Below are 56,051 nucleotides of genomic sequence, written 5' to 3' on the forward strand. Positions count from 1 at the left end.
CCAGAGCTGTTTCGACCAGGAGTACGGGGCCCGCGAGGTCTACCAGGGTTACGGCTGGAGCCAGACGGGGTCGATCCCGGTGCTGCCCAAGAGCGATCTGGTCTCGCCGAAGATCGCCGAGCGCGGCGGGTTCTGGCCGTTCGACCTGGAGAAGGCGCGGCAGCTGCTCGCCGACAACGGCTGGGACGTCAGCGCCTCGCCCGCGGTGTGCGTGCGCCCCGGCACCGGTCCCGGTGAAGCGGGCGAGGGCATCCCGGCCGGCACCGAGCTGAGTTTCTCCCTGCGCTACTGGGAAGGAAGGCCGTCGCTGGCGCGGCTCATGGCGCAGTTCCGCGACGACGCGGCCAAGGCCGGGATCGAGATCCGCCTCGAAGAGGTGATGGGGTCGGTCCTGGTGGCGGAGGACGGTCCCGGCGAGAAGCGGATGTGGCAGCTGTCCTGCTGGGGCGGCGGCTGGGTCTACAACTACCCGACCGGGGAGAACCTGTTCCAGAGCGGCGCCGCCTGCAACTTCAGCAACTGGCGCGACGCCAAGGCGGACGAGCTGATCGCGAAGACGGTCACCACCGACTCGCTCGAGGCGCTGTACGAGTACCAGGAGTACATCGCCGAGCAGGCGCCGGTGATCTTCATGCCGACGTTCCCGCGACGGTTGTTCGAGGTCGCGGGCAACCTGCGCGGGTTCTCGCCGATCAACCCGTACGGCTTGATCAACCCCGAGAACTGGTACTACATCGAAAACACAGCGGAGGCTGAGTCATGACCCGCCCGGTGGTGCTGGTCGGGTTCGTGGCCGCCGCGCTGGGTTCGTCCATCAAGGACTTCCAGCCGGACGGCTCGGTCATCTTCGTCGAAGAACCCGACGTCGTCCGCAAACGCGGCGCACGGAAGACGGTGGCCGGTTCGGCGCTGGTGCGCGAGCTGATCGAGTGGGAGTTCCACCTGCCCGGCAAGGCGGACGAGTTCTACCACGTCCACCACGACCTCGACCCGGCCGCCGTCGTGCCGCTGACCGAGTACGCGACCCCGTTCGCGGCCCGGCTCGCGGAACGCTACGGCCTGCCGGGCGCGGGTTTCGGCGCGGCGCAGATCCTGCGGGACAAGGCGGTGCTGCGCCTGGTCAGCCGGGCGGCGGGAATCGCGAATCCGGCGTCGGCACGCGTCGAAAGCCCGGAGCAGGTCCGCGAGTTCATGGCGCGGCACCCGGGGAAGACCGTGCTCAAACCGGCCAACCGGCAGGCCTCGGTGGGGACGCAGGTGCTCACCGACCCGGCCGAGGCCGAGCAGGCGTGGGCGAACTGCGTCGTGCAGGACGAGGGGATCTTCGTCCCGGACCGCGCGATGGAGCTGAAGATGCTGGCCGAGAGCTTCGTCGAGGGCGACGAGTACAGCGTCGAAATGCTGCTGCGGGACGGCGAGCCGCTGTTCGCCAACGTCACCGGCAAACGGCTGTTCCCCGGGCCGCGCCCGATCGAGCTCGCGCATATCGTCCCCGCCGACATCCCGGACGAGCTGACCGCGACGCTGACCGAGGAGACCCGCCGGCTCACCGACGCGGCCGGGTTCCGCACCGGGATCGTCCACTGCGAATGGATCGTCTCGGACGGCGTCCCGTACCTGGTCGAATGCGCCGGCCGGTTCGCGGGCGACGGCATCATCGAGCTGATCCAGCGCGCCTATCCGGTGGAGCTGAACCGCGCCTACTTCTCGGTCATGAAGGACGAACCGGTCGCGGACGTGTTGCCGCGCAAGGCCGAAGGCGGCGCCGCGGTCCGGTTCCTCTCGATCGAGCCCGGCCTGATCGAAGACGTGCGCGGCGTGGAGAAGGCGTCGCAGGCCGAGGGCGTGTTCCTGTGCGACGTCGAGGTTTCGGCGGGTGACCGGTTCGACGGCCTGCGCAGTTCGTGGGACCGCGTCGGCGACCTGATGGTGACCGCGGACAGCCCGGCGGAGGCGTCGCGCCTGGCCGAAGAGGCGGTCGCGCTGATCGAGATCGACGTGCGGCCGGACCGAGGAGAGAGGGAGAACGCCGCACCATGACCATCGAAGCCGTCCAGTCCACACTCCCGGCCGCCGGTTCAGTGTCGCGTGACCCTGCTTGCCTCACGCCGCTGCGGCCCACGCGGCCCCTGGCGGCGCCGGAGAAAAGCCCGAGTACATCCAGTACGAGCGACTTTTCTCCGTCTTGCCAGGAACCACGTGGATCCACAGCGGACGCAAGGCAACAGGGTCACGCGACACTGGACGTGCTCGTCACCGGGCTCTCGTCCGACGCGCACACCTGGAACCTGGTGTACCTGGAGCTGCTGCTGGAGGAACTGGGCTGCCGGGTCACCAACCTCGGCGCCTGCGTCCCGGACGCGACGATCGTGCGCGAATGCGTCACCCGGCGGCCCGACCTGCTGGTGATCAGCAGCCTCAACGGGCACGGCCGTCAGGACGGCGTCCGGCTGATGGAGACCTTCCGCGCGCGGGCCGAACTGGTCACGATGCCCGTCGTCATCGGCGGGAAGCTCGACGTCACGGGCGGCAGCAACGCGGTGCGGCTGCTGGAGGCCGGCTTCGACGCGGTGTTCGAGGACTCCGGCGGGCTGACCCCGTTCCGGACGTTCCTCCGCACCCTCTCCGTGCGCGCCCCGCTGGGCGCAGGATGAGCGTGCTCACCCCGCGGCGGGGACATTCGTTCGGCGAGGTGGTCGCACGCCACCACGCCGAGGACCGCCTGGTCGTCCAGCCCCGGATGGGTTTCGCCGATCCGGGGCGGATGACCCGCGGACTGCTGGCGACCAGGGCGGCGCGGGCCGCGACGGTCGGCACGATCACGATCGACAGCTACACCAGGGTCGGCGACCACGAGGCGGTTCGCGCGGCGCTGGCGGCCGGTGCCGATCTCAACGGGTATCCGCTCGTCGACCACGATCCCGCGACGACGACCGTGTTGCTCGACGGTGTGCTGACCGGGGACTTCCCGGTGCAGATCCGGCACGGTTCGGCGGACCCCCGCCGGATCGTCCGGTCTCTGCTGGACTTCGGGCTGCACGCGACCGAGGGCGGCCCGGTGTCGTATTGCCTGCCGTACAGCCGGATGCCGCTGTCAGCGGCCGTCGACAACTGGCGGCGTTCCTGCGAGACGCTGGCCGAGGCCCGCGGTCCCGAACTGGAGCCGCATCTGGAGACCTTCGGCGGCTGCATGATGGGCCAGCTGTGCCCTCCGGCGCTGCTGGTCGCGCTGAGTGTGCTGGAGGGGATGTTCTTCTGGCGGCACGGGATCCGCTGCCTGTCCTTCAGCTACGCGCAGCAGACCCACGCCGGGCAGGACGAGGAGGCCGTCGCCGCGCTGCACGCCCTGATCGGGGAATACGTGCCGCACGCGCGGACGCATGTGGTGATCTACGGCTACATGGGCGTGTACCCGAGGACACCGGGCGGCGCCCTGGAGCTGATCGCGGAGTCCGCGCGGCTGGCCGCCCGCACCGGTGCGAGCAGGCTGATCGTCAAGACCACCGCCGAAGCGCACCGGCTGCCGACCGTGGCGGAGAACGTGACCGCGCTCGAACACGCCGCCGAGGCCGCAAGGGGCGTGTCCCGAATCGGCAGGCTCGGCGACACCGGGATCCACGCCCAGGCGAAAGCGTTGGTGGACAACGTACTTTCGCTCGACACCGACCTCGGCAGGGCGCTGGTCACCGCGTTCGCGCGGGGTCAGCTGGACGTGCCGTTCTGCCTGCACCCGGACAACGCCGGCCACGCGCGTGGACGGCTGGACGCCGGCGGCCGCCTGGAGTGGCAGCGGATCGGCGCGATGCCGCTGGGCGACCTCGTCGACCTGCCCGCGGAACGGCGGATGACCTCGGGCGATCTGCTGGACGCGCTCCGCTACGTCGAGCGGTCGTTCGACGAGAAGTACGGGCTGCCGGGAATCGGGCCCGTGAACCGACTGACACAGGGGAGTAGGACATGACCGGATCATCGGCCGCGGCGCTGCCGCCGGGTACCCGCGAGCATCTGACGTCGCCGGTGACGCAGGCGGCGTTGCGCATCCAGAACAGCATCACCGCGGGCACCCGCGAGTACCTCGGCATGAATGGGTTCGTGGAACTGCAGCCGCCGCTGATCGGGCCGGTCACCGACCCGGGATGCCGCGGTGCCAAGCAGGTCGACGTCGATTACTACGGACACAAGTACAAGATGATGACCAGCGTCATCCTGTACAAGCAGGCTTCGCTGCTCGCGTTCGACAGGATCTTCTACGTCGCCCCGAACGTGCGGCTGGAGCCGCTGGAGACCTCGACCACCGGACGGCATCTGGTCGAGTTCACCCAGATCGACGTCGAGGTCGCGCGGGCGAGCCGCGAGGAGGTCCTCGACGTCGCTCAGGGCCTGCTCCGGCATGTGGTCGCCCACACTCTGCGAGAGTCCAAAGTGGACCTCGCCACGCTGGGCCGGGATCCGGACGCGTTCACGGCGCTGCTGGAAGAGGATTTCGAGCGGATGACGCACCGCGAGGCGGTGTCGCGGCTGCAAGGCCTGCAGCACGGGCAGAGCGCCGACGCGGAGATCGACTGGCAGGGCGAGAGGATCATCTCGGAGCAGACCAACCGGCCGTTCTTCATCGTCGACTACCCCAAGGGGTCGCGCGGGTTCACCGACGGTGAGTCCAGCACCGAACCGGGGGTGCTGCGAAACTTCGACCTCATCGCCTCGGACGGGTTCGGCGAACTCTGCAGTGGCGGTGAGCGCACGCACGAGTACCGGCGGCTGATCGAGCGGATGCGGGAGACGGGGGAGAACCCGGCGAAGTACGCCTGGTACCTCGACCTCGCGCGCGAAGGACTGCCGCCGAGTGCGGGCTTCGGGATGGGGCTGGAGCGGGTGACGCGGTACATCGCCGGGCTGGACGCGATCTGGCAGGCGAACGCGTACCCGAAGCTGCCCGGGATCGCGACGCCGTGATCACCGCACGGCAGCTCCCGGAAGACGCGATCCGGGCCAGGGCGCGGGAAGGCAGCGCGGCGATCTTCCCCGACGTCGCGGGCTACGGCCGGTCGCTGTTCGGCGCGGACGCCGACTCGGGTACCGACGAACTGGACCGCGCGCGGATCGTGCCGCCGGTGTTCGTCCCGCGGCGCCTCGAGAAGATGTTCGACCTCGCGCGTGAGCCGGTGTACGGCGATGTCGGACTGTCGACCGTGCTCGGCGGGTTCACCGCGCCGTCGCCGGTGTTCCTGTGCGCGTTCGGGTCCACGCAGGTGGCGGGCAGCGGGCTCGGGATCGCCGCGAGCGAGCAGGCGGGCAGGCTCGGGATGCCGATGGTGATCGGCGAGAACGTCGTGCCGATGCACGGATACGGCCGGATGGGAGAAAGCGCCGAAGACGGCCTGCTCGGCCGGATCCGCGCGTACGCCGATGCCGTGCCGGACGGGCTGGGCGGTGTCGTCGTGCAGCAGAGCACCGAAGACGCCGACGCGGAGGTGTGGAACCTCGTCTACAGCGACCCGGCGGCGACGAAACTGCTGGAGACCGGGCGGCTGGCGTTCGAGCTCAAGGTGGGGCAGGGCGCCAAGCCGGGGCTCGGCGGGATGACCGTGCTCTCGCGCACGGCCGCCGGCGAGATCGCCGAACAGTACACAGTGGACGAAGCCTTCGGCAAGGATCAGGCCATGGTGCTTCGGTCCAGCAGTCCCGGCACCTTCACCGGGGAGATCCTGCGCCAGCAGATCCACCTGATGCGCAACAACTACCCACGGGCCCGCGCCTGGGTGAAACTGCACCCGGGCCGCGACGTCGGCGAGGCCGCGCGGGTCGCGTGGGCGGCGGGAGCCGACGCCGTCACCGTGGACGGTGCCGAGGGCGGCACCGGCTGGGCGCCGTCGGTCTTCCTCGACCAGGTGGGGTTGCCGCTGGTCGAATGCCTGCGCCGGGTCGGCAAACACGACGCGTCGCTGCTGGTGTCGGGACGGATCTGGGAAGGCGCCCGCACGCTGAAATGCCTGGCGATGGGCGCTTCCGCGGTCGGCCTCGGCCGGGCGGCGCTGCTCGCCGTCGACGAGGACGCGACCGAAGGGCTCGTGCGGCTGGTGCGTTGCCTCGAACTCGAGCTGCGGCTGCTCGCCAGCGCGCTCGGGAAGTACGACCTCGCGGATCTCACGTCGGACGACCTTTGGTTCCCGACTCGGACGGAGCAGGACGGATGATCAATTACGACGGGAAACGGTTCCGCAAGGTCAGCACGGATCCGAACGCGCCGGTGACCCTGTACCGGCAGAAGGACGATCTGGTGTGGGCCGAGCTGACCGGCGGCGGTGTGCGGCTCGGGTCGCTCACCGGCAAATGCGGCGAGGACGGGACGATCGACATGGCCTACACGATGGTGCTGGCCAGTGGTCAGGTGATCGCGGGGCGCAGCAGGAACACGCCGGAGTTCCTGCCGGACGGGCGGATCCGGCTGAACGAGGTGTGGGAGCGGTACGGGACCCCCGGCTCTCGCGGAACCTCCGCCATCGAAGAAGTGGCCGAGTAGGTCGTTTCGCGCGTGAAGGGGCCCCCTTCCCTCGGCTCAGCCGAGGGAAGGGGGCCCCTTCACGCGCTTGCGGGCTGCACTCGCGCGCCCGGCGTCATCCGTCCCGGGACACGTGAGTTACGGCTCCAGACACGTGAGTTACGGCTTCAATCATGCGTGTTACGCCTCTGGTCACGGCCCCGGGCCGGCGCGGCACCGGATTTCTACCCGCTTTATCGTCCGGAAGGCGAATTCACGCGACCGAAAAGGGTAGGCGAGGGGGCTGAACGGCGCACGCCGAAAGGAGTAGTTCAGCTCGGGTTCTTTTCCAGGTAGTCCGTCCAGACCTTCTTTGGTACGCACATTCGCCACGAGTCGACGATCAGTTCTCGTAACTCTTCGTAATCGATCGCGGACAGCCGGACGCGGACCCACTGATAGCGCATATCGGACGGAATCGGCATCATGAACTTCTCCGGCTCGCCGGCCACGAGCGCTTCCCGCTCCTCTTTGGGATAGCCGAATCCCATCACGGTTTCGTCGGGCGAGAGCGAAAGGAACACGATTCGGCCTACGCGGAACTTCGCACGGTCGCGGACCAGCGCTTCATAGGCGCGGGGCAGGTCCGAAACGATCCGTCTGACGTCATCCCCGGTTACCATTTTTCCACCATTCTCCGCTGTCTGTTCCCCAGTCACCCTTGACGCCCATGGTGAAGGCGACGTAAAGGTATTCGTCGAGGATCTTCGCCAGTGACACGGGTCTGCCCACCAGGGCGGGGATTTCCGCCCCGCCGTCCCCTGTCTCGGCGATCACCGCGGCGGCCCACGTGCGGCCGAGTCGCTGATGCGCACCGAAAGCGGCGCCGTCGCGGGCGCCGTGAATGGCGGCCGCGATGGCGGCGTCCCACGGCATGATCGTGTTGGGCCGCAACGCATGCAGCGCCTTGGCGGCGGCGGTCGGGCCCAGCGTACGCCTGGTCCGTCCCGCTGAGACGACGATACCCGAGAGGTCCGCGTAGGCCTTCGCGGCGGTGTCGATCTCCGCGTCCGTCAGGCCGGCCAGATCGGCCGACGGGAGAGTGGTGCCCCAGGTCTCCCACCAGGCCTGGACGCCGTCGTCGAAGGGGGGGTTCGCCTTCCCGCGGGTACCGGATACGGCATCCCCACGAGTTCAGCCAGCGAAGAAGAATTGTGCGATGCGCGGACCGTGACAGGTCGATCGCGGACTGCGTTTCCTTGACCAGTCGGAGCCAAGAGGCGTCCACATTCGCGAAACCGTTGAACACTTCGGCGGCCCGCCGGAGTTCGGCGAGCGGGGGCAGGGGGTCAGACATGGGCGAACCCTATCCGGTGCCACCAAGGGGGTGAATTTCCCCGTCCAACTATTGGACTTTGTACATTGAGTCACCTATTTGTATCTGCTGCATGGTTCATTGGTCCTTTAGGGTTGTGGCCAGGAAGGCCACAAGGATGGCGGTCACGCAGTGCGATCGCGTTACCTCATCCAGGGGAGGGAGAGGGCATGGGCAGACCCGAGCGACCGTTGGACGGCTCCACTGGTCCGATCGCCGCATTCGCTCACGATCTGCGCGTTTTGAGGAACCGGGCGGGAAACCCGAGTTACCGGGAACTCGCCAGGACCGCACTGTTCGCACCTTCCGTGCTGTCCAGCGCGGCGAGCGGCCACCGGTTGCCGACGCTCGCCGTGACGTTGGCGTTCGTCTCCGCGTGCGGTGGGGACCGTGCGGTGTGGGAACGGCGTTGGCGGAGTGTCGCCGGACAGCCGGGCACCGGCGCCGAAACACGGGAGGAGCGTGTGCCCGTGCCGGCCGACGCTCCACCGGACGGCGCGCACGGCACGGCATCCGGCGTCCTCCGCCTCGCCCGTCCGGCCCAGCTCCCCATGGGATCGAGGACTTTCGTCGGCAGGGAAAGGGATCTGGCCGACGCCGCCGAGATGATCGGGGCGAGCGGGCCGGTCAAGGTGCCGTTGCTCGTCAGCGGCCCGATCGGGGTGGGCAAGACGGCTTTCGCCTTGCGGCTGGCGGAAGAGGTGGCGGCGGACTTCCCGGACGGGCAGCTCTACGCCGAACTGGGCGACAGCGGCTCCGGGGGCCGCTCGGCCAACGGGATCGTGCGCGGATTCCTGCGCGCGCTCGGCGTGCCCGCCCATCTGGTGCCCGACGATCCCATGCAGCGGATCGGGCTGTACCGGTCCCTGCTGGCGGAACGCAGGTTGTTCGTGCTCCTGACGGGCGTCCGGGACGAGGGGCAGGTGCGGCCGCTGCTCGGCCAGGCCCCGCACAGCCAGGTCGTGCTGACCAGCCGCGCCCGGCTGCTCGGTTTGGAGGACACGAACCGTGTCGAGCTCGATACGTTCTCCCGCAGGGAATCGCTGGCCTTGATCGGCCGGATCGCCGGACCGGGCCGGGTGCGGGCGGAGCACGACGCCACCGACACGATCGCCGAACTGTGCGGGGACCTTCCGCTGGCGGTCAACATCGTCGGCCGCAAGATCGCCGCGCGCCCGGAATGGGCCATCGCCTACACCGCGGGCCAGCTCGCCGATCGCGAACGGCTCATGGACAGTCTCTGTGTCGGTGACGTCAACGTGCGCGACCGGTTTTCCGCGGCGTACGACCATCTGTCGCCCACCGAACGGGAGGCGATCCAGCACTTCGGGCAGAGCGGAGCGGGCTGGACGACGTCGATCGGCGTCGCCGCCGCGATGGGCATCATGATCGAGACCGCCGACGATCTCCTCGAATCCGTGGTGGACGCCGGACTTCTCCAGCGCGCCAACGTCGCCGGCCGTTACGCGGTCTCCCGGTTGGTCAGCGCGTTCGCCGCCGAACGGCGACGGGAACCGAGCCCGTTCGCCGCCGCCGTCCCGATGGCGGGCCGCAGGACACGGAAGAACGCGTTCGAATCGCTGCGCCACGAGGCGGTGCGCACCCTGCCGGGTGGCTCGTCCGAAGGTTGATTGTTCTCCCCGCGCGGCGCTTCCGGTCAACGGGCCGCGCGGCTTGAATGAGTCGACGAATGAAGGCGAGCGAAATTCGGTGACACAATGCTGATTCTGTCGATGAAAGAGGGTCACGATGGCGGGATCGTGGCGATCGAGGACGGCAAGCTGCTGTTCGCGCTGGAGTCGGAAAAGGACAACTACCCGCGCTACGACCGGATCACCGGCGAGCTGATGGCGCGCGCGGCGGGCATGCTGGACAAGCAGCCCGACGTCGTCGCGCTCGGCGGCTGGGTCAAGGGGGAGTTCTCGGTGGAACCGCCGTCCCGCACCGGATACTTCGGTGTCGGAGAGGGCGCGATCTCCGACGAGGCAGGCAGGTTCTTCGGCAAGGACGTGCGGTACTTCTCCTCGACCCACGAGCGCTCGCATATCTACACCTCCCTCGGGATGGCCCCCGCGGCGCCCGGCCAGGCGTACTACTCCCTGGTGTGGGAAGGGAACATCGGTGACTTCTACCGGATCGACGAGCGCGGCGAGGCCACGCACCTGCAGCACGTCCTGACCGACCCCGGCGCGAAGTACGCGTATCTCTTCGCGCTGGCCGACCCGGGTTTCCCGCTGGGCAAGGGGAAGTTCCGGTTCAACGACGCCGGCAAGCAGATGGCGCTGACCGGGTTCGCCGAGCCGGGCCCGCTCACGCCGGACGAGCAGAAGACGATCGACTTCATCCTCGACCGCGACGGCATCATCCTCGGTCTGTCCAAAGAGGAGATGTCCTGGTCCCATCTGTACAACGCCGGTGTCTGGTCGCAGGAATACCGCAACGCGGCGGCGAAGCACTCGCAGGCGATCTTCAACCGCTTCCACGACTACGCCGAGAAGAACCTGACCGAAGGCCTGCCGCTGCTGATCTCCGGCGGCTGCGGCCTGAACTGCGACTGGAACCGCTTGTGGCGGGAGAGCGGTCTGTTCTCCTCGGTGTTCGTGCCGCCGTGCCCCAACGACAGCGGTTCCGCGCTGGGCACCGCCATCGACGCGCAATGGTTCTACACCGGGCAGGCGACCATCGAATGGGACGTCTACGCCGGCGAGAACTTCGTCGAGGACGTCGTCCCGGATCCCGCCAAGTACGAGACGCGGCCGCTCGTGGCGAGTGAGGTCGCGAAGTACCTCAAGGACGGCAACATCATCGGCTGGGCGCGTGGCCGGTACGAGATGGGCCCGCGGGCGCTGGGCAACCGGTCGATCCTGGCCGCGCCGTTCACCGTGGACACCACCGTGCGGCTCAACAAGATCAAACGCCGCGAGGACTACCGCCCGATCGCCCCGATCGCACTGGAATCCGATGCCCCCCAGTGGTTCGTCGGCTCGGTGCAGGACCCGTACATGCTGTACTTCAATCACGTCACCTCCGACGAGTTGAAGGCCATCACGCATGTCGACGGCACCGCGCGCACCCAGACGGTGACGCGGGAACGCAACGCCGGCATCACCGACCTGCTCGAGGCGTTCCGTGAGCAGACCGGGTTCAGCGTGCTGTGCAACACGTCGCTGAACAACAACGGGCGCGGTTTCCTCAACCGCACCAGCGATCTCATCGAGTACGGGGAGACGTACGGCCTCGACGGCTACGTCATCAACGACACGTTCGTGACTCCGCGTACCTCCTGAAATCCTTGCCCGACGGGGGCAAGGCCCGGATGCCACCACCCAGCAGTGGCATCCGGGTACCTCGTGGTGCCCGAACGAAGTCCCGCCCGGAGGGGGAAGACCATGCGAGTCGTGTTTGCGGGCGGTGGTGTCATCGCGCTGCTGACCGCGCTGGAGTGTGTGTCGGCCGGGCACGAAGTGGTGCTCGCCGATCAGGCGGACATCCCGTTCACCGGCGCGACCTCGTTCGACCGGCACCGCGTGCTGCGCGCGTTGCACACCGGCGACCCGGCCACCACGGCGGCCGCCGTCGGCGCGCATCACGCGTGGATCGAGCTCGAACACCTGCTGTCCACGTCGTTCTACGAACAGGTCGGAGCGCTCACCGCGCTTCCGGCGCCGGAGGCGGCGGCCGCACGGGAACTGCTGACGACGGCCGGATCGAAGGCCGGCGTGCTCGGCGCGGACGAGCTCGCGGCGGAATTCCCGCACGCCGGGTTCGTCCCCGGGACGGGCGCGGTCTTCGAGTCGCACGCGGGGGTCCTGCTCGCCGATCGCGTACTGACCGCGTGCGCCACGCGGCTGCGATGGCACGCGAACGCGGAACTCCATCCGCACCGCAAGGTCGCCGGGATCGACGCCGACCGGGCCGAGGTCCGGCTGGCCGACGGCGAGACCCTTCGCGGTGACGCCGTCCTGGTGGCGGCGGGCCCGTGGTCACGGGACCTGCTGGCCCCCGCGCTGTCCAGGGAACTCGTGCTGCACCGGCAGACGATGCTCTACTGCGACGTCCCGCCCGCCGACGCCGCCGCGTGGGCCGCGACCCCGGCGATCACCTCGCTCGGCTCCGACGGGGGTGCGTGGCTGGTGCCGCCCGTCGCCGGGACGCCGCTGAAGCTCAGCGCCGCGAGTGCGTGCCGCGTCGTCGACGAGATCGGCGGCGCCACGGTGCCCTCGTGGTGGCGTGAGCACCTGATCGACACGTTCTCCACGCTGATCCCGGGCTTCCGCCGGGATTGGCTGGTCGACACCCGGGACTGTCATTACCTGGCCCGGCGCTCCACCCTCGGCCCGATGCTCGCCGTCCTCGGCGACCGGGTCCTGACCTACGCGGCGTGCGGCGGCTCGTCGTTCAAGTTCGCCCCGCTGATCGCCCGGTCCCTCGCCGCGCGCCTGACCGGCGCCGGCCTGGTCCCGACCGGACTCGAACCGCTCGACCGGCCGCTCGTGCGAGCGGGCGGTGCCCACCCGATCCGTCCTGCCCTGCGAGGTGTGTCGTGAAACTGCTCGCGCTGGAAGCCAGCCAGAACTCCTACTACTACCTGCCCCGGTATCAGCAGATCGAGGACTTCGGCGGGGTGCTGTACGTGCTCAACGGGATCGGGACCGAGGATCTCTGGCCGTCCGAGCGCTACCGGATCGCCGGCAGCGACCACATCGACGACCTGATCCGGCACGCGAAAGCCTGGCATGCCGAGGAGTCGTTCGACGGCGTGCTCACCTTCTCCGAGTCCGGTGTGGTCCTGGTCGCCGCGGTCGCGGAAGCGCTCGGCCTGCCCGGTATCGGCGTCGACGCGGCGCGGACCAGCCGGAACAAGCTGATCATGCGGCAGGCGCACGAAAAGGGCGGGGCCGCGCATCCGGACTACCGGTTCGTCGAAGACCTCGATTCGGCTCTTCAAGCGGCCGACGACTTCGGCTATCCGGTGATCCTCAAACCGACGCTCGGCGCGGCCAGCAACTTCGTCTTCCGGGTCGATGACGAAGAGAAGATGCGGGAGCGTTACGCGCAGGCGCGTGAAGGCATCGACGGCATGTCCTGGTACAACATGGAGGCCGAAGGGCTGGACCTCGGCCCGCACGGCCTGCTCGTCGAGTCCTTTCTGGACGGTCACGAGCATCTCATCGAAGCGGTGTCCTGGGACGACGAGGTGTACCTAGGGTCCATTGTGGACAGGGTCACCTCGGAGGGGGAGACCTTCGACGACGACGTGCACCACGCGCCCACGTCGCTCACCGCCGAGCAGGTGGCCGAAGTGCACGCGGTGGTGGCCGCCGGCGTGCGGGCGCAGGGGCTCACCCGCGGCGCGCTGCACGCCGAGGTCCGGTTCCACCAGGGCAAACCGTTCCTGCTGGAGATCGCCGTCCGGCCCGGTGGCGGAGGACTCGACCACATGGCGCGGCTTTCGGCCGGGTACGACCCGATCAAGGGACTCATGGACGTCTCCCGCGGTGTGCGGCCGGATGTCCACCACTTCAGCCCGACCGGGCTGCACACCGCCGCGATGTGCCTGATCTGCCCCGGCGGCGTGATCGCCTCGATCGACGTCCCGCCCGCGGTGAGCGAATCGAATTCCTTGTACTACCTCAAGATCTTCGCCAAGCCGGGGGATCTGATCAAGCGCCCGCCGTTCGGCAACAACATCTTCGGCGGCATCGGCGCGCTCGGCTCGTCCTTCGACGAAGCGATGCGCAACGCCAACGACCTCGCCGGGAAGATCGAGGTCAAGCTCTCCGAAACACAGAAATAGCAATGAAACCGCGTGGAGGAAGCGTGTCACGGACTGCCACCCAACGGCACTACCTGATGGTCAGGCCGACGTTCTTCGACGTCGAGTACTCGATCAATCCCTGGATGGACCCGAAGAAACCGACGGACACCGAGCTGGCCATCGCGCAGTGGGAATGGCTGCGCGACCTGTACGTCGACCTGGGGCATCGTGTCGAGCTGCTCGAACCGCTGCCCGGCCTGCCCGACATGGTGTTCGCGGCCAACGGCGCCACCGTGGTCGACGGGCAGGTGCTCGTGGCGCGCTTCCACCACGTGCAGCGGGCGGGCGAGTCCGACGCGTATCTCAAGTGGTTCCGGGGCCACGGATATCGCTACGTGCGGCAGGCGCAGTGGGTCAACGAGGGGGAGGGCGACTATCTGGTCGCCGGGAGGACGATCCTCGCCGGCACCGGGTTCCGCACGAACCCGGAGGCGCACAACGAATCGCGTGAGTTCTTCGGCCGTCCGGTGACCAGGCTGACGCTGATCGACCCGCGGTACTACCACCTCGACACGGCGCTCGCCGTCCTCGACGACGACACGGTCATGTACTACCCGGACGCGTTCTCCGAGGAGAGCCGTCTGCTGCTGAAAGAGCTGTACCCCGACGCGATCCTGGCCACCGAAGAGGACGCCGCCGTTTTCGGCCTCAACGCCGTCTCCGACGGCAAGCACGTCGTGCTGCCGCAGGCGGCCACGGCGCTGACCGCGCGGTTGCGGGAACACGGCTTCGAGCCGATCGGTGCCGACCTGTCCGAATTGCTCAAGGCGGGCGGCAGTGTCAAATGCTGCACGCTGGAACTGCGTGCCGGTTAGGGAGAGAAACTCGATGGATTCGGCTGTGCGGGACCGGGGTGTGCGCACCACGCTGCGCCGGATCGTCGTCGGGACGGCGTTGATCGCGGTTCCGGCGGTGGTCGTCGTGGTGGTGCTCGGCCTGGGGTCGGCCTACGCGCCTGTCGCGAGTACGGGCGCCAAGGCCGCGGGCGGCGGACCCGACACCTACGCACGTCTCCTGGTCGCGTTGCCGGTGATCCTGGGCGCTTGCTACCTCGCGGGCGTCCTGGCCCGGCGGCTCGGCCAGCCCGCGGTGATCGGCGAGATCGTCGCCGGCATCCTGCTGGGGCCGTCGCTGTTCGGGCTCGTCTGGCCCGGCGCGTTCGGCTGGCTGTTCCCCGGCGGGGTGGTCTCGGCGATCAACATCCTTTCGCAGCTGGGCCTGATCTTCTTCATGTACCTGGTCGGTTCGGAGATCGATCTCGCCGCGGTGCGCGCTCGCGGGTTCACCGCGGTGACGGTCAGCCAAGTCAGCATCGCGCTGCCGATGGTCTGCGGCATCGTGCTCGCGCTCGGCATGTACCCGGCCTTCGGTGGTGACGTCGGCTTCCTCGCCTTCGGGCTGTTCATCGCGGTCTCCATGAGCGTGACGGCGTTCCCGGTGCTGGCGCGGATCCTGACCGACCGCGGCCTGTCGAAGACGCCGCTGGGGGCACTGGCACTGACCTGCGCCGCCGTCGACGACGTCGCCGCGTGGTGCCTGCTGGCCGTCGTGGTCGCCGTCAGCCAGGGCGGGACGCCGTCCGAGGTCTTCCTGACCGTCGGGCTGACCCTGGCTTTCGTCGTGGTCATGCTCTACGTCGTCCGGCCGCTGCTGGCGAAGGCGCTCGCCCGCGTGCCGGAGTCCGCGGTGCTGGCGATCCTGCTCGGCGGGATCATGCTTTCGGCGTTGGCCACCAACGAGATCGGCATCCACGCGATCTTCGGCGCGTTCCTCTTCGGGGTGATCGCGCCGAGGCACGATCCGGTCGTCACCCGCGCGGCAGGGAAGCTCGGCAGCGTGACCTTGACGTTGCTGCTGCCACTGTTCTTCGCCTACACCGGGCTGCACACCGAGTTCAGCCTGCTCGGCTCCGGATCGCTGTGGCTGTGGACCGTGGTGATCACGGCGGTGGCGGTCTTCGGGAAGTGGGTGGGCAGCACGACGGCGGCTCGGCTGACCGGTGTCGGCTGGCGCGAATCGCTGTCGCTCGGGGCGCTCATGAACTGCCGGGGACTGACGGAACTGGTGGTGCTCAACGTCGGCCTCCAGCTGAAGGTGATCAGCCCGGCGGTGTTCGCGATGCTCGTGATCATGACGCTCGTGTCGACGATCGCGACCGCCCCCGCACTCAGTCTCATCGCCAAGTCCAAGACGAGACCGCCGGTCCAGCGGCGGCGGAAAGTAGATAGGACACCATGACCAGCAAGCAGGAAACCCTAGTCAGCACCTTCACCGAGGTCGTGCTCGCCGACGAGGTCCGGGACACCATCGGGAACGAGCTGCGGTCCTTCCCGAACCCCGTCGACGACATCGACCGCTCGCTGGCGATGCTCCGGGTCGCGTTCTCGAAGCTGCCGATCGATCAGTTGCAGACGATCCTGGACTTCGGCAGACATGTCGACACCCCTGGCGTCGCGCTCGTGCGCAACCTGCCGGTGGACCCGGAGCTCCCCGAGACGCCGATCGACGGGGAACCCAGCAAGGACAAGCAGACGTTCGTCGCCGAGACCGTCCTTTTGGGACTGAGCCAGCTGCTCGGCGAGCCCGTCGGGTTCACCACCGAGAAGAGCGGGCGGCTCGTGCACGACGTCGTCCCGGTCTCGGCGGGGGCGCGGAGCCAGACCAACCAGAGCTCGCACGTGTTCCTGAACTTCCACAACGACATCGTGCACGACGAGGTGGGCCGCTACGACGTGTCCAATCCGGACTTCCTGGTGCTGAACTGTGTGCGCCAGGACGGGAACAAGGAAGCCGTCACCTACTACGCCGACGGCAGGGACATCTCGGCCGCGCTGGACCCGGAGGTGCTCGACGTCCTGCGGCGCCCGCTGTTCCGGCTCAACGCGCCCGGCAGCTACGTGCGTGACGTCGCCAAGGGGGCCGACGTGCTCTCCGACCTCGTGGCGGTCATCTCCGGGCCGGCGGAATCCCCGGAAGTGGCGATCTCGGCCAACGGCGTGGTGGGGGAGACCGTCGAGGCGGAACAGGCGCTGGAGGAGTTGCAGCGGATCTGCCGCGAGGTCGCGCACCAGGTCAAACTGGAGCCGGGGACGGCGCTGCTGATCAACAACCGGAAGGGCCTGCACGCGCGGTCGCAGTTCTTCGCGCGGCACAACGGGCGGGACCGGTGGTTGCAGCGGACGTACATCCGGCGCAGCCTGTGGACGATCCGGTACCGGGGGACGGCGGGGGACCGGCGGGTGCACTGAGGCCTCCCGCCCGTGGTCGCGGCGTGATTGGACGGCCGACACGTGTGATTGGGCGGACGACACGCGTGCGGCCCTGGTCCGATGCGTGTCGTCCGTCCAATCACGAGCGTCGGCCATCCAAGCACGAGAGCTGGCCATCCGATCACGAGCGTCGGCCGTCCAGTCACGCGAAGCCGCACCTGGCGCAGGGGTTGCGAAAGCCACTTTCGCAACCTTCAACGTTGCGAAAGTGGCTTTCGCAACGCTTGGCTCCCGGGCGGGACCGGGCATGTTCGAGAAAGCGGCCATCCGGGTAACCGTCGGCGAAAGCACCCGACGGGAGGGAACCGATGGCAGACAAGTTACGGCCGCCGCAGCAGCAGGAACCACCGGGCGTGACCTCGAAGATGGACCCGCCGCCTCGCGACTCCATGGAGGACTACGAAGGCCGCGAGCTGCTGGCAGGCAAGCGCGCGTTGATCACCGGAGGTGACTCCGGGATCGGCCGTGCGGTCGCCATCGCCTTCGCGAAGGAAGGCGCCGACGTGGCGATCGCCTACCTCAACGAGCACGAGGACGCGAAGTACACCGAGGAACGCGTACGCGCCGAAGGGCGCGAGTGCCTCCTCCTACCGGGTGACCTCGCCGGGGCCGCGCAATGCCGCGAGATCGTGGACCGGACCGTGAAGGAGCTCGGCGGCCTGGACATCCTGGTCAACAATGTCGCCACGCAGTGGCCGGTCGACTCCCCGGAGGAACTCACCGACGAGCAGTGGACGCATACGTTCGACGTCAACATCCACAGCTTCTTCCGGGTGACCAACGCCGCGTTGCCCCATCTGGGTGAAGGCTCGGTCATCATCAACACCGGCTCGGTGAACGGCTTGCGGGGCAACAAATCGCTCATCGACTACTCCGCGACCAAGGGCGCCGTGCACGCCTGGACTTACGCGATGGCACAGGCGCTGGCCGATCGCGGCGTCCGGATCAACTGCGTCGCGCCCGGTCCGGTGTGGACACCGCTGATCCCGTCGACCTTCCCGCCCGAGAAGGTGGAGAAGTTCGGCCTTCAGGTCCCGTTCGAGCGGGCGGCGCATCCCGACGACCTCGCCCCGTCGTACGTGTTCCTGGCGTCCAACCGGCTTTCGTCGTACTACAGCGGCGAGGTCATCGCCGCGCTGGGCGGTGAGACCACACCCGGCTGAGGCGCGCCACGGCGTCGACGACGGCTTCGGGCGCGAGGCGGTCCAGGCACGGATGGCCGGGCACGGGGCAGACCCGGGCCCGGCTGTCCTTGCAGGCCGCGTGCTGGTCGCCGAGCACTTCGGACGGCACACCGTAGGGCGCCCAGCGCGACGCCGGCACGACCGGCGCGAACAGCGAGACCACCGGAGTCCCGACGGCGGCCGCGAGATGGGCGGGGCCGGTGTTCGGTGCCACCACGACATCCGCCCCGGCGAGTACGGCCGCCAGTTCGGACAGTCCCGTGCGGCCGCCGAGGTCGAGCGCGCCCCCGGCGACTTCCTTGGTCAGGACGCTTTCCGACGGCGAGCCCGTCACGACGACGCGGCGCCCGGCGGCTTGCAGAGCCCGCACGATCGCGGCCGAGCGGTCGGCGGACGGTTGCCTGGCCGGGACCGACGCGGCCGGATGGACGACGACGTAGTCCTCGTCGCCGACCAGCTCCTCCACCGGCGGCAGTGGCCAGCGGACGGCGAGACCGCCGTCGTCGCCGGGCGGTAACGAGTATCCGGCCTCCTCGGCCAGGGAAAGCATCCGGACCGGCTCCGGCGGGTCACCCTCCACCCGGTGCCGCAGATCCAGCAGCGATCCGGGATAGTCCTCACACACCGCGCCGATCCACGGCACACCCGCCATTCGCAGCAGCAGCGCCAGCGGGAGCGGGGACTGGTGGAACGACGTCAGGATCAACGCCGCGTCGAAGGAGAACTCGCGCAAACGCCCGACGAACGCCTCGGTGCCGGCCTGGGTGACCGGCGGTGGCTCGGGGTCGATCCACGGCGCGCACCAGCTGATGATCTCGTCGACCCCGGGCAGCAGTTCGCCCGCGGCGCGGCCCCGCGGCCCGGTCAGCAGGACCACCCGGTCCGCCCCGGCCGCGACCGCGCGGACGCAGGGGCCGGCGAGCAGGACGTCGCCGAGGTTGTCCATCCTCGCGACCAGCACGTTCATCGAGTACCCGCGACGGCCAGGTGCACGGCTTCGGCGAGGTCCCGTGCGACGGTCGCCCGGCGACGGGCGCGGTCGATCTCCTCCGGGCGGGTCCGCGCGGTCGGGATGAGGATCCCGCGGGCTCCGGCGGCGAGGGCGGCGTCGACGTCGGCACCGGTGTCGCCGATGACCACACAGCGGCGGACGTCCACCCCGAGCGCCTCCGCCGCCTGGCGCACCAGCCCCGGCGCGGGTTTGCGGCAGACGCAGCCGTCACCGTCGTCGTGCACGCAGACCTGCCAGGTGCCGAACGGGCCGAGGACCTGTTCGACGCGGGCGTTCACGGCGGCCAGCCGGTCCGGGGTGATGAGCCCTTTCGCCACCCCGGACTGGTTGCTGACCACGCCGATCCTGATCCCCGCCGCCCGCAGGCCGTGCAGGAGTTCCTTGGCGCCGGGCACGGGACGGACGCCGTCGGGATCGTCGAGGTAGGGCACGTCGACGATGAGGGTGTCGTCCCGGTCGAACAGCAGGGCCTGCGGCCGCCTGGCCAGCCGGTGCCGCAGTTCCCCGCGCAGCCGGTGGTAGCAGGCCGCGGGCGGGATGAGGACGCTGGTCAGCAGCATCCGCGACACCTCGCCCGGGGTGAGCGGTCCCGGGGCGATCCGGCGCGCGGCGAACTCGGCGGTCACGCCCGCCCATACTCCGGCCGCCGCGGCCGCGGCCTTGCGCCGCCCGAGCGCGAACAGCGCCGCCGCGCCCGCCGCGCTCACGACGGCCAGCGCGTGCCGTTCGAGCCGTCCGTGTCCGGCTCCGGTCTGCTGTCGCCAAAGGACACCGTGCTTGTGCCGCATGAGCGCGTCGTCGGCGTTGCCCCGCTGGGCGCGGAGGCTGGCCAGCGGGCCCGACCGTTTGGGCGGATGGACGGTGACGCGCTCACCCCGCGCGATGAGATACCCCGCCTTGGCGACCTGCACGGCCAGATCCGAGTCCTCCCGGTAGGCACGCGGAAAACGTTCGTCGAAGCCACCGACCTCGGCGAGCACGGACCGGCGGTAGGCCATGTCGGCGGTGATCCACCTGGCCGTCTCCAGCCCGGCCGTTCCGCGTTCGTCGTCGGTCGGACGGCGGTCCGGCGGCAGCGGCACGACGAGGCGGGCCTGCGACGCTGCCGTCTCCGCCCCGAGGGGGAGGAGGTCGTCGGCGAGTTTCCGCGGCCAGTCCGAGCCGATCACCACGTCGTCGTCGAGAAAGGCGATCCACTCGCTCTCCGCGCGCCGCCAGCCCGCGTTACGGGCCGCGGCGGGACCGCGTCCGCCGGAGCGGATCACTTCGATTTCCGTACTGGACGGGGGAAGCCGCAGTTCGTCGCCGTCGGGCCGGTCGTCGGCGACGACGATCCGCGCGGGCCGGGGTTCGCCGGCGGCTTCGATCCCGGCCAGGAGCGTGTGGAGATTCTCCCGGCCGGTGGTCGGAATCACGATCGTGTAGTCGAGGTCGCTCACCCTCTTCCGGTACCCGGGAGCCACCGCCGCAAACTCCGGTCACGCCGGGATCGAGTCGGTCTCCCGCAGCCACGAGCGATGTTCGCCCAGTTGCGCGAGGAATGAGGCGAAGAAGCCGTCGGGCAGGGTCGCCTCGGCCGCCTTGGTGGTCACCACGCCCTGGTCGATCAGGGTTTCGGTGTCGTCGGCCAGCTTCGAGGTCACCCCGGCCCGGCGCAGCAGATCCAGACCCGAACCGAAGGCGGCCACCGGCTTGCCGTGCTTGTACGCCTCGGCGACGAAATGCACGGCGTACCCGTCGCGTTCGAGGATGTTGATCGCGCTGGGGCCACACGGGACGACGACGGCGTCGTAGAGCACCGAAGCCATGGTGTTGAGCTGGCGGTCCGGCCGCAGCGGGTCCCCTTCCCCACCTGGCCGGAGTTCGGCTTCGGTCGGCGCCAGGACCTCGGCGATCGCGCCCTGCTCGGTCAGCGCCTCGACCAGACGGCGGACGCCGATCGTGTCCACCCCGTCGGCGGCGAGCACCGCGACCTTCCGGCTGATCGGGGCGACCGAGGGCTGGTTGAGCTGGGAAAGCGCGGGGGAGGAGCGGTCATGGTTGGGGGTGGCCGGAGCGGCGGGCACGCTCACGCCGATCCCCTCGGCCACCCGTGCCGCGAGGTCGTGGTCGACGTTGTTGAGTTCGGTGATGGTCCGCGCCCGGACCGCGCGGTCCTCGACCTTGCCGAGTTCGAACCGGAACGCGGCGACGATATGCTCGCGTTCGACCTGGGACATGCTGTTCCAGAACAGCGTCGCCTGGCTGTAGAAGTCCTTGAAGCTCTCGCTGCGTTCCCGGATCTTGTGGCCCGCCACGGCTTCGGTGTAGTGCCGGAAGACGCCGGAATCGGCGATCGCCGGGCAGCCACCGCCGAGCGAGTTCGGGAAATAGCTCGTCCGTCCTTTGTGGATGCTCTGCTGGCCGTGCCCGTCGCGCTGGTTCGTGTGCACCGGAGCGATCGGCCGGTTCACCGGGAGCTGAGAGAAGTTGGGGCCGCCCAGCCGGATCAGCTGCGTGTCGAGGTACGAGAAGTTCCGTGCCTGCAACAGCGGGTCGTTGGTGAAGTCGATCCCCGGGACGATGTTCGCGGTGTGGAAGGCGATCTGCTCGGTCTCGGCGAAGAAGTCGTCGGGGTTGCGGTCCAGCACCATCCGCCCGACCGGCCGCACCGGCACCTGCTCCTCGGGGATGATCTTCGTGGCGTCCAGCAGATCGAAGTCGAAGTCGTGCTCGGAGTCCTCGTCCACCAGCTGGACACCCAGCTCCCATTCCGGGTACTGCCCGGACTTGATGGCGTCCCACAGGTCGCGCCGGTTGAAGTCGGGATCCTTGCCCGCGATCTTCTGGCATTCGTCCCACACCAGGGAATGCGTGCCGAGCACGGGCTTCCAGTGGAACTTCACGAAGGTGCCCTTGCCCTCGGCGTTGACGAGCCGGAACGTGTGGACGCCGAAGCCCTGCATCATCCGGTAGCTGCGCGGCAGCGCGCGATCGGACATCAGCCAGAGCACCATGTGCAGGCTCTCCGGTTGCAGCGACACGAAGTCCCAGAAGGTGTCGTGCGCCGACTGCGCCTGCGGGATCTCGTTGTGCGGCTCGGGTTTGACCGCGTGCACCAAATCGGGGAACTTGATACCGTCCTGGATGAAGAAGACCGGCATGTTGTTGCCCACGAGGTCGTAATTGCCCTGACGGGTGTAGAACTTCGTCGCGAAGCCGCGGACGTCGCGGACGGTGTCGGCCGAACCGCGTGAACCCGCGACGGTGGAGAACCGCACGAACACGGGGATTTTCTCGCCGCTGGTGAGGAATTCCGCGACCGTGTAGTCGGCCAGCGCGTCGTCGTAGGCCTCGAAGAAGCCGTAGGCGCCCGCGCCGCGCGCGTGCACCACCCTTTCGGGAATGCGCTCGTGGTCGAAATGCGTGATCTTCTCGCGAGCGTGGAAGTCCTCCAGCAGCGTCGGTCCCCGGTCTCCCGCGGTCAAGGAGTCGTTCGTGTGATCGACGCGGACACCCTGCTGCGTCGTCAGCACGGACTGCTCCGGATCCACACGGCTTCCGCTCAGCTGTTCGTCCTTCGCGTCTTCTCGATGCTGTGCCACTGGTGTCGCCCCTTCGCGGTGGTGGTTTCCTCGCGGCTACCCCCGCACTGTTTCGGCGAAACGACACCGGGTAACCGGCAGGAAACTTCGAGGAGGTGCGAATGACGACGGTGGACCGACCTGCCGTGCTGGAGATCCGTGACCCCGCCGACGACAGGCTCGTCGGCAGTGTCAAGGCGGCGACCCCCGATGGTGTCGAAACGGCGATCGCGACGGCGAAGCGGCGGGCCCCGGGCTGGGCAGCCACGCCGGCGGCCGAACGCGGCGTCGCGCTGAAGGACGCGGCCAGGTCGCTCCGGGAGCGCGCGGGTGAACTCGCCGTCCTCATCGAGAGCGAGACCGGGAAGCCTCGCGACGAGGCCGAAGAAGGTGTCCTCGCCGGAGCCGGGACGTTGGAACAGTACGCCGAACTGGGCCCCGTGCACCGCGGCCGGTCCCTGCTGGGCGATCCGTCGGCCACCGACCTGATGGTGCCGGAACCCCGGGGTGTGGTGGTCGCGCTGACGCCGTGGAACGACCCCGTCGCCGTGGCCTGCGGGCTGCTGGGTGCCGCGGTGGTCACGGGCAACACGGTGGTGCACAAGCCGAGTGAACGCTGTCCGCATACCGGCGCCTGGCTGGGGAACGTGCTGTCGGAGGCGCTTCCCGAGGGCGTGCTGCAGACCGTGCAGGGTGACGGGAGTGTCGGTGCCGAACTCGCGGCCCACGCGGACGTCGACGTCATCGCGCATGTCGGCAGCACCGTCGCGGGTCGTTCGATCGCGGCGAGTGCGGCGAAGACCGGTGCCAAAGCGTTGCTGGAGAACGGTGGCAACGATCCGCTCGTCGTCGACGCCGGGGTGGACCCGGTCTGGGCGGCCGGGCAGGCGGCGACCGGAGCCTTCGCCAATTCGGGGCAGATCTGCGTCTCGGTCGAACGGATCCTGGTGCACCAGGACATCGCCGACGCCTTCCTCACCGCGCTGGTCGCCGAAGCGGGCCATCGCGAACTGGCCCCGCTCGTCGACCGGCGTCACCGCGAAGGGGTGCACGCCCAGGTCGCGGAAGCGATCGCGCAAGGTGCCGATCCTCTCGTCGGCGGTGTCGTGCCGGACGGTCCCGGTGCCTTCTACCCGGCGACCGTCCTCACCGGATGCACCTCCGGGATGCGGATCGTCCGCGAGGAGACGTTCGGCCCGGTCGCGCCGGTGACGGTGGTCGCGGACTTCGAGCAGGGCCTCGGCCAGGCGGCCGACGGTGAATACGGTCTCGCCGCCACGGTGCTCACCTCCTCGATGGCGCACGCGCAGCGGGCCTGGCGCGAACTCCCGGTCGGGACTGTGAAGATCAACAACGTCTTCGGCGGCGCGCCCGGCGGAGCCGCCCATCCGCGAGGTGCCAGCGGCAGCGGTTACGGCTACGGTCCCGAACTGCTCGACGAGATGACGCAGACGAAGGTCGTCCACCTGGCACCCCCGGGGCCGTGATGGGCGCCCGGGACCGATGGACGGCACCGTTCGCCTGGACCGCCCGGGCGTTCCGGGTTCCGGGGGAGGAACGCCGGAGTCTCATCCAGACCGCGAAGGCCGCGGCCGCGGCGGTGATCGCGTGGATCGTCGCGACGGCGGTGCTGCGGCTGCCGCAGCCCTTCCTCGCGCCGTACGCGGCGGTGTTCCTGGTGCAGGCCACCGTTTACCGCTCCCTGCGCGGCTGGGCGCAGCAGGTCGGCGCGGTCAGTGTGGGAGTGCTGCTCGCCGCGGGGGCCGGTCAGCTCATCCCGTCGGTGACGGTGTCGCTCGGGCTGGTCGTCTTCGTCGGCCTGCTGGTCGGCTCATGGCGCGGGTTCGGCGATTCGGGGGTGTGGGTCGGGATCACCGGCATGCTGCTGATCTCCTACGGCAACGCGACCGAACCCATCCTGCTCGCCGACCGGCTGCTGGAAACGGCGCTGGGCGCGGCGATCGGCGCGGTGCTCAACGCGGTGGTCCTGCCTCCGCTGCACGGCCAGCGTCTGCGGGAGGCGACCTCCCGGCTGGCCGCGGCGATCGCCGAGGTCCTCGACGAGACCGCGGAACTGGTCCGCGGCGGCGATTCGGCCGACGCCCTCGACGGCCGCCTGCAGGACGTTCGCAGCCTGGCCGCGGAGGCGGAGGACGCGATCGGCTGGACCCGCGAGGGCCGGTACCTGAACCTGCGCGGACGGCGTGAGACCCCGGAGGAACCGCTGGCGAACCTCATTTCGCTGTGGCAGCCGCTCGCCCAGCTGATCGACGGCGTCAGCGAGGCCGCCCGGAGCGAGCGGCCGTTCCGGCATCCCGGCGAGCACGCGCGCGGGGTGGTCGGCGACCTGCTCGAAGCCCTCGCCGAGGTGGCCCGGTCGGGGGATCCGGACAAACTCGAGCGGTGCCGCAGGCTGCTCGACGAGATCGACCACCTGCTCCTCATGCCCACCGACGAGGTCGCCACCTCGATCGGACTCGGGGCGATGGCGTTGCCTGCTCGCCGCCTCGTCGAGCGGATCCGCGCCGATTAAGGGAGGGCGGCGGCGGGTAACCGTACCCATGAGCAGCAGTGGCAAGCGGATCGTGGTCACCGGCGCCACCGGTAACGTCGGGACGGCAGTGGTGCGTGCTCTGGGTTCGGATCCCAAGGTCGGGTCGATCGTCGGACTGGCGAGGCGCCCCAGCCGCTGGGAGAGCCCGAAGACCGAGTTCGTCACCGCCGATGTCGCCTGCGACGATCTCCGTGCCGTGTTCGACGGCGCCGACGTGGTGATCCACCTGGCCTGGCTCTTCCAGCCCACGCACCGGCCCGAGGTCACCTGGCGGACCAACGTGCTGGGTTCGATCCGGGTGTTCGAAGCCGCGCAGGCGATGCGGGTGCCGTCGCTGGTGTACGCGTCGTCGATCGGGGCGTATTCGGCGAGGGACGACGACCACCCGGTGACCGAGGAGTGGCCGACGCACGGCTCGCCCAAGGCGGCGTACACCCGGGAAAAGGCTTATGTGGAAAGGGTTCTCGAGGCTTTCGACCGGAGCCATCCACGGATGCGGGTGGTGCGGGTGCGGCCGGGATTCCTGTTCCAGAAGGCCGCGGCACCTGAACAGCGCCGCCTTTTCGGTGGCCCGTTCGTGCCCGGCAAGCTCGTGCGGCCGTCGCTCGTCCCGATCCTTCCGGACATCCCGCAACTGAGGATCCAGACCGCCCACACCGAAGACGTGGCCGACGCCTATCGCCGTTGCGCGCTCCAGGACGTCAAGGGCGCTTTCAACATCGCCGCCGACCCGGTATTGGACACGCGCGCGCTGGCCCGGATCTTCGGTGCCAAGCCGGTGAAGGTCCCGGCCTCCTTCGTCCGGCGCGCGCTCGCCGCGGCCTGGTCGCTGCACCTGATTCCGGCCACGCCAGGGCTCTTCGAAGCCGTGCTGCATCTCCCGGTGATGGACTGCACGCGGGCCAGGGAAGAGCTGGGCTGGACGCCGCGATACTCGTCGGAGGACGCGATCGAAGCGTTCCTCAAGGGCTTGCGGGAAGGTGACGGGTTCCCGACCGAACCGCTGAAACCGGACGTCGGCCGAGGCCACGAACTGGCCACCGGAGTGGGGGAGCGACCGTGAACGAGAAGGAACTGCTGCACACGCTGACCAAGGTGGTGTCCACTTTGGACGGTACTTCGGTGCGGTTCGCCGTCGCGGGCGGCCTCGCCGTGTACGCGCGGGGCGGCCCACCGTCGGACCACGACGTCGACCTCTTCCTCAAGCACGAGGACATCGAGGAAGCGGCGGAAGCGCTGGAAGCCGCGGGGCTGAGACGCGTGCATCCGCCGGAGGACTGGCTCACCAAGGTCTACGACGGCGACTGCCTCGTCGACCTCATCTTCCGGCCCAACCACCGGCCGGTCACCGACGAGATGCTCGACCGCGCTTCGCTGATGCGGGTCGGGGCGACCGCCGCCCCGGTGCTCAACGGGACCGACCTGCTCGTCGACAAGACGCTCGTGCTCAGCCCGCACCGCTGCGATTTCGGGCCGTTGCTGCGGATCGCCCGTGACCTCCGCGAGCAGGTCGACTGGCACCGCGTGGCCGAGGAGACCGCCGAATCGCCGTACGCCTGGTCGTTCCTGACCCTGCTCGCGGCACTGTCCATCATCGACGGAAAGGAGCTTCCGATGCCTCAGGAAGCGCCCCAGTACCTGGTCGCCAGGCTGACCAAGGCGCTGGCGGAGGATCCGAGGACCGCCGAGCTCGGCGTGCACGTCACCGTGCGCGGCGACCATGTCCGGCTCAGCGGTGAGGTTCCGTGCGCCAACCGCAAAGCCGACATCGAAGCGGTCGTCTGCGAACACATCGCGGCCGAGCTGGTGCACGACGACATCCGGACGGCGGACGTCCGCGAGCCGTCGCACGCCGAGGAGATCCGGTGATCCGGGTCGCCGCGGTCGGGGACGTCCACCTCGGTGAGGACAACCGAGGCCTGCTGCGGCCGGTACTGGACAACATCGCCGAACACGCCGAGGTGCTGCTGCTCGCGGGCGACCTCACCCGGCACGGCAGCGTCGAAGAGGCCAGGGTGGTGGCCGACGAGTTCGCCGGGCTCGACGTCCCCGTGGTGGCGGTGCTCGGCAACCACGACTACCACTCGGACGAGGCGGAAGCGGTCAGCGGGCTGCTGGAGGAAAGCGGGATCACCGTCCTGGAGGGGTCGGCCACCACCGTGGAACTGGACGGTGGGCGGCTCGGCATCGCCGGGGTGAAAGGCTTCGGCGGCGGGTTCGCGGGTAAATGCGCGAGCCGGTTCGGCGAACGCGAGATGAAGGATTTCGTCGAGCACACCATGGCGGCCGCCAAGCGGCTGCGCACCGCGCTGGAGGGGCTCGAACACGAGCAGCCCGACGTGACCATCGCGTTGACGCACTACTCGCCGATCCCCGGCACCCTGCACGGCGAACCGCTGGAAATCCACCCGTTCCTGGGTTCGTACCTGCTGTGCGAGCCGATCGACGACGCGCAGGTGGCGCTCGCCGTGCACGGGCACGCGCACTACGGCAGCGAGCAAGGCGTCAGCCCGGGCGGCGTCCCCGTGCGCAACGTCGCCCAGCCGGTGATCCGCGCGGCGTACGCGACGTACGTCCTCGAACCCGCGAAAGTCCTGACATGAGGGATAGATTCCATGGTCAGCTGAGCGTTCTCGGCGAGCTGCTGTCGAGCATGTGCGGGATGGCCTGCGAGGAACTACGCCTCGCGAACCGGGTCTTCCTCGATCGGGACACCGAAGCCGCCGCCGAACTCGCGGCGGTCGAGGCGAAACTGAACGCGGCACGGACCACGTGCGAGGAGACCGCCCAGAAACTGCTCGCCCTGCAGGCGCCGGTCGCGCGCGACCTGCGGACCGTGCTCGCGGCGGTGTACTGCGCCGACCGGCTGGAGCGGATGGGCGACCTGGCCAAGCACATCGCCGACCAGGCCGCGCGAGCGCCGGAATTCGCCGTCCCCGACGCGTTCGCCGGCCGGTTCGGCGAGATGGCCGGGCTCGTCTGCTCGATGGCGGAAGACCTCGGCGCGGCGATCGAGGGACCGACCGCGGAGGTGTTCCACTCGCTCGCCCGGTCCGATCAGCGTGTCGACGCGCTGTACGAGGAACTCATGACGCTGGTCACCGAGCCGGACTGGCCCCACGGCGTCGCGCCCGCGATCTCGGTGGCGCTGCTGGCGCGGTTCTACGAACGGTTCGCGGATCAGGCCGTTTCGGTGGCGCGGCGGGTGGATTTCGCTCTTACGGGAGAACTGCCCGAGTCTTCCGTGCGGGATGTGCACGCCGCGCTTTGAGGTTGGCCGCTCGTTCTGGCTGGAGCCGCGCTGTCGCCGGACGTTGCGAAAGCCACTTTCGCAACCCCCCTTCCCACCGGAACCGCCACCTCACCGGCAAGACGCCGTGAAGGCCTCCTTGAGGGACCCAGGGTCCCTCAAGGAGGCCTTCACGGAACGCGAGCCGTCAGGTGGCGCGGTCCGTCAGCGCGTCCCGGATCTTGTCGATGAACGCCGTCCCCGGCGCCAGGATCCGGTTCGCCGGCGGGCGGTCGGGGGCGGCGGGATGCGGCCGCGTCGGGGCGATCTCCTTGGCCCGCAACACCTTCTCGCCCAGCTCCCGCAGTTCTTCCGGTGAGCAGGCGGCCTGCAGTTTCGGCAGCAGGTCGGTCTCCTCCTCCTCGATGTGGTGCCGGACGTCCTCGATCAGCTTGCCGACCAGCTGGTCGAACCGCTTGTCCGCCGGTTCCAGGCCGATGAGGTCGCTCATCACGCGCTCGGCGACCTTGTCTCCGTCGGGGAGGCTCTTCCGCGCGGCGGGGTACTTGTGCTGCTCTTCGGCGACCGAATGCCGGACGAGTTCGGCGATCAGGTGGTCCGCGAGGTCCTTGCGGTGCTGATCACCGCCCTTGCCGGACTCGAATTCCTTGAAGATCCGTTCGAAGGCGCGGTGGTCCTCGGTGATCACCGAGACGAGGTCGTGTTTCGTGGTGGTGGTCATGGACACTCCTGTCCGTGGTCGTCAGTCCGACGCCGCACGGATACCCGTTCCCGCGGTTCGGTCCCCCGGATTCGTCGGTGACGTGATGCGGCGCGCCCACGGGTTTCGATTCCGGCGAGCCGCGCTGACGCAAATACACGCTGAACACCGCCATCGAGCCGATGGCGAGGAATTCCGACTGCCAGTTCTGCAGTGTGCGGTTCCAGAAGCCCGCCGACGCCAGATAGCCGAACCACGACTCCGGATCACCAAATTCGGTGAGCTGCTCGGCGTTGTAGGCGCTCATCCCGGCCACGGACTGGGCCAGCCAGGACAGCAGGAACAGTCCCAGCATCACCAGTCCGAGTGACATCGAGAAGATCCCCGTGCGCCAGCCGCCTGTCCTTGCCCATTTCGGGGAATCGGCCGTCGAATGCGGGCCGATCTGCTGTTCCTTGTCCGTTTCCAAGCTGGCCCGCCCTGCCGGTTTCGATTCGGGGGAGCCGCGTTGCAGCAGCCACACGGTCGCGAACACGTAGAGGAAGAACTGCAGGTACTCCGACTGCCAGTTTTCGGCGACGTCGACGGCGAAGTCCGCGGATGTCAGGTAGTCGAGCAGGCCGATCGGTTCGGCGGCGTGGCTGAGCCGCGTGTCGTTGTAGTCGGCGAGGCCCGCGAACGCCTGCCCGCCGAGGCTCAGCAGGAACAGCAGCCCGAACCCCAAGGAGAGGGCGTTGTCACGAAGAAAGCGCCGCATCATCCGCCCCCTTCACCGGTGCAGCAGACCCAGTAGGACGCAATAGCCGAGGACGGCCACGACGAAGACGAGATAGACGGTGAACACCGGACGCGCTTTCACGGTCCACCCACCGCGCAGTCGTAGACCTTCTCGTTCCGGTGGCGGCAGCCCGCACCCGTGATCACCCAGCCGGTGGACGATTCGTGCAGGAAGAGGGTGTCGCGGGCGGTCTTCACCTGAGCTTCTTCGCTCCAGACCGCGACCGTTTCGGGTGTTCCGTCCGGAACGGTCGCGCCGGCGAGGCCGCGTTCGCAGCTTTCCGACGCCCAGGATTCCCGTGCCCGGGGCGCCAGCAACGCGCACGCCGAGCAGTGATCACCCGACGCGAGCGCGCCGAGGAACCGCCCGGCGACCTCTTTCACCGGCTCTTGCCCGCTCGCCCCGGTACAGCCGGCGAGCAGCAGGCACACCCCGAACGCCAGCGTCTTGACGATCACGGAAGCGAGGTACCCGGCCGGGGCGTCGTTCACCTGAAGTCAGGAAGCGGGGTACTGCTTCTCCCTCAGCAGGTTCGCCAGGTGGACGGCATTGAGTGCGAGGGTCGCGTTGGTCGACGCGACGGCTTCCGGCGTTTCGTCGAGGTCGTTGTAGTCGCCGCCCTTCATCGCCTCGCCGTTCCAATAGGTCCCGCCCTGGGCGGGCACGGTGAAACCGATGTCGTTGAGGGCCTGGAACAGGTCGGCGGTGATCTTGTGCGCCCCGTCCTCGTTGCCGACGACGGCGGTGACGCCGACCTTGCCGAACATCGCGGGCCTGCCCTCGTCGTCCGTTTCGGACAGTTCGGCGTCGAGCCGTTCCAGCACGCGCTGGGCCACGCTGGACATATGGCCGACCCAGGTGGGCGTCGAGATCAGCAGGATGTCGGCCGCGGCGATCTTCCGGCGGATCCCCGGCCAGGCGTCGCCGTCGCCCATGTCGCCTTCCACGCCCGGTTTGACGTCGTGGTCGACCACGCGCACGAGTTCGCCGGCGGCGCCGTGCCCGGCCAGTTCGTCGAGCAGTTGCTGGGCGATCAGCGCGCTGCTCGACGGCGCGGGTGACGGTTTGAGCGAGCACACCAGTGCGAGGGCCTTCAACGGCTGGGTCATCCTGTCCTCCTGTTCGGGTCGGTACCGAGCCCCGTATGGGTGAAGCCCGCTTCGCCGACGGTCACCGGGTCCAGGAGATTCCTGGCATCGACGACGACGGCGCGTTCGGTGGCGGCGGCGAGCCGTTCCCAATCGAGCTCACGGAACTCGGGCCACTCGGTGAGCACGACCAGCGCCGCCGCGTCCTTCGCGACCAGGTACGGGTCATCGACGACCTGGACGATGTCCGGTCCGACGGACTCCACGCCGGGGTCGTACGCGGTCAGCACCGCGCCGCTCCTGGCGAGCTCCCGCGCGACCGCGAGCGCGGGGGAATCGCGCAGATCCCCGGTCCCCGCCTTGAACGCCAGTCCGAGCAACCCGATACGGGTGCCCGAGAGCGAACCGTCCGAAACACCGGTGATCGCGCGGCGGATCTTCCGCACGACCGCCGCCTGCTGGCGCGCGTTGGCCTTCATGGCGTCACGCAGGATGCCGAAGTCGACACCCGCGTGTTCGGCGGTCCGCAGCAGCGCGGCGGTGTCCTTGGGCAGGCACGAGCCGCCCCAGCCGGGGCCGGGTACGAGGAAGGCGGGGCCGATCCGCGGATCGAGCCCCATGAGCCGCGCGACGTCGCGGATGTCGGCGCCGTAGTGCTCGCAGAGTTCGGCGAGGACGTTCACATAGGACACTTTCAGCGCCAGGAACGCGTTGCTGGCGTATTTCGCCAGCTCGGCGCTGGCCGGATCGGTGAACCACACCGGCGCTTCCGTCTCGCCGTACAGCGCGGCCACCCGTTCGGCGGCTCTTCGGTTCTCCGGCGGCGAGCCGAGGACGATCCGGTCCGGCCGCAGGAAGTCCTCGACGGCGTGCCCCTCGCGGAGGAATTCGGGATTGCTCACCACGGGCAGATCCGGCCGTCCGAGCAGCTCCGCCAGCCGGGTCCCGGTGCCGACCGGGACGGTGGACTTCGTGACGACGACACAGCGGGGCCGCAGCAGTTCGGGGAGCGTGGCCACCACCTCTTCCAGCACCCGGACGTCGGCGGCGCCGTCCTTCCCTTCCGGGGTGGGCAGGCAGAGCAGCACGAAGTCCACATCGGACAGCTCTTCCGGTGCGGTGGTGAACCGGAGCCGCCCGCGGCCCAGTCCGTCCCGGACGAGTTCCGTGAGCCCCGGCTCGACGATCGCGACCTCGCCACGCCGTAACGCGTCCACTTTGGACCGGTCGTTGTCGACGCAGACCACCTGATGCCCCAGCTGCGTGAAGCACGCGGCGCTCGTGAGACCGACGTAACCGGCGCCGATCACGCCCACCCGTTCACCCACGGGAAGCCCCGGTCGCCAGCAGGTCTTCGGCCGCGACGAGGACGCGTTCCTCGCGAAGGAGCAGCAGCCCCGGATCCGGGGCTTCGCCGTGCGGATCGCCTACATCGCCGACCCAGAGGACCGTGTGCTGCCGGGCTTCGGGAGGCGGGCCCCACAGCCGCGGAGGGGTCGGCCCGAACAGCAGGACCGACGGCGTCCCATACGCGGTCGCGAGATGCCCGACACCGGTGTCGCCGCAGATCACCAGCTTCGCTTCGGCCACCGTCGCGGCCAGTTCGGCGAGTCCGGCGTCGCCGGCGAGCACCGCGTCGGCGGGCAGCCCGGCCGCTTCGGCGATCTCGCGGGCGAGCGGTGCTTCCGCCGCGTTTCCGGTGACGACCACCCGGTGCCGCTCGGAGAGCGCCCGCGCCACCCGCGCGTACCGGTCCGATGGCCAGCGCCGGGCGGCGAACGCGGCACCGGGATGGATCACCACCGCGCCCGCCGCCGGGCTGGGGCCGGGCGGCGGCGGCAGCGCGAGATCGGTGCGGTCGGCCGGGACGCGGGCGGCCTCGAGCAGACGGCACCAGCGGTCGACTTCGTGCGCCTCGGCGGGCCAGTCCGGGCCGTCGACGCCGGGGAAGTCCGGATGCCGGTGGGTGATCAGTTCGAGCGGGTCCTGGGCGAGCAGGTCGTGGATGCTCTCCGGGCCGCGGCCGTGCAGGTTGACCGCCAACCGCGGTGGTTCGCCGGGCCAGGACAGTTCGCCGAGCCCGGCCGTGGGGAGCAACTCGTCCACCGCGTCGATCAGCTCGACGATGTCGCGCAGGTTCTCGGGCGCGGCGAGCACCAGCCGCTCGCCGTCGAAGGCGCGGCGCAGGGCCCGCAGCGCGGGAACCGCGGTGAGCAGATCCCCCAGGCCGAGGGCGCGCAGGACCAGGATGCCACCGGTCACGGCCAGGACCCTTCTTCCGAGGCGCACACCACGAGTTCGCGGACTTCGCAGCCGGGCGGCTGGGAGAGGGCGAACACCACCGAAGCCGCGACGTGCTCGGGCTGGTTGAGTTTCGCGTCCGGCGGCGGCTTGTACTGCTCGGCCCGGTCGTCGAAGAACGCCGTGTGCATGCCTCCGGGGATGAGCAGCGTCACCCCGACCCGGCCCGCCAGCTCCATGGCCAGTGCCCTGGTGAGGCCGACGACGCCGAATTTCGAGGCGCAGTAGGCGCTCGCGTCCCCGGCCACCCGCAGTCCCAGCGTCGACGCGCAGGTCACCACCGTGCCGTGGCTCAGCCGCAGATGGGGCAGCGCCGCGCGGACGACCGCGGCCGTGCCGAGCAGATTGACCCGGACCACGCGCTCCCAGTCCTCTGTGGACACTTCGTCGAGTGCGCCGCAGGCGTCCGTCCCCGCCGCGGTGAAGACGCCGTCGATCCCGCCCGCCCGTTCGGCGAGTTCGTCCACGGCGCTCGCGGCCGCGGCGGAATCGGCCAGATCGGCCTGGACGAAGGCGACGCCGGCCGCCGGTTCGGCGCGGTCGACGACCAGGGGCGTACCACCCGCTTCACGGACGGCTTCGACGGTCGCGGCACCGAGTCCGGAGGCGCCGCCGGTGATCAGGACATTGCCGAGAGAGCGCATCATGCTCCTTCCGCCGCGGCCACGAGCCGGGAGGTGGAATAGCCGCGGATGGTCGGGATAAGAACGATTTCGCCGCCGTGCCCGCGCACGACGGCGCTTTCGGGGAGCTCCGTGTCCGCGTAGTCGCCGCCCTTGACCCAGACGTCGGGGCGGAGGCGGTCCAGCACCGCTGCGGGATCGGGTTCGTCGAACACCACGACGGCGTCGACCGAAGTGAGTTCGGTGAGCAGCCGGGCGCGGTCGCGGGCGGTCACGATCGGCCGCCCAGGTCCTTTCAGGCCACGCACGGAGGCGTCGGAATTGAGGCAGACGACGAGGGCGTCGCCCAAGGCGCGCGCCTGCCGGAGCAGGCTGGCGTGCCCGGGGTGCAGCAGGTCGAAACAGCCACCGGTGGCGACGAGCCTGCCGCCTCGCGCGCGGACCCGCGCGGCCACATCGAACGCCGAAGCACCGTGGTGTGCGGTATCCGGCCGCGGTTCATTGTCCACAGTGGACAAAGTGGCGGCGCCGCCGGTGGCGACGAAGCGCGCGGCCGTCTCGACCCCGGTGGCCACCGCGTCGGCGGTGGACGCCCCGTCGAGCAGCGCGGCGGTGACCGCGGACGCGAAACGGTCACCAGCGCCGCACGTGTCCTTGGCGACGACGCCTGACGGCGGCCGGAAGGTCGTGCACGAGCCGCCCTCGGTCAGCACCGCGCCGCGCGAGCCCGTGGTGACGCAGACCGCGTCGGCCCGCCAAAGCGAGTGCACCTGTTTCGCCAGCTCCTCGGCGTCCGCGCCGGCTTCGGTGAGCTGCTCGGCTTCGGCGAGATTCGGGGTGGCGAGCCGGATCCCCGCCACGGGCTCCGCTCCGCGGGGATGCGGATCCCAGACGACCGGGATCGTGCGGGCCAGTTCGGCGAGCAGCTCGCGGACCTCCGGATGGCCGGTCACGCCACGGCCGTAATCGGCGACGAGGATCGCGCCCGCCGAGCGCAGCGCTTCACGGACGTCGGCGGTGAGCGGCGAGTGCTCCGCCCTGCCGTCGCCGCTGTCGAGGCGGACCAGCGACTGCCCGGCGGCGCGAACACGCGTTTTGGTGACGGTGGTGCCGCACAAGGGCATCGGTACCACCCTGACCTCACGCTCCAGCAGCCCGGACAGGGTCCGGCCGGCCTGGTCGCCACCCAACGGGGTGACGAGGACGACCTCGGCGGTGGACCGCGCCGCGAGCAGCGCGGCCAGCCCGGCGCCGCCCGGGCGCCGCCATTCGCGGGTGAGGTCGACCACGGGGACGGGCGCGTCCGGGCAGAGCCGGTCCGACGTGCCGTCGACGTCGACGTCCAGCAGGGCGTCGCCCACCACGACCAGCGGCCTCACGTGGGCACCCCGAGCGCCTGGTCGAACGCCGTGCACAGGGCGTGCACCAGCGCGAGGTGGACCTCCTGCACGGTGGCCATCGACGGCGCCTCCACCGGGATCGCGTCGGCGCACAACGCGGCCAGCGGGTTGGGGGAGGGGCCGGTGATCGCCCAGGTGGTCACGCCGATTTCGTGGGCGGCCTTCGCGGCCGCGACGACGTTCTGGCTGCCGCCGCTGGTCGAAAGGCAGACGAGGACGTCGCCGGGGCGGCCGTGCGCGCGCACCTGCCGGGCGAACACCTCGTGCTCGCCGTAGTCGTTGACGATGGCCGTCACGGCGGAGGTGTCCGCGTGCAGGGCGATCGCCGAGAACGGCTGCCGGTCGTTGCGGAACCGGCCCACCAGTTCACCGGTGAGATGCTGCGCCTCGGCGGCGCTCCCGCCGTTGCCGCACGCGAGCAGTCGTCCGCCGGCGGACAGCACGGTGGCCAGATGCGCACCCCAGTCACGGATCTTCGGCGACCACGAAGCGGACTTCCCGGCGGCTTCACTCAATGCTGCGAAGTGTTCTTCGATCACGACACACCTCCACGATCAGGGACGGCGGACCACGAAAGGTCCGAGGGCGAGCAGGTCGATGGGGGCCGAACCGAAGCACTCCAGCGCGTCCCGCGGGGAATCGACCATCGGCCTGCCCGCGGTGTTGAGGCTGGTGTTGACCACGGCCGGCAGTCCGGTGCGCCGTTCGAACGCGCCGAGCATGCGTGCCACGAGCGGATCGCCGTCGGCGTCGACGGTCTGCACGCGGGCGGTGCCGTCGACGTGGGTGACAGCGGGGAGGCGATCGCGCCACTCCTGCGCGACGTCGTGCACGAATAGCATGTACGGGCTGGGAAGCGGGCCGCGGGAGAAGATGTCACCCGCGCGTTCCGCGAGCACCATCGGGGCGACGGGGCGGAACTGTTCGCGGCCCTTCACGTCGTTCAGCCGTTCCAGATTGGCCTCGTGTCCGGGATGCGCGAGCAGCGAACGGTGGCCGAGTGCTCGAGGACCGAATTCGGACCGGCCCTGGAACCAGGCCACGATCCGGTCTTCGGCCAGCGCTTCGGCGACGGCCTCGGCGACGTCGTCCGGCCGCTCGTAGCGCACGTTCGCGGTCTTGAGCACGTTTTCCAGCTGGTCGTCGGTGAAGCCGCGGCCCAGGTCCGCGCCGGTCATCGGGCTGCCGCGTTCGCCGAATTCGGCCGCGAGCTGCAGCGCCGCGCCGAGCGCGGTGCCGGCGTCACCGGCGGCGGGCTGGACCCAGATCCGGTCGAACGGTCCCTCGGCGTGGAGCCGGGTGTTGGCGACGCAGTTGAGCGCGATCCCGCCCGCCATCGCGAGGTCGGTGTGCCCGGTGCGCTCGTGGATCTTGCCCGCGAGTTCGAGCAGCACGTCCTCCAGGCAGCGTTGCACGCTCGCGGTCAGATCGGCGTGGACCTGACCGGGTTCCTGCCCCGGCTCGACCGCGGGCGCGAACGAGGTCCAGTCGATCTCGTCGGTACGGAAGCCGAGCCCGTTGGCGTGCACGCTTTCCGCGATTCGGTCGAGGAACCGGGGCGTCCCGTAGGAGGCCAGCGCCATCACCTTGTACTCGTCGCTGGAGCGGGCGAACCCGAGGTGCTCGGTCAGGTCCTCGTACATCAGCCCGAGCGAATGGGGAAGCCGTTGTTCGGCGAGCTCCTCGAACTTGCCGTCGCGGTACTCGCCCGCGAGATAGGACGTGCTCTCGCCGCGGCCGTCGGCCACCAGTACCGCGCAGTCGTCGAACGGCGCGGCGAGCGCGGCCGAGGCTGCGTGCGCGACGTGATGCCGGACGAACCGGACGGTCGCGGGATCCAGCCCCGGCAAGGCCGTCTTGAGGAACGCGGGAGCCCGGTGGGCGAAGTCGGTGCGGAGGCATTCGTTCTTCCCGTCGTGTCCCGCCAGACCGGGCTCGACGAGCGCCGGATCGTACGAATAGCCGACGGCGTCGAGATCCTGCGCGGAGATTCCCGCCTCCGCCAGGCACCACGCGGCGGCTTCGGCAGGCTGTTCCCAAGCGGAGAACGGCACCGGACGCTTGCCGTGCTTGCGACGGCTGAACCGTTCTTCCTCCGCCGCGGCCACGATTTCGCCATCGACCACGAGGGCCGCGGCCGGGTCGTGGAAAACGGCGTTGACACCGAGTATGCGCACCGGGCCACCTCTCCGGTCGAGGACGCGAGCCGTGACCCGCGCTTACTCCCGTAGCGCTACCCGGTGCGGTCGGCGATAAACGATGCGGCGCGAAAGCCCAGGACGTCGCTACTGAGCGAAGCGTCTCTCGGGGGATTCGGGATGCCGTCCGACCCGTCATTCGGGGGTCCGATCACGCGAGTTACGGCTCCAGTCACGCGAGTTCCGTGCTCAGCCGGCGGCCGGGTACGGGCCGGACCGCGGCCGCGCGAACCAGGCGACGGTGCGCGGAAGCCCCTCCGTCAGCGGGATGTCCGGCTCCCAGCCGAGTTCCCGGCGGGCGCGGGAGATATCCGGGCATCGGCGGGCCGGATCGTCGACCGCCGCGTCGATATGCTCGATCCGCGACGCGCTGCCGGTGACGGCCAGGATCTCTTCCGCTATGCGCAGCACGGTGAGTTCGTGAGGATTGCCCAGATTCACCGGGCCCGGCACGTCGGAGCCCGCCAGCGCGAGCAGCCCGCGGACCGTGTCGTCGACGTAGCAGAGAGAACGGGTCTGGTCGCCGGTGCCGGTCACGGTGAGCGGTTCGCCCGCCAGCGCCTGGCCGACGAACGTCGGGATCATGCGGCCGTCGTCCGGGCGCATACGCGGGCCATAGGTGTTGAAGATCCGCGCGATACCGGTGTTCACGTCCCGTTCCCGGCGCATGGCCGAAGTGAGCGCTTCGGCGTACCGCTTGGCTTCGTCGTAGACGCTGCGCGGCCCGATCGGGTTCACGTGCCCCCAGTATTCCTCGCGCTGCGGGTGCTCCTGCGGATCCCCGTAGACCTCGCTCGTCGAGGCGAGGACGAATCGGGCACCGTCGCGTTCGGCGATGTCCAGCGCCCGCTCGGTGCCGTGCGAGCCCGCGCGCAGCGTCTCGAGCGGAAGGCGGAAGTAGTCGCGGGGCGAAGCGGGCGACGCCAGATGGAAGACGACGTCGAACGGGCCCGGCGCGCTCATCGGCCCGGTGACGTCACGGGAAAGGAGCCGAAACCCCGGACGGTCGAGGAGATGTGCCACGTTGGCCGTGACGGACGTGGCGAAATTGTCGGCCGCGACGACCTCCGCGCCCGCGTCCAGCAGGCGTTCGCACAGATGCGAGCCGACGAATCCCGCGCCTCCGGTCACCAGCACTCTGTCCATGGCGACTGGCTACCCGCGGTGAGGGCCGGAAAAACCGTGTGAATCAGGAGATGACGGGTACGCCTCCGATATGCGTGCATTGGTGATCGGCTGGGCGAGCTTCCGGCATGGCGAGGCGACGGCAGGAGACGTTCTCAGTATGCGCAGGGTCGACGAGGCGCTGTCGATGATGGGTCTCCCGCACGACCTGGCGTGGAGCCCGGTGTACCGGGCGGACGACGTGAACTACGAAGAGGTGGATCCGGCACTGTACAGCCACGTGGTGTTCGTCTGCGGGCCCGCGCACGGCAGGCAGGTGCGTGAGGTGCACCGCAGGTTCGCCCACTGCCATCGGATCGCCGTCGGGGTCTCGGTGATCGATCCGGAGGACGACACGGTCACCGGTTTCGATCAGATCTTCGCGCGGGACCACGACGGGGTCGGCACACCGGATCTCTCCCTCGGCGTGCCGACCGACACGGTGCTGGTGACGGGAGTGATCCTCGCGCCGGAGCAGCGGGAGTACGGCGACTCCGGTCGCCACGGGGCGGTGCACGCCTCGGTGAAGGACTGGATCGCCGGGGTGGACTGCGCCCGGGTGCCGCTCGACACGCGGCTGGCGGCGTCGGATTGGGAACGCTGTGAGACGCCGGACCAGTTCACGTCGATCCTGTCGCATCTGGACGTCGTGGTCACGACCCGGCTGCACGGGCTGGTACTGAGTCTTCAGGCGGGGGTGCCCGCGCTCGCCATCGACCCGGTCAAGGGCGGTGGCAAGGTCACCGCCCAGGCCGACGCGCTCGGCTGGCCCGCCCTCGTGCCGGCCGAGGAGGCGGGCGATCGGGGTGTGCTCGACTCGTGGTGGCGCTGGTGTTCCTCGGTGCAGGGCCGGGCGGTGGCCGCGCTGCGCGCGCTGCCCGGTGACGACGGGCTCGTGCGGGACATGGTGAAGGCGCTCAAGACCAGGCCGGTGCGATGAGCGCCGCCGCGACGACGGTGGTGATCGCCACCCGTGATCGGGCACCTGAACTGGAACGGACTTTGCGGCGGCTGACCGCGCTGCGGCCGTCACCACCGATCGTGGTGGTGGACAACGGCTCGACCGACGGCACGGCGGTCGTGGCAGCCGCGTTCCCGGGGGTGCGAGTCGTCCGGTTACCGCGCAACATCGGTGTGTCCGCGCGGAATCTCGGGGTCGCGGTGGCGCGGACGCCGTATGTCGCCTTCAGCGACGACGATTCCTGGTGGGCCGAGGACGCGCTCGCCGAGGCCGAGCGCATCTTCGACGCCCACCACGACGTCGGTCTGGTCGCCGCGAAAACCCTGGTGGGGGAGGAAGAGCGGGAGGATCCGGTTGTCTCGTTGATGGCCGCCAGCCCGCTCGGCAGGCCCGATGGGCTCCCCGGACCCGCGGTGCTCGGATTCCTCGCCTGTTCCGCGGTCGTCCGGCGGACCGCCTATCTGCAGGCCGCGGGCTTCCACCCCCTGCTGCATTTCGGTGCCGAGGAACGTCTGCTGTCCTACGATCTGGCGGCGCGCGGCTGGTGGCTCTGCTACGCGGAGGACGTGCGGGCGCACCACCACCCGTCGCCGGTGCGGCCGTCGCCGTCATGGCGTGAGCGCGCCGAACTTCGCAACCGGATGCTGATCACGGTGATGAGACGGCCCGTGCGCCGATGCCTCGCCGAAGGATTTCGCGCGCTGGCCAGGGTCCCCCGGGAACCACACGTGCTCGGCGCGCTCGCCGGGGTGCTCCGGCGGCTGCCCCGCGCGCTCGGCGACCGGCAACGGTTGCCCGCTTCGGTGGAGCGCCGCATCCGCGTTCTGGAACACGCCCATGGAGGATGAAGTGACGGACCGGCTCACGGTCGTGGTGATCACGCACAATCGGCGCGCGCAGCTGCTGGAAACGCTGGACTCGATGACCGCGCTGCCCGACGCGGCGCCGATCGTGGTGGTGGACAACGCTTCCGGTGACGGCACGGCGGACGCAGTCGAGGAACGGTTCCCGTCGATCCGGGTGATCCGCTCGCCGCGGAACCTCGGCGCCGTCGCGCGCAACCTCGCCGTCCGTGACGTGGAGACGCCATATGTGGCTTTCTGCGACGACGACACCCGGTGGCAGCCGGGATCCTTACGGCGAGCCGTCGAGCAGCTCGACGCCCACCCCGGGCTGGGTGTCGTGACCGGGCTATGCCTGGTGGAGCCGTCACTGACCGAGGACCCGATCACCCCGGAACTGCGACACTCCCCGGTTCCCGGCCCGGACTGGCTGCCCGGCCCGGCGCTGCTGGGCGTCATGGCGGGCCTGTCGGCCGTCCGCGTCCGCGCGTTCCACGACGTCGGCGGCTTCTCCGACCGGATGTGGCTCGGGGGAGAGGAAGAGCTGTTCGCCCTCGACCTCGCGGCCAAGGGCTGGTGGATGTGCTGGGACGAGGAGATGGTGATCCACCACGCCCCTTCGACCGTCCGCGACCCGCGGCGGCGCCGTCAGCTCGGCATCCGGAACACCCTGTGGACGCTGTGGCTGCGGCGTCCGCTCGGCAGCATCGCGCGCCGGATGGTCGCGGTACTGCGTTCGGCGCCCTTCGACCGGGCCACGTTCGCGGCGGTGGCGGAAGCGGTGCGGGGGATCCCGTGGGTGCTGCGGGAGCGCGCGGTGGTCCCGGCGGGAGTGGAGCGTGGGCTGGTGCTGCTGGAGGAGTCGCAGCGGAATTCGGTCGCGCGACGGTATGTGGGGTGAGTGGGTCGGGGACTGGGCTCTTTCAGGGCCTGTCTGCGGGGGTGTTGCGAAAGCCACTTTCGCAACCTTCAACGTTGTGAAAGTGGCTTTCGCAACGTCGGGTGGGGTGGCCGAGGCCAGGTCGCGCGAGGCCGGGGGTTTCGCGGCACGCGCGCGACGGAGCCCCGATCGTGGACGAGAGTGACCCCAGCGTGGCACGTGGGGTGACCGGGTCGGGACTGGCCTCTTTCGCAACGTCGCGCGAGCCGACGTCACCGCACAAACCCGCGCGCAGCAGGGTCAGGAAGGCGAAGCCGCCGCCACTTCCTTCTCCTCGCTCAAAACGCGCCCATAGGTGCGCAAGGTGTCCGCGGCCACCCGGTCCCACGAGTACCGCGCCTGCACCCGGTCGGTCCCGGCGATCCCGAACGACTCGCGCGCCGAAGCGTCGCCGAGTAGCCGCCGCAGCGCTCCCGCCAAGTCCTTCGGACTGCGCGGCGGCACCAGCAGGCCCGTGACGCCGTCCACGACGGTGTCGGTCAGCCCGCCGACGGCGGTCGCCACGACCGGGACACCGCACGCCATCGCCTCCAGCGGCACGATGCCGAACGGTTCGTACCAGGGCGTGCAGACCACCGCGTCGGCGGAGCGCAGGAGTGCGGGCATGTTCTCGCGGGACACCAGTCCCGGCAGGTGGACGCGGTCGGCGACGCCGGCCCGGTCGGCGATCTTCCGGAGCCGCCGCACTTCCGGAGCCTCGGCGAGCGGGCCCGAGTCCGGGCCTCCCACGATGACCAGTTCCGTGTCCGGGAGCGAGGGCAGCGCGGCGATGGCGAGGTCGAAACCCTTGCGCGGCACCAGCCTGCCGACGCTGACGATCCGCTGGCGAGCCGTGCGGGGAGCGCATTCACCGTCCGGGGTGAACTCGGTCAGGTTCACTCCACAGGGGACGACCGAAGCCCGTGACCGCGGCAGGCCCATCCGCACGAGTTCGAAGACCTCGTCCGAACATGTCGCGATCACCCGGTCGGCCTGTTTGGCGATCATCCGCTCGAGCCGGATCCGTTCGGGCGGGCTCGTGTCCCTTTTGCCCTGATAGCGCTGTTTCACCACGCCCAGCGCGTGAAAGGTCTGGGTCACCGGGATGCCGAGATCCTTCGCGGCGAGAATCGAAGCCAGGCCGGACATCCAGAAATGCGCGTGGACGACGTCCGGCCGGTCCTTGGCCCAGCGGGAGCGCAGCACCCGGCCGAACTCTCCCATATGCGGCAGCAGTTCGTCCTTCGGCAGCTTCCTCGCCGGGCCCGCCGGCACGTGGACGACGCGGTAGCCGTCCGGCGTCTCGACCGTCGCGGCGACGCGCCGGTTCTCGCGGCGCGTGTAGACGGTGACGTCGTGGCCCTGCCTGCTCAGCGCGGCGGAGAGCTCGGCGATGTGGACGTTCTGGCCACCTGCGTCCACTCCGCCGAGGGCGGCGAGCGGGCTGGCGTGTTCGGAAACCATCGCGATCCTCATCGGGCTCCTTCCCGCCGCGGTCGGCGTGGTCAAGCGGTCACCTCGGTCAGCAAGGCTTCCCAGCGTGCGAGGAACGCGTCGAGGCCGTAATGGCTCAGAGCGAACTCGCGTGCGGACTTCCCCGCCAGTACGGCGAAATCGGGTTCATGGATCAACTCGCGGTAGGCCCTCGCCAGTACCTCGACATCCGTCGAGACGGCGCCCGCGTCGGGCGGGACCGCGAGAACGGCTTCGGTGGTCGCCAGGGCGACGACCGGCATGCCGAGGTGCATCGCTTCGAGCAGCGAGAGCCCCAACGACGTCCACCGGGCGGTGTGCAGGTAGACCCGGCGCCGGGCGACCTCGGCGTGCAGTTCCCGGCTGCGCAGGTCCCCGCCGGGACGCAGCGCGGGGTGACGGCCTTCGAGCTCTTCGCTGCCGATGCCGTACACGTCGACCGGTGCGATCTCCGCGAAAGCGGGCAGCAGATCGGTTCCGGTGATTCGCCCACGCCTCGCCGGTTCGTTGATCAGGGCGGCGCCGTGGGGGAATTCCCCGGTGTAGCGTTCACCCGGATCGGGGATGCCGTGCGGGACGACCACCGTGGGCGCGATCCCTGAGTCCCACATCAGCTCGTTGAAGTGGGTCACGTGGACCAGCGGGATGTCGTCCCGATCGACCAGTGGGTGCCTGGTCGTGGCCGCGTGTTCGCGGGGCGTGTTGTGCTCGACGTAGACGGCGGGCACTTCCTTGCCGGGACGGCGGCGCAGCCACCGCGCTGCCAGCTGGATCTCTTCGGGCCGCTGGAGAACGACGACGTCGACGTCGAGGTCCTTCAGCTCGTCGACCGGGATCTCCTCGGCGGAAGGCCAGTCACGGCCGCTGAGACCCCGTCCCCAAGGCCCGCCCTCGTCGAGCAGCGGCAGGTGGTATCGATGCCCGCCCTGCACGAAGGATTCGGTCCAGGATCCGTGGACGTGCCACAGGAGGATCCGAAGCGGGGCCTTTTTCGTCATACCCGCCAGGTTGCCCGTTGTGGACGGACTAAACGTTTTCCCTTGGCTTACTTTGCTTTCGCCCGGAAACCCGGGTGGCCGCGATCCCCACCACGAGGGCCGCGAGCGAACTCAGCGCGTGAAGAACGTTGTCGGCCCAGTTGAGGTTGACGGCGTCCCCGGACATATCCGTCCCCGCCGAGAGCACGCCGAACGCGGTCAGCCCAGCGAACGCCACGAAAGCCATCCAGCAGTAGGCCGGGATCGCGGAGGGCTTGAGCACCGCGACCAAACCGAGCACACCGAGCACGGTGCGGATGACGTCGAGCATCCCGGTCGCGCTGAAGATCCACACCGTGTTCTCGCCGGCCTGGTTCGCCTCGGGGAGGAAGAAGAAGCCGAGCACCCCCAGGACGAGATGGACCACTGCGATGACCAGCACCACCGCTCGCAGGAGAAAGCCTGTCGTACGCAGGTTCATCGGAAACGCCTCCGTTTTGCCAGAAGCCCGTCGGATACCCCATGCGGACGCCGTCAAACTCCCCCGGCCGGGCGAGCCGGGGGAGTTCCGCGCACCGCCTCAGCCGGATTGGGGGTCGGTGTCGTCGTGGGGATCACCGGACGAGGTGCCCTGCTCCCCGCGAACCTCCTCGCGTTCTTCCTCGTCCCGCTTGTCGCCGGGGTCGCCCTTTTTCTCCATGGGGCCTCCTTCGGTCGTTGTCCTGCGGCTACCCTCTTCCCGGCGTGTCCAACCCTCGGATCGCAGACCATTGTGGACGTTTGGCTCCGCACGTCCGGGGTAGCCGGGAGCAACATCGGCGAACCCGGAGGGGCCATGACCGCGATCTCCAATGCAGCAGCGATTCCACTCGCCCCGGCGCGGCCTCGGCTGCTGCGGCCACCGGGGGTGTACCGGCCGCAACACGACACCTGGATGCTGGCGAGCGCGTTGAGCACGTCGGGAATGCCCGCCGGGGCAAGAGTTCTCGACCTCTGCACCGGGACCGGCGCCCTCGCGCTGGCGGCCGCGGCGCACGGCGCGGGGTCGGTGACCGCGGTGGACATCTCCCGGCGGGCGCTGGCCGCGGTCTGGGTCAATTCGCGGTTGCGCCGGCTTCCGGTCCGGCCGCTTCGGGGCAGCCTCGCCGAAGCGGCGCGCGGTGGGCCGTTCGACGTCGTGCTGGCGAACCCGCCGTACGTGCCGTCGCCGGTGCCGGCGGCGGGGGCCGCGCGGGCGTGGGACGCCGGGCCGGACGGCCGGATCGTGCTCGACCAGGTGTGCGCCGGGGCGGCGTCCCTGGTGGCGCCGGGCGGCTATCTAATGATGGTCCACTCCTCGGTCGCCGGCCCCGACAAGTCGCTGGAGCAGCTGCGGGCGGCGGGAATGACGCCTTCGGTGGTCGCCACCCGGTCGATCCCCTTCGGACCGGTCATGCGGGCGCGGGCGGCGTTCCTCGAAGCGGCGGGCCTGATCGGCGCCGAGCAGCGGCACGAGGAACTGGTGGTGATCCGTGCCGACCGGCCGTGAGACCAGGGTCCGGATCGAACCCGGCGGGCCCCTCCTGGTGGAGGGGCCGGTCGAGATCCTCACCGAAGACGGCGAGACGGTGACCTCGGATCGCTTCGTGGTCGCGCTCTGCGCCTGCCGCCGCAGCAAGCGCTACCCGTTCTGCGACACCAGCCATCGCCGCCGTTCACGGCAAGGGGTGCAGCGGCCTGAGGAGTGAGCTCTCCCCGGCTGACCAGGCGTCGAGCAGGTGCCTGGTCAGCCGGCCCTCCAGCAGGTCGGTGGCCTGAATGCCGAGCGCGATGTCCGCCGCCAGTTCCGGTTCCCGGTCGAGCAGGTCGCCGACGACGTCGTGCCGCAGCACCTGCTCGTGCACCGCGTCGGCCTCGATGTGCTCGGTGTAGAAGTAGCGGCATTCGGGGGCCCCGCCGAGACGTTCCAGCGCCTGGTCCATGCGCCTGGCGGCGGGCCCGGTGGTGATCTCGGCGGCGGCGAAATGCCCTACGAGCGCGCCGCGCAGGCTCCGGTGCAGGCCGAACAGCGACATCATGTTCACCGTCGCGAGCATGGTGGCGGGGACGTGGTCGAGGTAGGCGAGGTACCCGGAGGACAGGCCCGCGGCGGCCAGCAGATCCGCGAACAGGCGGGAATGCGCCTGCTCGGCCCGCCCGCCGCCGAATTCGTCGAACTCCACGGCGACCAGCGCCGCCTTGGCCCTGCCCCGTAGCCGGGGGATCACCCAAGCGTGGGGATCGGCCTCTTTGAGGTGGTAGATCGACCGATGCGCGAAGTACTCCTCGACGTGCCACCACTCGCCCTCGTCGCGCAGGAAATGCGAAACGCCGTCACCGTCGACCGGTTCGACGAGCAACTCGTCCAGCAGCCCGCCGACGTCGTTCCCGCCGGGTACGGCGGCGCGGATCCCGTCGAGGAACGCGTGCTCCAGGACGGACCGGAAACCGAGCAGGCGGGAGTCCCATTCCCAGTCGGCTTCGACGCCGTCGAAGCCCTGATAGTGCAGCTCGTAGCAGACGTGCAGCGCCAGCTGCAGGTCTTCACCGAACGGATCGGCGTCGGTCGCCGTCTCCAGGTGGAAGTCGTCACGGCGGCCACCCGCCAGGGTGTCCACCACGGCGGCCGAGAGCGGGCCGCGGATCTCGGGCAGCCTCGCGGCCACCTCTCGGTCGATCGTCGTCATGCCCCGGGAGTACCCGATCTAGCCGTGCGGAACCGTCTCTTCGGTGAGCATCCGCAGGACCGCGATCTCGCCGTCGGCGGCGGCCCGGCGCTGCCGTTGGGCGCCGGTGCCCTCGCGTTCCAGCTGCCCGAGAAGGGCGCGGACGAGCTCCGTGTCGCCGGTGTCCTCCAGTGCTTGCTTGGTATGCGCCAGCAGCGTGGCGACCCGGTCGCCCACGGGGACCGGCTTGCCCGCCACCGGATCGACGGCCGGTCCCGAAAGACCATGCCGCGCGGCCGACCACACCGCGGCGGCCGCGATCTGCGGATCCAGCGGAGTGGCCTCCACCCCGCGATCCAAGTCGGCGAGGGTGGTGTGCACCAGCGCACGGGTCAGCAGGCCCTGAAGGACGGCTTCGTCGACGGTGGAGGCGGTGTCGGCGGCGCGGACCTCGACCGTCGGCCACCGCGAGGAAGGCCTCGCGAGCCAGAAGGTCTGGTTCTCGTCCACGAGGACACCGCAGTCCACCAGCTGTCCGACCTGCTCCTCGTAGGCGGCGGCGTCGGCGAAGTACGGCGCGACGCCGGAGCCGGGGAAACGGCTCTGCTCGACCATCCGCCAGCTCTCGTAGCCGGTGTCGCGGCCGCCCTCGAAGGGCGAGTTGCCCGACAGCGCCAGCAACGTGGGCAGCCATTCACCCAGATGGTTGACGACGGCGACCGCGGTCTCCCGGTCGGGCACGCCGACATGAACGTGACACCCGCAGGCCTCGTACGCCTTCACCACGCCCGCGTACAGCGCGTCGACCTTGCCGAACCGGTCGTCGGCACCGTAGTCGCGCTCCGGGGAAGGACGCGGGGGAGTGCCGGCGGCGATGATGGCGCAGTCCTCGCCCGCGGCCGCTTCGGCGAGCGTGCGGCGCCCGGCGGTCAGATGCTCGTACAGCTCGTCGGCGGTTTCGCAGATCCCGGTGGCGGCCTCGATCTGCGTCGGCCGCAGTTCGCGGTGGACCGCGGCGCCGTCCGGCAGCGGACAGCAGATCCGGTGCCGTTCGAGCACCGCCTCCGCTCTGGGGCAGCTCACCCCGGTCCTGGGGTCGACCAGCAGGAACTCTTCTTCGATACCGATCCCGGTCATCACCGCTCCCGCTTCTTCGGCAGTGCGCGCACGGCCGGCCCCTGGATCACCGACCCGTCCAGACCGAACCGCGAACCGTGGCAAGGGCAGTCCCAGGTCTTCTCGGCGTTGTTGAACGCGACGAGGCAGCCCAGATGAGTGCAATGGGCGCCGACGGCGTGCAGTTCGCCGCCCGGATCGCGGTAGGCGGCGACGAGTTCGCCGCCGTCACGGGTCACCTTCGCCTCACCGGGCAGGATTTCGTCCACGGCGGCGGGTTTGCGCAACGCGCTGAGATGGTCGCCGACCAGGAACTTCGCCACGGTGGCGTTGTTCTCCACCGAGGAGATCGCGGACCGGAGGTCGAAGCGGTTCGGGTCGTACAGACCCGCGGACGGGTTGTCGCGTCCGGTGAGGAGATCCGCGAGCAGCAGCCCGGCCGCGGTGCCGCCGGTCATCCCCCACTGGCCGAAGCCGGTGGCGACCCAGAGATGGTGGCTCGCCGGGTGATAGCGCCCGACATACGGCACGGAGTCCAATGTGGACAAATCGTGGGCGGACCACCGATGGGTGACCCGGGGCACGGCCGCGTGCTCGCTCGCCCAGCTCGCCAGCCGTTCGTAGCGGCTTTCGACGTCCACCGAGTCGCCGACACGGTAATGCTCGCCGCCCACGACGGCGTACGGGACGCCGTCCTTGAGGTAGCTCCGCACGGAATGGTGGGTGTCGGCGTCGAGATACATCCCCTGCGGCGGGCGGTCGCCCTCGACCGGCCCGGCGACCACCAGGTCGCGCACCGGGTCGAGCCGGGCGAAGAACAGGCCGCGGTCGAACACCGGGTAATGGGTCGTCACCACGACCTCGCTCGCCCGCACGTCACCGGAACTGGTGCGTACGGTGGTGCCGCCGAGTTCGTCGACGCCTTCCGCCCGCACACCCTCGACGATCGTGCCTCCCGCACGTTCGATCTCGTCCGCCAGGGCGAGCAACCAGCGGCGCGGGTGGAAATGCGCCTGTGACGCGAACTTCACCGCTCCGAGGGCGGGCACGTCAAGATCGACCTCGGTGACGTAGGAGGCCGGGAGTCCGGCCTCGGCGGCCGCTTCCGCTTCACGTTCGAGGCTTTCGATCGTCCCGGGATGGGTGGTGTAGACGAAACTGTCGGCGCGGGTGAACCCGCAGTCGATGCCGAGTTCGGCCGTGGCCGCGGCGATCCAGTCCAACGCGGCCGCCTGCGTGTACGCGTACGTCGCGGCCGCTTCGGAGCCTTTGGTCTTCGCCAGCGTGGCGTACTTGAGCCCGTGCTGGGTGCTGATCTTCGCCGTGGTGTGGCCGGACACCCCCGCCGCGAGGCGGCCGGCTTCCAGCACCAGGACCGAACGCCCGGCCCGCGCCAGCCGGTACGCCGTCGTGAGGCCGGCGATACCGCCGCCGAGCACGGCGATGTCGACCTCCGACGGCAACGGCGTCCCGGTGCGATCGGGAGCGGGAGCGGTGTCGAGCCACAGTGAACGCGTTCCGGGCAACTCCGTCATGACCGCCGGATTCCCGGGCGGCGACGGGGGCAAACCAAGGGTTTTCCGGGACTGCGGAGCGGGTAGCACTGCCCTATGACCACATCCTCCAGTCCCCCCGAGGAAAAGAACATCTTCGTCATCGGTCTCGACGACAGCAATGAAGAGGTGTTGAGACGAATCCCCGGTGCCGACCGGTATCGCTTCCATGCCTTGCTGGCGCCCGACGAACTCCAGCACGGTGAGATCCCGATCGTGGAGCTGGTGGAGAAGGCGGAGCAACAGCTGGACGCCTTCGACGGCTCGATCGACGCGATCGTCAGCTACTGGGACTTCCCGTCTTCGACGATGGTGGCCATGCTGTGCCAAAAGTACGGCCTTCCCGGTGTTTCGCTCGAAGCCGTGCTGAAATGCGAGCACAAGTACTGGAGCCGCCTGGAGCAGTCGAAGGTGATCGACGAGGTGCCGTCCTTCGGCATCGTCGATCTGGACGAGGACGACCCTCGGCCGCCGGAGGGCGTCGACTACCCCATGTGGCTCAAGCCGGTGAAGTCGTTCTCGTCGGAGCTGGCCTTCCACGTCGCCGACGAAAGCGCGTTCGACAAGGCCGTCGCCGAGATCCGGGCGGGTGTCGACCGGGTCGGCAAGCCCTTCGAACGCGTTCTCGCCACGGTCGACCTCCCCGCCGAGGTGGCCGCCGCCGGGGGAGCCGCCTGCCTCGCCGAAGGTGAGCTCAACGGCGTGCAGGCCGCGACCGAAGGCTATGTCTACAAAGGACAGGTCACGGTCTACGGTGTCCTCGATTCGATCAACTACCCCGATACGACCTCCTTCCTGCGGCATCAGTATCCGTCGCAGTTGCCCGAGGACGCCGTCGAGCGGATGAAGGAGATCTCCGTCCGCGTGATGGAGCAGGTCGGCTTCGACAACGCCACGTTCAGCATCGAATTCTTCTGCCACCCCGAATCGGGGCAGGCCTGCCTGCTGGAGATCAACCCGCGGCATTCGCAGTCCCACGCGGAGCTGTTCGAATACGTCGACGGCGTGGCGAACCACCAGATCATGGTCCAGCTTGGCCTCGGTCAGGATCCCCGGACGCGGCGGAACCGGGGCGACTACCGAATCGCGGGCAAGTGGTACCACCGCCGTTTCCGCGACGGGCTGGTCACCCGGGTGCCCACCCGCGGCGAGATCGCGGACCTGGAGGCGGAGATCCCGGGGGTGAAGATCGAGCCGGTGGCCGAGAAGGGGATCCGGCTCTCCGACCTGCCCGAACAGGACAGTTACAGCTACGAGCTCGCGCACATCTTCGTGGCGGCACAGACCGAACGGGAGATGGAGAGCAAATACCGCCGGTGCGTCGACGCGCTGCGGTTCGACTTCGAGGAGGAATAGCCTATGCGGACGGTGGCCTCGCTGCCGTACGAGATCACCGAGGAGGACCACGTCTGGATCCCGGTCTCCGACGGCGTCCGGCTGTCGGCCCGGATCTGGCGGCCGGTCGCTTCCGACGGTGAGCCGGTCCCCGCGATCCTGGAGTACATCCCGTATCGCCACCGTGACCTGACCTCGGTGCGGGACTCGGTGCACCACCCGTACCTCGCGGGGCACGGCTACGCCTGTGTCCGCGTCGACATCCGCGGCTCAGGAGAGTCGGAGGGCGTGCTCACCGACGAGTACCTCGAGCGGGAGCAACTCGACGCGGAGGACGTCCTGGAGTGGATCGCCGCGCAACCGTGGTGCTCCGGCCGGACCGGCATGATGGGGATCTCGTGGGGCGGGTTCGCCGCCTTGCAGGTGGCGGCGCGCAAACCGCCGAGCCTGACCGCGATCGCGATCTCGTAGTTCACCGACGACCGCTACTCCGACGACATGCACTACATGGGCGGTTGCCTGCTCTCGGACAACGTCGCCGAAGCCTCCACGATGTTCGCCTACGCCACGTTGCCGCCCGACCCCGCGCTCGCGGGTGAGCGGTGGCGCGAACTGTGGCACGAACGGCTGGAGAACTGCAGCCTGTGGGCCGCTGAATGGCTGACCCATCAGCGCCGGGACGACTACTGGCGGCACGCGTCGGTCTGCGAGAACTACAGCGACGTCCAGGTTCCAGTCCTCGCCTCCAGTGGCTGGGCGGACGGGTACTCCAACGCGGTTTCGCGGCTGCTGGCCAATCTCGACGTACCCCGGCGCGGGCTGATCGGGCCGTGGTCCCACAAGTACCCGCATCTCGGACAGCCCGGCCCCGCCATCGGGTACCTGCAGGAACTGGTCCGCTGGTGGGACCACTGGCTGAAGGACGTCGAGAACGGCGTCATGGACGGGCCGATGCTGCAGACCTGGATGCAGGACAGCGTCCCGCCGTCGACCTCGTACGAGGACCGTCCCGGCCGCTGGGTGGGCGAACCGGTCTGGCCGTCGCCGCATGTGCACCCGTCCGAGCATCGGCTCGCCCGGCACCGGATCGCCCGGCCGGGTGAGGACGTCCCGGCGGAGAACCTGTCGGTGGAGTCGCCGCTTTCGGTCGGCCAGTTCGCCGGGAAGTGGGCTTCCTACAGCGCCCCGCCCGACCTGCCGTACGACCAGCGGGAGGAGGACGGCGGCTCGCTCGTCTTCGACACCGACGAACTCACCGAGCCGTGTGAAATCCTCGGTTCGCCGGTGGTGGATCTGGAGGTCTCCGCGGACAAACCGGTGGCGCAGGTCGCTGTCCGGTTGTCCGACGTCGCCCCGGACGGCAGGGCCACGCGCGTGACCTACGGGCTGCTGAACCTGACCCACCGGGACGGGCACGAAGACCCGCGGCCGCTGGAACCGGGCGAGCGGTACCGGGTGCGCGTCGAGCTCAACGCCGTCGCACAGGCGTTCCCCGCGGGGCACCGTATCCGGCTGTCGCTCTCGTCGTCGTACTGGCCGCTGGCGTGGCCGCCGCCGGAACCGGCGATGGTGACCGTCCACACGGGACAGAGCACGCTCACGCTACCGGTGCGGCCGATGGCGGAAGCGGACGAGGTCCCGGCGCGGCCGTTCGGCGAACCGGAGGGGACGGAACCGTTGCCCGCGACCCAGATCGAGCCCGGCGAGCAGCGCTGGACGGTCTCCCGTGACCTGATCGACTACCGGTCCTCGCTCGACATCGTCAAGAACGAGGGCAAGGTCCGGTTCGACGACATCGATCTCGACGTCACCAGGAACGTCTTCGAGTGCTACTCGTGGGTGGCCGACGACTTCTGTTCCCCGGTGGCGGAGACGTCCTGGTCGATGACGTTCGGCCGCGGTGACTGGGAAGCGCGTTCCGAGACCCGCACCCGGGTTTCCTGCACTCCCACGGAGTTCGTGATCGACGCGCAGCTCGACGCCTACGAAGGCGAGCGACGGACGTTCTCCCGCAACTGGCATCGGACGGTTCCCCGTGATCAAGTCTAAGCCGAGTCTCCAGGCGAAGTCGCTGCTCGCGTGGCTACGCCTCACCAACCGGAAGCGCACCTACGCCGAGCTCGACCGGTTCCGCCGGAGTATCGAAAGCAGCCAGGCGAAGGGCGATCAGGGGCCGATCCGCTCGATCCGGCGCCGGTTCGACGTCCATCGGTCCGAAGTGGACGGACGACCGGTCTACACGATCCGCCCGCGCGGCGGCGGAGACGGCAAACACGTGCTGTACTTCCACGGCGGCGCGTACGTGCACCAGATCCAGCACGACCATTGGCGGTTCTTCGGACGGCTGATCGACCGCACCGGCTGCTCGGTCACCGTGCCGATCTACCCGCTGGCCCCGGACCACCAGTGCCCGGAGACCATCGAGTTCGTCCGCCGTGCCCATGACGAGTTCGCCGTCGGCGTCGACCCGGAGGACCGGATCGTGATGGGGGATTCGGCCGGTGCGGGGATCGCGCTGGCGCTCACCAAGGCGTTGCGGGACGAGGGAAGGCCGGTGCCCAAGGAGACCGTCCTGTTGTCGCCGTGGCTGGACCTGACGATGAGCCATCCGGCGCAGCCCGCGCTGGACAAGCGTGACCCGTACCTCGCGCTCACCGGCCTGAACGAGGCGGCCAGGCTCTACAGTGGACAGTTGCCGCGGACCGATCCCAGGCTCAGCCCGGTGTCCGGTGACCTCTCCGGGCTTGGGACACTCACTGTCCACATCGGCACGAAGGACGTCCTCCTTTCCGACGCCCGGCGCCTCCACACGCTGTGCACCGAACAAGGCGTACCGCTGAGTTATCACGAGTACGAGGGCATGATCCACGCGTGGATGCTGGCCTCGATCCCGGAAGCGAAGCTGGCGCTGGAAGAGATCGCGCATCTCGTGGACCGGACGCTCGTGAAAGCGGTGTAGCCACGTTGCTTTTCGGTTACCCGCTCTTCACGCGGCCCCCAGGCCGGACTGACCGCACGTGCGCGGGGACGGATCACGTGAGTTCGGTCTTCCGGCACGGTGCAGGGACACCGCTAGCCCGGCCGGACCGCCAAGAGGTCCACGACGTCTTCCGGACGTCCTCGCTTCTCGAACCGGGCCCGTTGCCGGTCCGCCCCGCTGCCCTCGGCGGCGAGCCGGGCGCAGCCGTCGCGGACGAAATCGAGGTCACCCGTCTCTTCGAGGGCGCCGGCCGCGAAGGCGACGACGTCGTCGAGCACCCCGCTCGCCGGAGCGAGGTCGCCGGTCCGGAAATGCGGGCAGCGGCCGGAGAGGCCTTCCCGTGACGCGCGCCAGATCTGCGCCCGAAGGACCTCGTTGGACAGCTCCGCGGGCTGCTCCTCCGTCGCGAGGATCGTGCCGACCAGTCCGCGGATCAGCACCCCGAACAGGGCCGCTTCACCGGCGGTGGCCGCGACGTCGCCGAGCCGGAACTCCACGGTCGGCTGCTTCTCGGAAAGCCGCACGTCCCAATAGACCATCGCGCGATCGAGGATGGCGCCCGCCCGGAGCCAGGCGTCGACGATGGTCTCGTAGTGGTCCAGCGAGGCGAAAAGCGGCGGCGAACCGGCCGAAGGCCAGCGGTTCCACTGCTGGTAGCGCCAGCTGGAGTACCCGGTGTCGTACCCGTCGCAGATCGCGGAATTGGCGGTCACGGTCAGCAGCGCGGGCAGGAAGGGCCGGACGTGGTTGATCACCCGGATCCCGGTTTCCCGGTCGGGGACGGCGATGTGGACGTGACAGCCGCAGGTGTGCGACGTCCGCGCGGTCGCCCCGAAATGCTCGGACATCCGTTCATAGCGCGGATTCGGGGTGATGGCGGGCAACGTCGTCTCCGCGAGCGGCGCGCTGCCGCTGGGCAGCAGACGGCAGCCCCGGCGGACGGCGGCCTGTGCCAGTTCCGCCCGCATCGCCGTCAGCTGCCGCTCGGCCTCGTCATGAGTCGTGCAGATTCCGGTCGCCGATTCGGCTTGGGAGCGGGTGAGTTCCTGCTGGAGTTCGCCTTCGTCTTCGTCCGCGGCGTCGACGACGGCGTCGCCGGCAGGGGAGAGGTGACCGGCCCGGTCTACCACGAAGAACTCTTCCTCGACCCCGAAGGTGAGCACGTCCTTGTTCACAACCGCTGATACCCCCGGCCCGTTCGGCACAAACTTGTTTTCGCAGGTCGTGGACGGGGTATTTCCGGGCATGAGTCCGAAGTCGGAGGAGCCGCCGTACCTGCTGGCCGCACAGGCGGGGACGGTCGTGCGTCATCTGTACGGCAGGCTGCAGGACGACGAGCCCGCCTCGCCCGCCGACCTTTGCCGCACCATCGGGGCGTTGCAGCGGCTCGCCGACGACCTCGCCAACGTCTTGCCGGGTTTGCAGAAGCAGCTCGAAGAGAGCCTGCTGGCCGGCCAGGTGGGTGCGGGTGACACGCCGGGCGAGGCCTGGGACAAGGTCTCCGACGTCGGCTACGCGCTCGCGCAGGCCCGAACGGGTGGCCTCTTGATGGCCGCCGAACTGCGCGTTTCCCAGCGAACGCTCGGAGAACTGACCTCGCCGTGACGTTCCGTACTCAGCCGACCGGCTGACTACGGACCACCGCCACCGGGCAGTGCGCGTGGTGCAGCGCCTCGTCACTGACCGAGCCCAGCAGCAGGCGCCGGAGATCGCCGTGATCGCTCCGGCCGAGCACCAGCAGCGCGGCCTCACTGGACTGCACGGTCAGCGCCTGCGAGGCGGGCCCAACCCCGTGGACCGTCTCCACGGGCACATCCGGATAGCGCTCCCGCCACGGTTCGAGCTGCCGGGCGACGAGTTCGTCGGCGGCCTCTTGGGGGAGGCCGGGTGCCGGATCCAGAACCGGGCCGCCGAGCAGAGGCTCGCTCGCCGGCCCCCAGATCGGCATCCGCGCGACGTGGACCGCGTGCAGGGTGAGCCCGTGACGGGCCGCGAAGTCGAACGCGAACCCGGCCGCCTGCGCGCTCTGCTCCGAACCGTCGGTGCCGAGGATCACCGGCCCGCCCGGCGGCGGCTCCTCCCCGCGCACGACCACGACGGGACGTCCGGCGGTCTTGGTCACGCCGGATTCGGTCGAGCCGAGGACGGCCCTGGTGAACAACCCGGTGTGGGATTCCCCCAGCACGATCATCGCCGCGTCCACCTCGTCGGCGACCGAGGTCAGGACCTCCTCCGGGGTGCCGCCGCGGACGACCGTGCGGACGTCGAGGTCAGGGTCGGAGCGCTTGAGGGCTTCGGCCATCGAAGCGAGTTGCCGCTGCGCGGGTTCGACTTCCGCCGCGTCGTCGGCGGCCTGGGGGACCGCTTCGTTCAGCGGTGTCGCGACCGGGTCCGAGCCGGGCGGGGGAAGCCGGTCACGGGTGCAGTACGCCAGGACGAGGCCGAGCTCGCGGGTC

At 69.8% G+C, this 56,051-nt stretch carries 53 protein-coding genes and 1 pseudogene (2 of these 54 only partly in view); 30 read left to right on the plus strand and 24 right to left on the minus strand.

Annotated elements, in window-relative coordinates:
* The 7 genes from ACLJQ7_RS19860 to ACLJQ7_RS19890 form a co-directional block, all read left to right on the plus strand.
* Positions 1-763, plus strand: partial view of an ABC transporter substrate-binding protein gene (locus tag ACLJQ7_RS19860; protein WP_410649664.1) — the end only. Its footprint begins 1,001 nt before the window's first position; the window shows 763 of its 1,764 coding nt (coding positions 1,002-1,764); its start codon lies beyond the left edge, outside the window; the stop codon is at positions 761-763.
* Positions 760-2,040, plus strand: coding sequence for an ATP-grasp domain-containing protein (locus ACLJQ7_RS19865; protein ID WP_410649665.1), 1,281 nt, complete (start codon positions 760-762; stop codon positions 2,038-2,040). Before ACLJQ7_RS19860 ends, ACLJQ7_RS19865 begins: the two co-directional genes overlap by 4 nt.
* 206 nt (positions 2,041-2,246) lie before the next feature.
* Positions 2,247-2,654: a cobalamin B12-binding domain-containing protein gene (locus ACLJQ7_RS19870; protein WP_410649666.1), complete on the plus strand. Its 408-nt coding sequence runs from the start codon at positions 2,247-2,249 to the stop codon at positions 2,652-2,654.
* A complete protein-coding gene (locus tag ACLJQ7_RS19875; protein ID WP_410649667.1) occupies positions 2,651-3,961 on the plus strand; it encodes a methylaspartate mutase in 1,311 nt (436 codons plus the stop codon). The genes ACLJQ7_RS19870 and ACLJQ7_RS19875 overlap by 4 nt, the downstream gene beginning before the upstream one ends.
* Positions 3,958-4,953, plus strand: a complete 996-nt coding sequence (locus tag ACLJQ7_RS19880; protein WP_410649668.1) for an asparagine synthetase A — start codon at positions 3,958-3,960, stop codon at positions 4,951-4,953. The genes ACLJQ7_RS19875 and ACLJQ7_RS19880 overlap by 4 nt, the downstream gene beginning before the upstream one ends.
* Positions 4,950-6,194, plus strand: coding sequence for a glutamate synthase-related protein (locus ACLJQ7_RS19885; protein ID WP_410649669.1), 1,245 nt, complete (start codon positions 4,950-4,952; stop codon positions 6,192-6,194). Before ACLJQ7_RS19880 ends, ACLJQ7_RS19885 begins: the two co-directional genes overlap by 4 nt.
* Entirely contained in the window at positions 6,191-6,520 is a 330-nt protein-coding gene (locus tag ACLJQ7_RS19890) for a hypothetical protein (RefSeq protein ID WP_410649670.1), read from the plus strand. The genes ACLJQ7_RS19885 and ACLJQ7_RS19890 overlap by 4 nt, the downstream gene beginning before the upstream one ends.
* A gap of 290 nt (positions 6,521-6,810) precedes the next feature.
* Here the strand turns inward: ACLJQ7_RS19890 and ACLJQ7_RS19895 are convergent, their stop codons facing one another.
* Complete coding sequence (locus ACLJQ7_RS19895; protein WP_410649823.1) at positions 6,811-7,161, minus strand: MmcQ/YjbR family DNA-binding protein; 351 nt, start codon at positions 7,159-7,161, stop codon at positions 6,811-6,813.
* A complete protein-coding gene (locus tag ACLJQ7_RS19900) occupies positions 7,145-7,432 on the minus strand; it encodes a hypothetical protein (protein ID WP_410649671.1) in 288 nt (95 codons plus the stop codon). The genes ACLJQ7_RS19895 and ACLJQ7_RS19900 overlap by 17 nt, the downstream gene beginning before the upstream one ends.
* A gap of 591 nt (positions 7,433-8,023) precedes the next feature.
* Here ACLJQ7_RS19900 and ACLJQ7_RS19905 point away from each other — a divergent pair.
* From ACLJQ7_RS19905 to ACLJQ7_RS19940, 8 genes are all read left to right on the plus strand, one after another.
* On the plus strand, positions 8,024-9,484 hold the full coding sequence (locus ACLJQ7_RS19905; protein ID WP_410649672.1) for an NB-ARC domain-containing protein: 1,461 nt from the start codon (positions 8,024-8,026) through the stop codon (positions 9,482-9,484).
* 87 nt (positions 9,485-9,571) lie between these two features.
* Complete coding sequence (locus ACLJQ7_RS19910; RefSeq protein ID WP_410649673.1) at positions 9,572-11,140, plus strand: carbamoyltransferase C-terminal domain-containing protein; 1,569 nt, start codon at positions 9,572-9,574, stop codon at positions 11,138-11,140.
* A gap of 102 nt (positions 11,141-11,242) precedes the next feature.
* Positions 11,243-12,400, plus strand: a complete 1,158-nt coding sequence (locus tag ACLJQ7_RS19915; protein WP_410649674.1) for an NAD(P)/FAD-dependent oxidoreductase — start codon at positions 11,243-11,245, stop codon at positions 12,398-12,400.
* Positions 12,397-13,650, plus strand: a complete 1,254-nt coding sequence (locus ACLJQ7_RS19920; protein WP_410649675.1) for an ATP-grasp domain-containing protein — start codon at positions 12,397-12,399, stop codon at positions 13,648-13,650. The genes ACLJQ7_RS19915 and ACLJQ7_RS19920 overlap by 4 nt, the downstream gene beginning before the upstream one ends.
* Positions 13,651-13,673: 23 nt before the next feature.
* Positions 13,674-14,486: a dimethylargininase gene (ddaH, locus tag ACLJQ7_RS19925; protein ID WP_410649676.1), complete on the plus strand. Its 813-nt coding sequence runs from the start codon at positions 13,674-13,676 to the stop codon at positions 14,484-14,486.
* A gap of 13 nt (positions 14,487-14,499) precedes the next feature.
* On the plus strand, positions 14,500-15,909 hold the full coding sequence (locus ACLJQ7_RS19930) for a cation:proton antiporter (RefSeq protein ID WP_410649677.1): 1,410 nt from the start codon (positions 14,500-14,502) through the stop codon (positions 15,907-15,909).
* Positions 15,906-16,919: a TauD/TfdA family dioxygenase gene (locus tag ACLJQ7_RS19935; protein WP_410649678.1), complete on the plus strand. Its 1,014-nt coding sequence runs from the start codon at positions 15,906-15,908 to the stop codon at positions 16,917-16,919. The genes ACLJQ7_RS19930 and ACLJQ7_RS19935 overlap by 4 nt, the downstream gene beginning before the upstream one ends.
* Positions 16,920-17,248: 329 nt before the next feature.
* On the plus strand, positions 17,249-18,103 hold the full coding sequence (locus ACLJQ7_RS19940; RefSeq protein WP_410649679.1) for an SDR family oxidoreductase: 855 nt from the start codon (positions 17,249-17,251) through the stop codon (positions 18,101-18,103).
* Here the strand turns inward: ACLJQ7_RS19940 and ACLJQ7_RS19945 are convergent.
* Genes ACLJQ7_RS19945 through ACLJQ7_RS19955 form a run of 3 tightly spaced genes read right to left on the minus strand, consistent with a single transcriptional unit; the run spans position 18,066 to position 22,720 of the window.
* Positions 18,066-19,091, minus strand: a complete 1,026-nt coding sequence (locus ACLJQ7_RS19945) for a glycosyltransferase family 9 protein (RefSeq protein WP_410649680.1) — start codon at positions 19,089-19,091, stop codon at positions 18,066-18,068. The genes ACLJQ7_RS19940 and ACLJQ7_RS19945 overlap by 38 nt on opposite strands.
* Positions 19,088-20,575, minus strand: a complete 1,488-nt coding sequence (locus ACLJQ7_RS19950) for an HAD-IIIA family hydrolase (protein WP_410649681.1) — start codon at positions 20,573-20,575, stop codon at positions 19,088-19,090. The genes ACLJQ7_RS19945 and ACLJQ7_RS19950 overlap by 4 nt, the downstream gene beginning before the upstream one ends.
* A gap of 39 nt (positions 20,576-20,614) precedes the next feature.
* Positions 20,615-22,720: a catalase gene (locus ACLJQ7_RS19955; protein WP_410649682.1), complete on the minus strand. Its 2,106-nt coding sequence runs from the start codon at positions 22,718-22,720 to the stop codon at positions 20,615-20,617.
* A 101-nt stretch (positions 22,721-22,821) separates the two neighbouring features.
* Between ACLJQ7_RS19955 and ACLJQ7_RS19960 the strand changes: the two genes are divergently transcribed.
* Genes ACLJQ7_RS19960 through ACLJQ7_RS19985 form a run of 6 tightly spaced genes read left to right on the plus strand, consistent with a single transcriptional unit; the run spans position 22,822 to position 28,524 of the window.
* Positions 22,822-24,186, plus strand: a complete 1,365-nt coding sequence (locus tag ACLJQ7_RS19960) for an aldehyde dehydrogenase family protein (protein ID WP_410649683.1) — start codon at positions 22,822-22,824, stop codon at positions 24,184-24,186.
* Entirely contained in the window at positions 24,186-25,232 is a 1,047-nt protein-coding gene (locus tag ACLJQ7_RS19965; protein ID WP_410649684.1) for an FUSC family protein, read from the plus strand. The genes ACLJQ7_RS19960 and ACLJQ7_RS19965 overlap by 1 nt, the downstream gene beginning before the upstream one ends.
* 28 nt (positions 25,233-25,260) lie before the next feature.
* Entirely contained in the window at positions 25,261-26,316 is a 1,056-nt protein-coding gene (locus tag ACLJQ7_RS19970; RefSeq protein ID WP_410649685.1) for an NAD-dependent epimerase/dehydratase family protein, read from the plus strand.
* The gene (locus ACLJQ7_RS19975; RefSeq protein ID WP_410649686.1) at positions 26,313-27,122 is read left to right on the plus strand and encodes a nucleotidyltransferase family protein; all 810 of its coding nucleotides are present in this window, start codon (positions 26,313-26,315) and stop codon (positions 27,120-27,122) included. The genes ACLJQ7_RS19970 and ACLJQ7_RS19975 overlap by 4 nt, the downstream gene beginning before the upstream one ends.
* Complete coding sequence (locus tag ACLJQ7_RS19980) at positions 27,119-27,856, plus strand: metallophosphoesterase family protein (protein WP_410649687.1); 738 nt, start codon at positions 27,119-27,121, stop codon at positions 27,854-27,856. Before ACLJQ7_RS19975 ends, ACLJQ7_RS19980 begins: the two co-directional genes overlap by 4 nt.
* Positions 27,853-28,524 (plus strand): phosphate signaling complex PhoU family protein, encoded by a 672-nt coding sequence (locus tag ACLJQ7_RS19985; RefSeq protein ID WP_410649688.1) that lies wholly within the window; start codon positions 27,853-27,855, stop codon positions 28,522-28,524. Before ACLJQ7_RS19980 ends, ACLJQ7_RS19985 begins: the two co-directional genes overlap by 4 nt.
* Before the next feature lie 166 nt (positions 28,525-28,690).
* On the opposite strand, the gene ACLJQ7_RS19990 is transcribed toward ACLJQ7_RS19985, so the two are convergent.
* The 11 genes from ACLJQ7_RS19990 to ACLJQ7_RS20040 all read right to left on the minus strand — a co-directional run bounded on the left by ACLJQ7_RS19990 (position 28,691) and on the right by ACLJQ7_RS20040 (position 38,737).
* Entirely contained in the window at positions 28,691-29,224 is a 534-nt protein-coding gene (locus ACLJQ7_RS19990; RefSeq protein WP_410649689.1) for a hemerythrin domain-containing protein, read from the minus strand.
* On the minus strand, positions 29,124-29,963 hold the full coding sequence (locus ACLJQ7_RS19995) for a DUF6766 family protein (protein WP_410649690.1): 840 nt from the start codon (positions 29,961-29,963) through the stop codon (positions 29,124-29,126). Before ACLJQ7_RS19995 ends, ACLJQ7_RS19990 begins: the two co-directional genes overlap by 101 nt.
* A 95-nt stretch (positions 29,964-30,058) precedes the next feature.
* Positions 30,059-30,472, minus strand: coding sequence for a hypothetical protein (locus ACLJQ7_RS20000; protein ID WP_410649691.1), 414 nt, complete (start codon positions 30,470-30,472; stop codon positions 30,059-30,061).
* A gap of 6 nt (positions 30,473-30,478) precedes the next feature.
* Positions 30,479-31,090 (minus strand): flavodoxin family protein, encoded by a 612-nt coding sequence (locus ACLJQ7_RS20005; protein WP_410649692.1) that lies wholly within the window; start codon positions 31,088-31,090, stop codon positions 30,479-30,481.
* Positions 31,087-32,385, minus strand: coding sequence for a UDP-glucose dehydrogenase family protein (locus ACLJQ7_RS20010; RefSeq protein ID WP_410649824.1), 1,299 nt, complete (start codon positions 32,383-32,385; stop codon positions 31,087-31,089). The genes ACLJQ7_RS20005 and ACLJQ7_RS20010 overlap by 4 nt, the downstream gene beginning before the upstream one ends.
* Before the next feature lie 4 nt (positions 32,386-32,389).
* On the minus strand, positions 32,390-33,331 hold the full coding sequence (locus ACLJQ7_RS20015) for a glycosyltransferase family 9 protein (protein WP_410649693.1): 942 nt from the start codon (positions 33,329-33,331) through the stop codon (positions 32,390-32,392).
* Positions 33,328-34,014, minus strand: coding sequence for an SDR family oxidoreductase (locus ACLJQ7_RS20020; protein WP_410649825.1), 687 nt, complete (start codon positions 34,012-34,014; stop codon positions 33,328-33,330). Before ACLJQ7_RS20020 ends, ACLJQ7_RS20015 begins: the two co-directional genes overlap by 4 nt.
* Positions 34,014-35,372, minus strand: coding sequence for a PfkB family carbohydrate kinase (locus ACLJQ7_RS20025; protein ID WP_410649694.1), 1,359 nt, complete (start codon positions 35,370-35,372; stop codon positions 34,014-34,016). Before ACLJQ7_RS20025 ends, ACLJQ7_RS20020 begins: the two co-directional genes overlap by 1 nt.
* On the minus strand, positions 35,369-35,932 hold the full coding sequence (locus tag ACLJQ7_RS20030) for an SIS domain-containing protein (RefSeq protein WP_410649695.1): 564 nt from the start codon (positions 35,930-35,932) through the stop codon (positions 35,369-35,371). Before ACLJQ7_RS20030 ends, ACLJQ7_RS20025 begins: the two co-directional genes overlap by 4 nt.
* 15 nt (positions 35,933-35,947) lie before the next feature.
* Positions 35,948-37,570: a carbamoyltransferase gene (locus ACLJQ7_RS20035; protein ID WP_410649696.1), complete on the minus strand. Its 1,623-nt coding sequence runs from the start codon at positions 37,568-37,570 to the stop codon at positions 35,948-35,950.
* Positions 37,571-37,780: 210 nt separating this feature from the next.
* The gene (locus ACLJQ7_RS20040; protein ID WP_410649697.1) at positions 37,781-38,737 is read right to left on the minus strand and encodes an NAD-dependent epimerase/dehydratase family protein; all 957 of its coding nucleotides are present in this window, start codon (positions 38,735-38,737) and stop codon (positions 37,781-37,783) included.
* A 70-nt stretch (positions 38,738-38,807) separates the two neighbouring features.
* Here ACLJQ7_RS20040 and ACLJQ7_RS20045 point away from each other — a divergent pair, with 70 nt between their 5' ends.
* From ACLJQ7_RS20045 to ACLJQ7_RS20055, 3 genes are read left to right on the plus strand one after another with little or no spacing between them, the layout of a single operon-like run.
* Positions 38,808-39,695 (plus strand): polysaccharide pyruvyl transferase family protein, encoded by an 888-nt coding sequence (locus tag ACLJQ7_RS20045; RefSeq protein WP_410649698.1) that lies wholly within the window; start codon positions 38,808-38,810, stop codon positions 39,693-39,695.
* A complete protein-coding gene (locus tag ACLJQ7_RS20050; protein ID WP_410649699.1) occupies positions 39,692-40,564 on the plus strand; it encodes a glycosyltransferase family 2 protein in 873 nt (290 codons plus the stop codon). The genes ACLJQ7_RS20045 and ACLJQ7_RS20050 overlap by 4 nt, the downstream gene beginning before the upstream one ends.
* Positions 40,554-41,459, plus strand: a complete 906-nt coding sequence (locus ACLJQ7_RS20055) for a glycosyltransferase family 2 protein (RefSeq protein WP_410649700.1) — start codon at positions 40,554-40,556, stop codon at positions 41,457-41,459. The genes ACLJQ7_RS20050 and ACLJQ7_RS20055 overlap by 11 nt, the downstream gene beginning before the upstream one ends.
* A 279-nt stretch (positions 41,460-41,738) precedes the next feature.
* Here the strand turns inward: ACLJQ7_RS20055 and ACLJQ7_RS20060 are convergent, their stop codons facing one another.
* The 3 genes from ACLJQ7_RS20060 to ACLJQ7_RS20070 are packed head-to-tail and all read right to left on the minus strand — an operon-like array spanning position 41,739 to position 44,408.
* Entirely contained in the window at positions 41,739-42,953 is a 1,215-nt protein-coding gene (locus ACLJQ7_RS20060; RefSeq protein ID WP_410649701.1) for a glycosyltransferase, read from the minus strand.
* Between the two features lie 29 nt (positions 42,954-42,982).
* The gene (locus tag ACLJQ7_RS20065) at positions 42,983-43,948 is read right to left on the minus strand and encodes a glycosyltransferase (protein WP_410649702.1); all 966 of its coding nucleotides are present in this window, start codon (positions 43,946-43,948) and stop codon (positions 42,983-42,985) included.
* Between the two features lie 28 nt (positions 43,949-43,976).
* Positions 43,977-44,408: a DUF4383 domain-containing protein gene (locus ACLJQ7_RS20070; protein ID WP_410649703.1), complete on the minus strand. Its 432-nt coding sequence runs from the start codon at positions 44,406-44,408 to the stop codon at positions 43,977-43,979.
* Between the two features lie 354 nt (positions 44,409-44,762).
* Between ACLJQ7_RS20070 and ACLJQ7_RS20075 the strand changes: the two genes are divergently transcribed.
* Positions 44,763-45,455 carry a methyltransferase gene (locus ACLJQ7_RS20075; protein ID WP_410649704.1) on the plus strand — a complete coding sequence of 231 codons (693 nt, stop codon included), beginning with the start codon at positions 44,763-44,765 and terminating at the stop codon, positions 45,453-45,455.
* Positions 45,439-45,654, plus strand: coding sequence for a CDGSH iron-sulfur domain-containing protein (locus ACLJQ7_RS20080; protein ID WP_410649705.1), 216 nt, complete (start codon positions 45,439-45,441; stop codon positions 45,652-45,654). Before ACLJQ7_RS20075 ends, ACLJQ7_RS20080 begins: the two co-directional genes overlap by 17 nt.
* Here the strand turns inward: ACLJQ7_RS20080 and ACLJQ7_RS20085 are convergent.
* From ACLJQ7_RS20085 to ACLJQ7_RS20095, 3 genes are read right to left on the minus strand one after another with little or no spacing between them, the layout of a single operon-like run.
* Entirely contained in the window at positions 45,622-46,632 is a 1,011-nt protein-coding gene (locus tag ACLJQ7_RS20085; RefSeq protein ID WP_410649706.1) for an iron-containing redox enzyme family protein, read from the minus strand. The two genes, ACLJQ7_RS20080 and ACLJQ7_RS20085, sit on opposite strands and share 33 nt — an antisense overlap.
* A gap of 18 nt (positions 46,633-46,650) precedes the next feature.
* Positions 46,651-47,748, minus strand: a complete 1,098-nt coding sequence (locus tag ACLJQ7_RS20090) for a glutamate--cysteine ligase (RefSeq protein ID WP_410649707.1) — start codon at positions 47,746-47,748, stop codon at positions 46,651-46,653.
* Positions 47,748-49,262, minus strand: coding sequence for an FAD-dependent oxidoreductase (locus ACLJQ7_RS20095; RefSeq protein WP_410649708.1), 1,515 nt, complete (start codon positions 49,260-49,262; stop codon positions 47,748-47,750). The genes ACLJQ7_RS20090 and ACLJQ7_RS20095 overlap by 1 nt, the downstream gene beginning before the upstream one ends.
* Before the next feature lie 75 nt (positions 49,263-49,337).
* Here ACLJQ7_RS20095 and ACLJQ7_RS20100 point away from each other — a divergent pair, with 75 nt between their 5' ends.
* The 3 genes and pseudogenes from ACLJQ7_RS20100 (at position 49,338) to ACLJQ7_RS20110 (ending at position 53,574) form a co-directional block, all read left to right on the plus strand.
* Entirely contained in the window at positions 49,338-50,636 is a 1,299-nt protein-coding gene (locus ACLJQ7_RS20100; protein ID WP_410649709.1) for an acetyl-CoA carboxylase biotin carboxylase subunit family protein, read from the plus strand.
* A gap of 3 nt (positions 50,637-50,639) precedes the next feature.
* Positions 50,640-52,664, plus strand: a pseudogene (locus tag ACLJQ7_RS20105) (CocE/NonD family hydrolase).
* The gene (locus ACLJQ7_RS20110) at positions 52,651-53,574 is read left to right on the plus strand and encodes an alpha/beta hydrolase (RefSeq protein WP_410649710.1); all 924 of its coding nucleotides are present in this window, start codon (positions 52,651-52,653) and stop codon (positions 53,572-53,574) included. The pseudogene ACLJQ7_RS20105 and the gene ACLJQ7_RS20110 overlap by 14 nt, the downstream one beginning before the upstream one ends.
* 113 nt (positions 53,575-53,687) lie before the next feature.
* Here the strand turns inward: ACLJQ7_RS20110 and ACLJQ7_RS20115 are convergent, their stop codons facing one another.
* Positions 53,688-54,770 (minus strand): glutamate--cysteine ligase, encoded by a 1,083-nt coding sequence (locus ACLJQ7_RS20115; RefSeq protein ID WP_410649711.1) that lies wholly within the window; start codon positions 54,768-54,770, stop codon positions 53,688-53,690.
* Positions 54,771-54,840: 70 nt separating this feature from the next.
* Between ACLJQ7_RS20115 and ACLJQ7_RS20120 the strand changes: the two genes are divergently transcribed.
* Positions 54,841-55,200, plus strand: coding sequence for a hypothetical protein (locus ACLJQ7_RS20120; RefSeq protein WP_410649712.1), 360 nt, complete (start codon positions 54,841-54,843; stop codon positions 55,198-55,200).
* Positions 55,201-55,210: 10 nt separating this feature from the next.
* Here ACLJQ7_RS20120 and ACLJQ7_RS20125 read toward each other — a convergent pair whose 3' ends face one another.
* Positions 55,211-56,051, minus strand: the 3' portion of a protein-coding gene (locus ACLJQ7_RS20125; RefSeq protein WP_410649713.1) for a universal stress protein. 98 nt of this gene lie beyond the right edge of the window; only the last 841 of its 939 coding nucleotides appear in the window; the start codon falls outside the window, past its right edge — the gene reads right to left on this strand; the stop codon is at positions 55,211-55,213.

The sequence above is a fragment of the Amycolatopsis sp. cmx-4-54 genome (genome assembly GCF_046548895.1).
In the GTDB taxonomy this organism is placed as follows: domain Bacteria; phylum Actinomycetota; class Actinomycetes; order Mycobacteriales; family Pseudonocardiaceae; genus Amycolatopsis.

Excerpts from the sequence above, each read along its gene's own strand:
- ACLJQ7_RS19960 (WP_410649683.1), top strand. The coding sequence starts at position 22,822 with ATGACGACGGTGGACCGACCTGCCGTGCTGGAGATCCGTGACCCCGCC.
- ACLJQ7_RS19915 (WP_410649674.1), top strand. The coding sequence starts at position 11,243 with ATGCGAGTCGTGTTTGCGGGCGGTGGTGTCATCGCGCTGCTGACCGCG.
- ACLJQ7_RS20075 (WP_410649704.1), top strand. The coding sequence starts at position 44,763 with ATGACCGCGATCTCCAATGCAGCAGCGATTCCACTCGCCCCGGCGCGG.
- ACLJQ7_RS20040 (WP_410649697.1), bottom strand. The coding sequence starts at position 38,737 with ATGGACAGAGTGCTGGTGACCGGAGGCGCGGGATTCGTCGGCTCGCAT.
- ACLJQ7_RS20060 (WP_410649701.1), bottom strand. The coding sequence starts at position 42,953 with ATGAGGATCGCGATGGTTTCCGAACACGCCAGCCCGCTCGCCGCCCTC.
- ACLJQ7_RS19890 (WP_410649670.1), top strand. The coding sequence starts at position 6,191 with ATGATCAATTACGACGGGAAACGGTTCCGCAAGGTCAGCACGGATCCG.
- ACLJQ7_RS20050 (WP_410649699.1), top strand. The coding sequence starts at position 39,692 with ATGAGCGCCGCCGCGACGACGGTGGTGATCGCCACCCGTGATCGGGCA.
- ACLJQ7_RS19865 (WP_410649665.1), top strand. The coding sequence starts at position 760 with ATGACCCGCCCGGTGGTGCTGGTCGGGTTCGTGGCCGCCGCGCTGGGT.
- ACLJQ7_RS19945 (WP_410649680.1), bottom strand. The coding sequence starts at position 19,091 with ATGAACGTGCTGGTCGCGAGGATGGACAACCTCGGCGACGTCCTGCTC.
- ACLJQ7_RS19940 (WP_410649679.1), top strand. The coding sequence starts at position 17,249 with ATGGCAGACAAGTTACGGCCGCCGCAGCAGCAGGAACCACCGGGCGTG.
- ACLJQ7_RS19965 (WP_410649684.1), top strand. The coding sequence starts at position 24,186 with ATGGGCGCCCGGGACCGATGGACGGCACCGTTCGCCTGGACCGCCCGG.
- ACLJQ7_RS20090 (WP_410649707.1), bottom strand. The coding sequence starts at position 47,748 with ATGACCGGGATCGGTATCGAAGAAGAGTTCCTGCTGGTCGACCCCAGG.
- ACLJQ7_RS19880 (WP_410649668.1), top strand. The coding sequence starts at position 3,958 with ATGACCGGATCATCGGCCGCGGCGCTGCCGCCGGGTACCCGCGAGCAT.
- ACLJQ7_RS20065 (WP_410649702.1), bottom strand. The coding sequence starts at position 43,948 with ATGACGAAAAAGGCCCCGCTTCGGATCCTCCTGTGGCACGTCCACGGA.
- ACLJQ7_RS20045 (WP_410649698.1), top strand. The coding sequence starts at position 38,808 with ATGCGTGCATTGGTGATCGGCTGGGCGAGCTTCCGGCATGGCGAGGCG.
- ACLJQ7_RS19905 (WP_410649672.1), top strand. The coding sequence starts at position 8,024 with ATGGGCAGACCCGAGCGACCGTTGGACGGCTCCACTGGTCCGATCGCC.
- ACLJQ7_RS19970 (WP_410649685.1), top strand. The coding sequence starts at position 25,261 with ATGAGCAGCAGTGGCAAGCGGATCGTGGTCACCGGCGCCACCGGTAAC.
- ACLJQ7_RS19995 (WP_410649690.1), bottom strand. The coding sequence starts at position 29,963 with ATGATGCGGCGCTTTCTTCGTGACAACGCCCTCTCCTTGGGGTTCGGG.
- ACLJQ7_RS20005 (WP_410649692.1), bottom strand. The coding sequence starts at position 31,090 with ATGACCCAGCCGTTGAAGGCCCTCGCACTGGTGTGCTCGCTCAAACCG.
- ACLJQ7_RS20085 (WP_410649706.1), bottom strand. The coding sequence starts at position 46,632 with ATGACGACGATCGACCGAGAGGTGGCCGCGAGGCTGCCCGAGATCCGC.
- ACLJQ7_RS19990 (WP_410649689.1), bottom strand. The coding sequence starts at position 29,224 with ATGACCACCACCACGAAACACGACCTCGTCTCGGTGATCACCGAGGAC.
- ACLJQ7_RS20095 (WP_410649708.1), bottom strand. The coding sequence starts at position 49,262 with ATGACGGAGTTGCCCGGAACGCGTTCACTGTGGCTCGACACCGCTCCC.
- ACLJQ7_RS20120 (WP_410649712.1), top strand. The coding sequence starts at position 54,841 with ATGAGTCCGAAGTCGGAGGAGCCGCCGTACCTGCTGGCCGCACAGGCG.
- ACLJQ7_RS19985 (WP_410649688.1), top strand. The coding sequence starts at position 27,853 with ATGAGGGATAGATTCCATGGTCAGCTGAGCGTTCTCGGCGAGCTGCTG.
- ACLJQ7_RS20020 (WP_410649825.1), bottom strand. The coding sequence starts at position 34,014 with ATGCGCTCTCTCGGCAATGTCCTGATCACCGGCGGCGCCTCCGGACTC.
- ACLJQ7_RS20100 (WP_410649709.1), top strand. The coding sequence starts at position 49,338 with ATGACCACATCCTCCAGTCCCCCCGAGGAAAAGAACATCTTCGTCATC.
- ACLJQ7_RS19935 (WP_410649678.1), top strand. The coding sequence starts at position 15,906 with ATGACCAGCAAGCAGGAAACCCTAGTCAGCACCTTCACCGAGGTCGTG.
- ACLJQ7_RS19895 (WP_410649823.1), bottom strand. The coding sequence starts at position 7,161 with ATGGTAACCGGGGATGACGTCAGACGGATCGTTTCGGACCTGCCCCGC.
- ACLJQ7_RS19875 (WP_410649667.1), top strand. The coding sequence starts at position 2,651 with ATGAGCGTGCTCACCCCGCGGCGGGGACATTCGTTCGGCGAGGTGGTC.
- ACLJQ7_RS19930 (WP_410649677.1), top strand. The coding sequence starts at position 14,500 with ATGGATTCGGCTGTGCGGGACCGGGGTGTGCGCACCACGCTGCGCCGG.
- ACLJQ7_RS20055 (WP_410649700.1), top strand. The coding sequence starts at position 40,554 with ATGGAGGATGAAGTGACGGACCGGCTCACGGTCGTGGTGATCACGCAC.
- ACLJQ7_RS19910 (WP_410649673.1), top strand. The coding sequence starts at position 9,572 with ATGCTGATTCTGTCGATGAAAGAGGGTCACGATGGCGGGATCGTGGCG.
- ACLJQ7_RS20070 (WP_410649703.1), bottom strand. The coding sequence starts at position 44,408 with ATGAACCTGCGTACGACAGGCTTTCTCCTGCGAGCGGTGGTGCTGGTC.